The sequence below is a fragment of the Pseudarthrobacter oxydans genome, assembly GCF_013314975.1.
GTDB classification, from domain to species: domain Bacteria; phylum Actinomycetota; class Actinomycetes; order Actinomycetales; family Micrococcaceae; genus Arthrobacter; species Arthrobacter oxydans.
Genome location: NZ_JABTYH010000001.1, coordinates 228,672 through 286,342, shown reverse-complemented (window position 1 = coordinate 286,342; position 57,671 = coordinate 228,672). Strand labels below are relative to the sequence as shown.

The following is a 57,671-nucleotide window of genomic DNA, read 5'->3' as shown; positions in this document are numbered from 1 at the left end:
GAACCTGTCGAGGGTGTCGTAGAAGACCTTCCAGTGCCGGGGCCCGGTGGCGGCGTAAAACGACTCGTTGACCATCGAACGGCGGGTGGGAGTGGTGTTCGGCTTGGGAATGGCCAGCTGCATCGCTTCGCGGCTGGAGCAGAACTTCACCCATTCCCAGGCTGCGTCCTTATCCTTCGCCGTGCGCATGATCGCATAGCCGGCAGCGCCGAACTGGTGCCGCTGCGTCCGCCAGCGGGGGAAGAACTGCACATCGAACTGATCGGCCGTCATTCCGGCGTCATGCAGGCCCTGCGCCCAGTAGCCGCCCGCCGGCGTGGTGCCGATGCGGTTGTTCCCGAACAAGCCAACGAGGGCGTTGCCGCCCCCGGACTCAGGCCGTACGCCCAGTCCTTCGGACACGAGCTCGCGCAGGTAGTCGAAGGTCTCGATGACCCGCCCGTCCTCGGCGTTCGGAGCCAGCCACTGATATCCGCCACCGCGGGTGGCCCGGGCAGGGTCCTTGGGATAGAAGCGGTCCCACAGCCAGTCCCCGCCGGAGGCCTTGCTCTCGGTGAGGAAGCTGGTGTCGTTGGCGTACAGCCATGGCACTACTCCGCCAAAAAGCCGGTTGGTCCAGTAGTACGGGGTGAAGTCGGCCGGGCGCGCTTTCCGAAGGGCGCGGAGGGTGGCGCTGAAGTCATCCTGCGTCCAGTCGTCCTTCGGCCGGTCAAGGCCGGCCTGGGCGAAGGTGGTGGTATTCAGGTACATGTTCGCCGCGTTCCAGTCCAGCGGAAGCTGGTACAGGCTTCCCTGGTACATGAAGGCTTCCAGCAGGCTCGGATGAACGTCATCAAAGTAGTCGCTCATGTCGGCTGCGTCCCGGCGGACATAATCATCCAGCGGCTCGGCGAGCTTGTCGGCGAACAGTTGGGCACCCTCCGTGGCCACGTAGACGACGTCCGGCGGCGTGCCGGCCGCCACCATGGTGAGGATCTTGGAAAAGAAATCCTTCCAGTCCGCGCCCTGGATGGCTTGCACCTGGACCGGGATATCCGGGTGGGCAGCGGTAAAGGCCTGAACCAGCCCCTGGCGGGCCGCGGCGTCCGCAGCGGTTCCAAGGATGGCGATGTTCAGGGCATTGCTGCCACGGCCCGGGATGTCAGTCCCGGTAAGTCGGGGCCAGGCCCCCACGGTAGCTCCCGCGACGGCTAGTCCCGTGAGGCCCAGCATGGAACGTCGCGTGAATTGTGAAATCCCGTTGCCTGACCGCGGCGCAAACGAGGGGTCGGGTTGCCCCGGTGTCTTCTCAGACGTCATTGTCAGCTCCTCCTAACACGTGTTAAGTAGGGTAGATATTCGACCTAACACGTGTCAAGTGATGTCGGTCCCAAGTCTTATGGCGTGATGATTAACCTGCAGCAAGGACAGGCCCTTTGCGGAAAGGGGTGGACAGGCCTGGGCTGCGGGTGGCCGTTCCTGCCGGGTTCAGCAGCCCAGCGGGTGTGGAAGCGCCGGGTTAGCCGGCCGGGACGGCAGCGGTGGAAGCCCGAGGGATGATCCGGCAGGGCACATGGACGGTTCCCTCTTCCGAATCCTCCCTCGCCGTGGTCTTTCCTTCGACCGCATCCAACAGCGTGGACATGGCCAGTGCTCCGATTTCAGCGTGCGGAAGTGCCACGGTGGTCAGGGCGGGAACCAGGTTCGCGGCGAGGTTCTGCTGGTCGTCATAGCCGACCACCGAGAGATCCTGCGGTACGCGCAGTCCTGCGGCAGCGGCGTACAGCAGTACCCCGGTGGCCACCCTGTCGTTCGAGCAAATGATCGCCGTCGGCCGGTCCCTGCCGCCCAGCACGGAAGAGGCTGCCCGGTAGCCCTCGTCGATGTCCCATCCGGTCGCGTGGACGTGCTGCTGTTCACGGCCCATCCCCGCCTCTTCCATGGCCTCGCGGTAACCCTGTTCGCGCTGTGGGGCGGCAGGGGAGCTAAGGGTTCCGGTCAACAGCGTGATGCGGCGGTGGCCGAGGTCAAGCAGCAGTTGTGCCGCAGCCCGGCCACCTTCAACCTCTGCCGGTATAACCGACTGGAGCTGGGAGGCGTCATCCGTGCAATTGGCCAGAATGGCCGGCAAGGTAAGCATCGCCGGCGGAGCGGTGATTTCGCGCAGGCTGCCGGTGGCGTACATGATTCCGTCTACCTGCCGGTGGACGAGCTGTTGTGCCGCGGCGCTCTCGCGGGCCCTGTCATGTTCCGTGTCCACCACCAGGACCATGTATCCGCGGGCCAAGGCCGTGCGTGATGCGCCGCTGATCAGCCGTCCGGCGAAGGGGCTGGTGACGATGTCATCCGTAATGATGCCGATCGTTGATGTTTGCTGGTTGCGCAGGCTGAGGGCAACCGAGTTGGGCGTGTAGTCCAGCTCTGCCGCGGCGCGGAGCACGCGCTCCTGTCGTTCTGCGGTGACGTTGCCGGTTGCCCTGCCGTTGAGCACCAGTGATACCGCACTGCGGGACACGCCCGCCCGCCGTGCCACGTCCAGTGCCGTGGCTTTACGTTTGACCATGCCGGGCCCCCTTGCTGTTGGGCCTAGCATACCTAACTCGTGTGAGGCAGGCAGGTGCCTGGCTTGGATGCTGCGGAACTTCGCCGCAGAACACGACCCTCGCGCCGATGGAACAGTGTCCGCCGGCCAGACCGAGTGTGCCGCGGCGTCAGCGGCTTATCAGGACGCTGATTTGTGTCCTGATGTCCTGCACCAGTTCCTCAACTTCCAGTCCAGCGTTCACACTTGCCGCCATGCTGACGAACATGATCGCCGAGACGATGCGCGCAGTAGTCGCGGCCGCACCGGCGCCGGCCGGTTTTTCCCGGTCCAGTATCGCGGCGATGGCCTCCTCGGTCTGCGCGACGATGGAGAGCGCCTCGCTGTGGCGCGGCTCATTCGGGTCGCCGAAGACCATTTCCTTTAGGTAGAAGCGTCCGTTGTCGATCTGTTCTTCTTCCTGCCCGTCTACTACCTGATCGTTGGCAGCTTCCGGCCATCCTCGGAGGTCCTGAGCGGCCTGAGCGGCTTCGTCCCAACCAACCTGTCCTTCGACAACTACGCCGGCGTCTTCGACCACCTTAATTCAGATGCCACCGGCCACTTCGGCCAGTTCGCCCTGGTATCGATCATCGTCACCACAGCCGTGGTTGCCGGCAGCCTGATCGTGAATTCCATGGCGGCATACTCGTTCGCCAGGATGAAATGGCGCGGCAAGAAGGTGCTGTTCCTGCTGGTGATCATCCTGACGATCATCCCGTTCGAAGCCGTCGCCCTTCCCTTGTACTACATGTTTTCGGGGCAGCGGGACACTGTCGTCATCCAGGCGATCCCGTTCATAGCCAACGCCTTCTCGATCTTCCTCTTCTACACGTTCTTCCTGGACGTCCCAGGCGAGATCGAAGAGGCCGCGAGGCTGGACGGGGCCGGGCCGTTCAGGACGTTCTTCCAAGTCATCGTCCCCATCACCAAGCCGGCATTCGCCACAGTGGCCATCCTGACCTTCCTGGCTCAGTGGGGATCCTACCTGTGGCCCGTCCTGATGGTCTCAGACCCGACCGTCCGCCCGCTGCCGCTGGCGATCAGCATCTTCCAGAACCAGCAGCCTCCCGAATGGGGACAGGTGCTTGCCTTCGGCACGATGTTCATCGTCCCGGTCCTGGCGGTCTTCCTGGTCTTCCAGCGCTGGTTCGTCGCCAGTATCAGCAGCTCCGCCATCAAGGGCTGACGCTCCGCCTCGACCCAACCGGCCCACCTCAACGAAAAGACAGGTGCATTACTTTGGCTTTCAGCCTCAGAGACTCATGGGTGTGGGACTTCTGGATCGCCGACGACGGCGACACGTTCCACATGTACTACCTCCACGCCCCCAAGAGCCTGGGAGACCCGGCCCTGCGGCACCGCAATGCCCGAATCGGGCACGCCACCTCACAGGACCTGATCACGTGGGAACCCCACGGCGTGGTCCTGCAGCCAGATGATCCGGAGGCGTTCGACGCAACCTCCACCTGGACGGGCAGCGTGGTCCAGGGCCCGGACGGGATATGGCGGATGTTCTACACCGCGCGCGCTTTTATGACACCCACAACATCGAGGCCATCGGTGTTGCAACGTCCCCGGACCTTTACACCTGGACCAAGCAACCCGCCGTCGTGCTGAAACCTGACCGCCGCTGGTACGAACGCTACGGTGACAGCAGCTGGCCGGAAGAAGCATGGCGGGACCCCTGGGTCTTCGCCGACCCGGACGGCGATGGCTGGCACATGCTCATCACCGCCCGCGCGAATGAGGGTGAGGACGATGACCGCGGCGTCGTCGGCCACGCAGTATCACCGGACCTCTCGTCCTGGGAAGTCAGGCCACCCCTCAGCCGGCCGGGCTCCGGATTCGGGCACCTTGAGGTCCCCCAGACCGTCGAGATGGACGGCAGGACCCTCCTGATGTTCTCGTGCGGCGTAGATACGCTTTCCGCCGGAAAAGCCGCAAGGTTCGACGGCGGCGGCATCTGGAGCCTCGAAACCCGCCATCTCAGTGGTCCCTTCGACGTCGCATCCGCTGCGGTAGTCACCACGGCACCGCTCTATAGCGGAAGACTCGTCCAGGACAGGTCCGGCCAATGGCTCATGATGGCCTGCCATGACGCCAACAGCGATGGCACCTTCGACGGCGTGGTGTCCGACCCCGTGCCGGTCCACTGGGATCCCGCACGCGGAAGCCTGACCGCCGCCCCATCACCCAAGGACTTGTGAGGACCTCCATGCCCAGCCAGAACCCGGGTGCGATCCTGCACCTGACAGCAGGTGGAGTGTCGGTGGTACTCGACGCCACGAACGGGCAATTACCGGCAATTGTGCACTGGGGAGGGCAACTGCCCGTGCTGACTGCCGAAGAAGCAAGAACAATGGTGGGAGCCTGTACTCCCGTCACGGGTTCCAGCACCATCGGCGTGCCACCCCGGCCTGGCCTCATGCCCGGACAGGACTCAGGCTGGTTGGGGCGTCCAGGACTGCGTGGCTCCTTCGACGGCATTGGGTGGTCGCCGAAATTCCGGGTCCACACTGTGGACCTCAATGGCGTACCAGTGACCGGGTTCGCATCGGCCGGAGCAGGTCGGGTGCTGGTCAGCGCAACCGACGACGCACAGCGGCTGCGCCTTGACCTGACCTTGGACCTGCTTCCCGGCGGGCTGATGCGCAGCCGGGCGAAGCTGACCAACCTGCACGAAAAGACGTACGCGCTCGACGATGTCTCCCTGGCCTTCCCGATTCCTGCTGAAGCAACGGAATTGCTCGATTTCGCGGGAAGCCACAACCTTGAACGGGTTCCGCAGCGCGGAACCCTGCGCACAGGGACGCACCTCCGTGAGAACCGAAAGGGCCGGACCGGCTCGGACAGCGCCTTTATACTGCACGCCGGAACTCCTGGATTCGGCTTCGGCAACGGTGAAGTCTGGGCCGTCCACACGGCATGGAGCGGAAACCACCACCATTTCGCCGAACGCTTCTTCGGCGACCAGCTGCTCGGCGGCGGCGAACTGCTTCTTCCCGGCGAAGTCCGGCTGGGCCCCGGTGACACCTATCGGAGCCCCTGGGTTTACGCCTCGTACGGGACGGGCCTTGACGCCGTTGCCAGCCGTTTCCATGCCCATGTGCGGAGCCGCACTTCTCCGGTATCCGCAGATCGCCCCGTGACCCTGAACGTGTGGGAAGCCGTCTACTTCGACCACGACGAACAAAAACTCATGGACCTGGCAGAACGTGCCGCTGCCGCCGGCGTTGAGCGCTACGTGCTCGACGACGGCTGGTTCGGTTCGCGCCGCGACGACACCTCAGGATTGGGGGACTGGGTTGTCTCTCCGGATGTATGGCCTGCCGGGCTGCACCCGCTGGTGGACCGCGTCCACGACCTCGGGATGCAGTTCGGGCTATGGTTCGAACCCGAGATGGTCAACCCGGACAGCGATGTGGCTCGCGCCCATCCGGAGTGGATCATGGCGGCCCGTTCCGACTGGCCTGTTGAATCGCGCAGCCAGCAGGTCCTGAACCTTGGCATCCCCGAGGCCTACGAGCACGTCAAGAAGCAAATCCTCGCCCTCCTGGCCGAGCACAAGCTGGACTACATCAAATGGGACCACAACCGGGACCTCATTGAGGCGGGAAACCAGCTGGAGGGCGGGCGTCCCGGTGTCCACCGGCAGACGCTGGCGTTCTACGCGCTGCTTGAGGAGATCCGTTCGGAACATCCCGGACTGGAGATTGAGTCATGCTCTTCAGGCGGAGCCCGCGTAGACCTCGGCGTTCTGGAGCACACAGACCGGGTTTGGGTGTCGGACAACATCGACCCCCACGACCGGCAAACAATGCTCCGCTGGACCACGCAGCTGCTTCCACCCGAATACCTGGGATCACACATCGCATCAGGCCGTTCCCACACCACCGGCCGCCAACACGACCTGTCGTTCCGCGCGGGTACCGCCGTCTTCGGATACCTCGGTGTCGAATGGGACCTCGCCACCGCCACCGAGAAGGAACTCGACAGCCTGCGCCGGTGGATCTCCTTCTACAAACAGGAACGCGGGCTGCTGCTCAGCGGGGACGTGATCCGCATGGACGGTCCCGATGCCCAAGTACTCGTACACGGCGTCGTCAGCCCGGATCGCTCCGAAGCGATCTTCGCGCAAGCGGCACTGGACAGCCTTTACCCGGACCCGACCGGGCGCCTCCGCTTGCGAGGACTCGACCCCGAGGTGCGATACCACGTGGCGCCGGACTTCACCGATCCACACCATCCGGACTGGTCCCGCCGGAATGGTGGGGCCAGCCGAAGGCCTCCGAAATACACATTGAACGGACGTCGCTGCGGGCAGCCGTTCGGACGACATAAGCTTCCCGGGGGCCGTGTTCGCTGGCGGTCTGCTGGAAAAGGTTGGTGTCGCGTCGCCCAGACTTCACCCCGACCAGGTGGTTCTGTACCGGCTGATCAAACTCCCCTAAGCCAGCCGTACATTAAAATTTGACGGCGGCACTCACCTGAGTGCCGCCGTCGAAGCGGCTTTCTGGGGGGACCAAAGAACTCGGCGTGTGGCTGGCACCACGGACCCGCCTCCCGGCCGCAGGCGGCAGTCGAAGCTAGCGTGGAACAGCCCGCTGCAACAGAAGGACCGTTCACATCATCCGCTCCGCCGCCCAGACCCTGACCCTGGCAGCCTCCCTCCTGCTGGCCGGCTCCCTCGCCAGTTGTGACGCTGCAGCCAGCGCCCTTGAGGTTCTTGAATCCGCTCAAGGCAGCGCAGCCGAGGCCCCGGCCGCTGCCGACCCGTCCCTTGCCGTTGATGTTGCCCAGGCCCTTGAGCTGCTGCAGGGCATCCCGGTGAAGGGCCGCGCCCCTAAGACGGGCTATAGCCGGGACGAGTTCGGACCAGCCTGGGCTGACGTCGACCGCAACGGCTGCGACACCCGCAATGACATCCTCGCCCGGGACCTGACCGGCGAAACGTTCAAGGCCGGCACCAACAACTGCGTTGTCACCGCCGGTACCCTGGCCGATAAGTACACCGGCGCGACCATCAATTTCACCCGCGGTCAGGACACCAGCTCCGACGTGCAGATCGATCACATCGTGCCACTCAGCGACGCCTGGCAGAAGGGCGCGCAGCAACTCAGCGCCAACCAGCGCAAGGAACTCGCCAACGACCCGCTGAACCTCATGGCTGCAGACGGGCCAACCAACAGCGCCAAGGGCGACAGGGACGCCGCCACGTGGCTGCCTCCGAACAAGGCCTTCCGATGCGAATACGTGGCACGCCAAACGGCCGTCAAGGCCACGTACAAACTCTGGGTCACACAAGCCGAACACGACGCGGTTGCCAGCATTCTTGAAGGCTGCAGGTAGATCCACCCCGGCTTCCCGGCACCAGCGCAACCGGCTACAACTGCACGTCCTCCAACGTACGGAGCTCACGGGCGGGAGTTGGTGTGGCCAGCGCTTCCTGGGCCCGGGGGAGCGGTTCGAATTCGTCGTTCATCGGGTCCCAGCCGAAGAGATGGCCGAAGTCCAGTCCGGTGAGTTCACTGATCCTGCGGATGGGTACCTGGAAAGTGACCGGTGTGAAGGCCTCCCTGAGAATGCCCTCCACCAGTTCATGCTGGCTGATCATGTACGCGCTGGCGGAATGGCTGCCGTCCGGACGCTGGAAGACGAGCATCTTCCAGAACGACAGCGGGATGCGGGCGGCCTGGAACTCCGGATCATTGGCTGTGAAGACAGGGCCGGTAAACACACTGAGCCGCAGCTTTTCAGCCTTCGCCGTGTCCAGCACGTAGTCTTCCAGGCCGGCCCACAAAGACGCACCCTGGTTGAACTTCTTGTGCTGCGGGGAGCAATTGGTGAAGTGGAACGTATCGTCGTTCGCAGCCTTTGCAGCGGCGTCGGGGCCCCAGGCCGGATCCAGGCGGCGGACGAGGTGGCCGCGGTCAAAGTCGTTGCCGGCATAGAGGTCCCCGCCAATCTGCTCCGACCGGTCCAGCCGGGGGTCGAAGTACCACTTGTCGCGGTCCCGCTTGGGGGACTGGCTGAGCCGGCCATCGACGTTCACGGCTGTGTAGAGGGCCAGCCGCCTGCTGCGGTGCATGACGAGGCTGAAGTGATGGTAGTTCAGCACTGTCGGGTCCTGCCCCTGGGCCGGGCGACGGTTCTGCGCCGCCTCCGCACGCTGTTCCGCCGTGAGCACCGGCAGCGGTACAGGCACATCCAGGAAGTCGGGGTCGTAGCCCTTTCTTCCCTCGTAGTCGGGGTCTATCGCCACGGCTTCCTCGGCCAGCGCACTTCCCGTGCCGATGGCATCCCCGCTGCCCGGACCAACGGCGTCCCCGCTGCCAGGGCCCGCGGTCCGGCCTGCGGACGAGGGGGCCGGTTCGTGTGCCGCCTGCACTGCACCGAGCCGGACCGTGATGTGCAGGGGGATGGTGAGGGACACGGCCCCCTCCGCCGTGGCGACTGGCTGCTCCACCGGTTGAGGCAGTTGGACCTCCACCGGGCCCTGCCGTTCCACCACCGGGTCCAGTTCTACCGGGTCCAGAAGTTCTGCCGGGTGGGGCGGGTCGGCCGGCAGGGGAGGCGGGTTCAGTGCTTCCTCCAGCAGGGCCCGTTCTTCGTTGGTCATGCCGTCGGCGTTCGCTCCCAGCCAGGCCAGGATGCTGCTGATCCGGATTCCCTCATTGGCCACCCACTGGATCCGCAGCTCATCCTGCGTGCTGTCCCACACGGTGCCGTCCACCGTCAGGATGTCGCCTGCCGCATTGCGGGCAGGGACGCCGGAATGGTGCAGGCCCAGGACTTCCCACTGGTTGTTGAAGAGCGGTGAACCGGAGGAGCCTGGAGAGGTGTCCGTGTGGTAGTGCAGGAACTGGTCAAAGCGGTCGATGAGTTCGTTCTGCTGCAGCGCGAGCTGCTTCTCCTGGCCTTCCGGGTGCTGGATGATGTTGATGGACTCTCCCAGCAGGATCTTGCCCTGCTCCTTCGATGTGCGGTTGAAGCCGAAGCCGGCCAGCGGAACCGAGACACCCGCCCCGTCCGGACGTGAGGCCGCTGCCACCGCCACCACGGTGACATCCAGTCCGGAGTCCGTCCGGAAGAAGGTGTCCGGCTCGAGGTCAAACTGCGATGCAGCCAGCGGAAGGCCGCTGACGCCGTTTTGGAAGTTGAATTCCAGCCGGGAAAAGCGGGCAGACTGGGCGTCTGCCAGCACGTGGTTGTTCGTCAGGGCCAGGCGCGGCGAGATCATGAACCCCGTGCCGAAGGAGCGGATCTGGAACCGGTCACGGACAATGACCCTCCCCACACTGCGTGCCACCGCCGTGCCCAACTCCAGGAAAGCGATGCCCAGCAGGTTGTTCCCGCCGATAATCCGCTCCAGCACCAGCTCATCCCGCACCTGGCCACGGGCTGCCGGCGAGGTTTCCGCCGTCGCCTTGAGCGCGTCCCTTACAACCGGCTGGCGCATGACGCGACGGCTGCGCAGTTCCACCCGTTCCGGCGCGTCCACGTTGAGGATGCTTCCCTGCGGGGTGTGTGCCTCCGCGATCTTTTCCTCCGTCCCCGCGCGTGGACCTTTGCGTGCCTGGAAGCGCGCCTGGGTGGCGGTGAGCACGTCGTCCGGTATGACCATGGGTCCGCTCCTTGGACTACTACTTCAGGCCGGCGACTGACAGCGTCGGATGGAACGCCTGGCCGCGCTAGTTTGCATTTGTTGGCGCCTGGATCAGGCCCGCCCCAACGTCCACGGGGTCCGTGCCGGCCTTGAGGGGCTTGAACGTTCCGGACGCGATGAGTTTGGCCTGGAGGAGCACGGGGCTGAGGGGGCCCTGCGCCAGGAGCCGTTCAGCCCACAGGGCCGCCACGCCAGCCACGTGCGGGGTGGCCATGCTGGTGCCGCTGATCGTTTTCGTTCCGCCGTTGAGCCAGGCACTGAAGACCCCGACGCCGGGACCGGCCACCGTGGCCATCGTGTTCGAGAAGGGTGCCACGGTAAGTCCGCCGCCGCCGTCGGCCAGGGCGGCCACGGACGTAATACCGAAGGCCGCGGCCGGTGGGGCCACATTGATCTCATATGCGGGGTTGCCGGTGCGTTCGCTCTCATTGCCGGCGGCTGCGACCACGATCGTCGTCTGGGCGACGGAGGCCCGCGCGTTGAGAAGGTTGGCGAGCTGTTCGAACAGCCGCACGTTGGCACGGTAGCCTTCAAGCGCTATGGAGGTGGCGGCGGGAATGGACAGGCCGTGCACCTTCACCAGCTCGTCCACCCAGCCCGGGAAGTCGATGCCCAGCGACATGGAGATGACGTGGGCGCCGTTGTCGGCGGCCCAGAGCATGGCGGAGGCCAGGATGTCGCTGCTGCCGCCGTTGGGGCCTCCGAGAACTTTGCCGATCACCGCTTTCTGGACGCCCGTTGCGACGCCGATCCTCTGCCCTGAGATGTCGCGGCCAAAGATCGTGCCGGCGCAGTGGGTGCCATGGCCGTTGTCGTCTTCGGCGCTGCCGGCGCCGGTGAAGTCTTTTGTGACCAGGTTGACGCCGGCGAAGGCCGGGTGGTTGGCGGCGATGCCGGTGTCCAGGACCGCGACCGTCACCCCGGCACCGGAGAACGGCGAGGTGTGTGCGCCCACGGCCTTGACGCCCCACGTTGCCGCCGCGGACGGTGCAGTATCGGCGTCGAAGGGTTCGATGAGTTTCATGGGCATGGCGGGAGCGAAGCCGAGGACCGTGGGGTCGTTCCGCAGGGCGTTGAGAGTTGAGCCGGAGGGGTTCTCGTCACTTTCCACCGTCATGCTGACAGCGCGTTCGGCGATGTTCTGGGCGGTGCTTTCGAGCCCCGGCGACGCCCCCGGTCCATCGAACGGGTCACGGGTTGCGCCGAGGGAAGGCGCGCGCAGAATCATGATTTTCTGGTTGAACAGGTTGGACATCCTGGGCTCCTTGGCCTCTACACGGAACGGTCTGCGCCAGTGGCGCAGCTGCGGCAGTGAACGTATCAGCGGCGTGGTGGTCCCACACGTCGCCAGTTTTACGCCCGGAAGCGTTACATCAGCGTTACTGCGTGCAGCGCATGGACCGAAAATCGTCCACCCCGCGCTATCGTTTTCCGTAATGCGCGGGCCGGGCGGCGCGCCAGGCATTGGGCACTGCAACGGCTCCACAACCTGCATCGTGAAGGGACTCTGGTGGGCGTACTGACGGAAGGCAAGCTGAAGTGCCTGTCCACGGGCTCGGTGTGGGCGGAGGGGCCCGTGTGGGTTCCGTCCTCGCAGACCGTGCGGTGGAGCGATATTCCCAACAACCGCATCCTTGAGTTCGAGGCGGCCACGGGTACCACCCGTGAATACGCCACCGGAGCCGGGTTCACCAACGGCCGGACCCTCGACGCCGACGGCAGCGTTGTGCAGTGCAGCCACGGAAGCCGCCGCGTCGAGCGGGACGTCGGGGGGACAGTGACAGGACTGGTTGACTCCTTCCAGGGCAGGCGGCTGAACTCACCCAACGACGTCGTGGTTGCCCGCGACTCCAGCGTCTGGTTCACCGACCCGCCCTACGGGATCCTTCCGGGAACCAGGGAAGGGCACGAGGGGGAGCAGGAGTACGGGGGCTGCTACGTGTTCCGGTTCGAGCCTGGCCCCGGGTCCCTCACTGCTGTGGTGACGGACCTCGTGTATCCGAACGGGCTGGCGTTCTCGCCTGATGAGGCGGTCCTTTACGTGACGGACACGGCCGGTCCGGACCACGGAGTGCCGCTGCGGATCGCCTCCTACGACGTGCGGGGCGGCGCGTGCACACGCCGTGCTCCCGCCGTCGAACTTGACGAAGACCATGCTGCCGACGGCTTGCGCGTGGACGTCCAGGGGCGGATCTGGACCTCAGCCGGGCCGGAAGTGCGTGTCTATTCACCGTCATTCGAACTCCTGGACACGGTACGCGTGCCTGAAAAGGTATCGAACGTGTGCTTCGGAGGCCCGGACGGCCAGGACCTCTACATCACCGCAACCACCAGCCTTTACCGGATCCGCACCACTACCCGGGACTCAGCTGCCCGGTCCACCAACTGACACAAAAGAGGCCAACCATGCACTACAGAACCCTGGGAAACAGCGGCACGGTCGTGTCCACCCTCGCGCTGGGAACCATGACGTTCGGGGCGGAGGCCACAGAGGAATCATCACACGCCATCCTGGACAGCTATTTCGACGCCGGCGGCAACTTCATCGACACGGCTGACGTCTACAGCACGGGAGTTTCGGAAGAGATCATCGGACGCTGGCTGGGCAGGCGTCCGGACCTCAAGGACACTGCGGTGATAGCCACCAAAGGCCGTTTCCCGATGGGGACGGGACCGAACGACGTCGGAACGTCCCGCCGGAGGTTGATCCGCGCCCTGGACGACTCGCTGCGGCGCCTCGGCGTGGAACAGATCGACCTGTACCAGCTGCACGCCTGGGACCCGATCAGCCCGCTCGAGGAGACGCTGCGCTTCCTTGACGACTCGGTCAGCCGCGGAAAGATCGCCTATTACGGCTTCTCCAACTTCCTGGGGTGGCAGCTGACCAAGGCCGTCCACCTTGCCCGCGCCCACGGCTGGACTCCGGCGGTGACCCTGCAGCCCCAGTACAGCCTGCTGGTGCGGGACATTGAATCCGAAATCGTCCCCGCCGCGCTCGACGCCGGTATCGGGCTGCTGCCATGGTCACCTTTGGGAGGCGGCTGGTTGTCCGGCAAGTACAAGCGGGACCAGGCCCCCAAGGGTGCAACACGGCTCGGCGAGAACCCCGAACGCGGCATGGAGGCCTGGAAGGCACGCAACAGCAATCCCGGCACCTGGGAGGTCATCGGTGCCGTGGAAGACATTGCGGCCGCCCGCGGAGTGAGTCCTTCCCAAGTGGCGCTGGCGTGGCTCCTGGACAGGCCTGCTGTGACCTCGGTGATCCTGGGTGCCCGCACCACGGAGCAGCTCGCCGACAACCTTGCCGCAGCGGGCCTGCAGCTCAGCACGGAAGAGGCCGGCCATTTAACCCGGGTCAGCCAGCCCCGGACAGGGGTCTATCCGTACGGCCCGATGGCGGACGAGCAGCGCAGCCGCAGGATCGAGGGTGGACGGTAGCACCCGGCGGACCACCTTGTAGCGCACGTGTGTCACCAACCGCGTGCCTTGAAGGTCCTGCCGGCACGGGGCTACGATTGCCGGCACCTGCCACCAAAGGAGACGGCCATGGGTGCGGCGTCTGAACGGGAACCATCCCCGGTTGAGCTGATGGTTGACCTCATCATTTCGCTTGACGGCTGTGCCTCGGCGGAGGGATGGCCCGGCTGGTGGGGCCTTGAAGGGCCGGAGTACCTGGCCTGGCTCGAGCAGGAGGGCCACAAGGAGTGCACGTACCTTCTGGGTGCGAACACCTACCGGCTGATGTCCGGCATGTCGGAGGAAGCCGCGGCAGGAGGCACGGGGTTTTCCGACGAAGAAGGGGCGAGCCTTACCGGCCTTGCAGCCGTGCCCAAGGTCGTCTTTTCCTCCACGCTGCAGGGGCCGCTGCCCTGGCCGAACTCGACGCTGGTCAGCGGGGACGCCGTGGGGGCCGTGAAGGACATGAAACGGAACGGCACCGGTCGCCTGAGCACCCTCGGCAGCCTGAGCCTGTGCCGGTCGCTGCTGAACGCCGGCCTGGTAAACAGGTTCCGGCTGGTGGTGTTCCCTGTCATCACGGGCCGCACCGGCAGGGAACGGATCTTCGACGGCTATCCGGACGTTGCGCTCGAGATGGTGGACAGCCGGACCTTCGACGGGAGGCTGCAGCTGCTTGACTACATCCCCACGGTCCTGGACGGTCCGGGACAGTCTGGCGGGGGCAGCGACTGACCCGCGGAGCGCCCCGGCGGTGGATGCCCCGCCACATGAACCACGATGACGGGCCGGCACCGGGCACACTTGATGGCATGACTGATACCGATGCCGTAACCACCCAGCGCTCAACAGTGGAGGAATGGACGCGTGCCCTGGCGGAGTCCAAAGGTTCACCGGGCGGAGGTGCCGGGACCGGGGTGATGCTTGCCATTGCCGCATCACTGGCATCAATGGTTGCCGGCTACACGGAACCGCAGGAGGACCAGCGGGCAGAACTCGCCTCCCTGCATGCCCGCGCCCATGCTCTTCGGGAGGCCGCCCTTAAATTGGCCGACGACGACGCTGCCGCCTCCGAAGCGTTCGGCGCCGCCTTTCGGCTCGAAAAGGGCCCGGAACGGGATCAGGCGATCCACCGCGCCTCCGTCGATGCAGCCAGGGCATCGGCCTTCCTGGGGGAGCGGGCTGTCGCTGCCATTGACGACCTTGGCTGGCTTGCCGCCAACGGCAACCCGGCGCTCATCGCCGATGTCGTCGTCGGATTCGGCGCCCTGAGGGCGGCGGTAGCGGGGGCGCGTACGAACGTCAGCTTCGACCTTGCCACCCTCCGGTCTGCCGGGGCCACGCTGGAGCAGATCAGGGAACAGCACCCGGGCCTGTGGTCGGCCGTTGAGCAGTTGACCGCAGCCCTCGATCGCATTGACCATCTCACCGCAGCCGTGGATGACCGGGCAGCGCCCACCGACCTGGACTGACCTCCCGCACCACTGCCAGGCCGCTTGTGAAGGGTCCCGCCCGGTACCATTAAGGGATGACCAGGGCGGTCCGGGATCCACGCAGCACCTTTTCGCCGGCACGGAAAGTGCGGGGCTTGTTGCGCCGGGTACCGGTGTGGAGCTGGCGGCTCCTGATGGCGGGCGTGAGCTCCCGCGAACGGGCCAGGTTCAACATGGATCCCCGCACCGACGTCGATTACGTCCATGACATCCCCTACGCAGACGACGGGGCTGCCGGGCACCGGCTCGACGTGCTCACGCCCCGGAACACCGTGCTTCACGGGGCCAGGGCCCTTCCCGTCTACGTGTATTTCCACGGCGGAGGGTGGACCTCCGGGGACAAATCGGCCGTCACCAAGTACTGCGCCAACCAGGCGTCGGGCGGGATGGTGGTAGTCAACGTCAACTACCGCAGGCCGCCCCGCTTCCACATGGGCCATGTGCTCCATGACGCCAACGCCGCGGTAGCGTGGGTCCGCAGCAACATTGGGCGTTACGGGGGTGATCCCGAATGCGTGGTCCTGGGTGGCGACTCCGCCGGGGGACAGATCGCCGCTTTGCTCACGGCTGCCACGGTGCGGCCCGAGCTAGCAGCACACTACTCCCTCCGCCCTGCCGTGGCCGGGCATCACCTGAGGGGCCTTGTGCAGCACTGCAGCGTGGTTGATTTTTCCGTGTTCTTCAAGAGCGGCTTCATCATGAGCCTGAACTTTGTCCGCATGCTGCTGCCCCCGGCAGGCCCGGCACGGAGCCGGATCCGAAACCCCTTCACCACGCCGGAATCCATCGAATGGCTGAAGACCCAGGCCGGCTTCATGTCCCCCATCGAGTGGCTCGACGAGCGGTTCCCGCCGGTATTCGTCACTACCTCGGAACGTGACTTCCTGTACGAGGCCAACATCAATTTCATCAGCAGGCTCACATTCCACGGCGTTCCGGTGGACACCCTGATCTACCAGTGGTCCAACGCCAACACGGAACACACGTGGCAGCAGGACTACCGTTATCCGGAATCCCAGGAGGTGTACCTCCGGCTGCACGACTTCGTCCGCAAGGTCACGCAGCGCCCCGCGGACCACGCCTCTCACGAAACGCGGGCATCGGGGCTATCTTGGGACGATGGGAGCCCAGGACCAGCCGCCGTTGGGGGTCAGCCCTGACGAGTTCGGTTCGGCCCGCGTGGACGAGGCTGCCCTCCTCGATGCAGGGCTGGGCGACGTCGACTGGGCCAGCCCGCCGCCGGGATCGCGGTCCCTCCGGATCCCGGCACCCAGCGGGCAGCTCGCGGCACGGGCCATGGGCAGCCCCCTTGACCCCTGGATCATCCTGGTTCCGGGCGCCACGGGCTCCAAAGAGGACTTTTCGCTGATGATGCCGGACCTGGCCGCAGCCGGCTACTTTGTGCTGAGCTACGACATGGCCGGCCAGTACGAATCGGCCGCGGCGGGACCCGAAAACCTGGTGCCGCCACGGCTGCACTACGACTACGGACTCTTCGTGGGCGACTTCCTTGCCATCCTTGAAAGTGCCGGGAAACCGGCCCACGTGGTGGGCTATTCATTCGCCGCGATCGTTGTCCAGATTGCCTACTCGCAGCGGCCGGACCTGTTCCGGACGCTCACGCTCCTGAGCTGTCCGCCGGAGCCCGGGCAGAGCTTCCGGAGCGTGAGCCGGATTGGCAGGTTCAGCAGCTGGGCCAATGGACGGATCGGTGCGGCCCTGCTCATCTGGGGCATCCGACGGAGCTTCGTCCGCGTGCCCAGGAGCCGGCAGAAGTTCGTCAACTACCGGTTCCGCTTCACCCGGCGCGCAGCGGTCCGTGACATCTACGTGCTGATGAAGAACGTCCCGGACCTGCGCGGCCTCCTGGCCGCCGCGGACCTCCCGAAATTCGTGGCGGTGGGCGAACACGATCTCTGGCCCTTGCAGCTGCACCGGCTGTTCGCCCAGGCCATTGGTGGCAGGATCGCCGTTTACCGGGGCGGGCACAGTCCGTGCGAGACGTCCCCTCACCAGTTCAGCCGCGATCTTCTTGCCCTGTACGCGAAGGACAGCGGGCCTGCGTGAGCGCTATCCGCCGTCGCCTGTTCCTGCCCGCCTGCGCCGGGACTCCCTTCCACGCCGTGCCCGTACCCGCTCCCGGCGGCGCCGGAGCGGAGGTTCCTCCCCGAACTCCACCCGGAAGGTGGTCAGCGACATGCGGATATGGCGGCGGAAGGACGGCCAGCTGGTGAGCGGCCGGGAGGAGACGCCCATCGCCAGGGTGGGGTCATAGATGACCGTCATCTCCGGGCGGAGGTGGTACGAGATGTCAAGGTCGTCGTGGACATCGGCGTTGTCCCTCACCACGCTTCCGCCGATCTCCTGCCACACCGCACGCCGCAGCGCGAAGTTCGACCCGTAAACGGGCGTGTGGCCCAGGAGGAATCCCACCACCGAGAAGTAACCGCCCAGGAAGACATGCCTTCCGGCCCACCGGACCCAGCGGCGCCCGCCGTAGAACTCGCCGGGTCCAGTCACCAGGGACAGCGGGCCCGCGGCGCCAAGGACGGTTTCCACCCGTTCCAGCCAGTCCGCCGGGGGCCTGGAGTCCGTGTCCAGCCGGGCAATGATGTCTCCCGCCGCCGCATCGAAGCCGGCAGCCGTGGTGGCCGGAATGCCCGGCACATGGACGGGAATCCGCCGTACCCCGGCTGCGCTGCAAACGGCGGCGGTATCGTCGCTGCTGGCATTGTCCACCACGATGATCTCGTCCGCGGGCCGGGTTTGCCGGGACAGCAGGTGCAGGCACGCCCTGAGCATTGCGGCGTCATTGCGGGTGGGAATGACCACCGAGACTTTTAGCGCGTTCCCTGCGGGCTCCCTGGACACGCCATCACCTCCATGTTCCACGCGGCAACCTCTGCACCAATGCTGGGGGATGGAAGCGCGCACCGGCAGGGGCTTTTGTCACCCATAGTGCGGGGCTACGGTGGAGGGGTGACTGATCGTCCCGATATCTTCACCGCTGGTGAATTGCGTGCCTCCGGCCACGTCCTCAAGGACCTGCGCCAGGAAATCCGCGGAAACCTGCTCGCCGCGCTCGCGGCCGGCAAGGATCCGTGGCCGGGGATCTACGGCTTCGGCCGGACGGTGCTTCCCCAGCTCGAGCGTGCCCTGCTTGCCGGGCATGACGTGGTCCTGCTCGGCGAGCGGGGGCAGGGCAAGACGCGGCTCCTGCGCACCCTGGCCGGGCTCCTGGATGAATGGTCACCCATCATCGAGGGGTCCGAACTGAATGAACACCCGTTCGATCCGATTACCGAGCATTCCCGCGCCCTTGCCCTGACCGAGGGCGACCGGCTGCGGGTAGCCTGGCGCCACCGTTCGGAACGCTACGTGGAGAAACTCGCGACGCCGGACACCTCCGTTGCGGACCTCATTGGCGACGTCGACCCGATGCGGGTGGCTGAGGGGCGGCGCCTCGGGGACCCGGAAACCATCCACTACGGCCTTGTCCCGCGCTCCAACCGCGGCATCATCGCCATCAACGAACTGCCGGACCTTGCCGAACGGATCCAGGTGTCCATGCTCAACGTGATGGAGGAGCGGGACATCCAGATCCGCGGCTACGTGCTCCGGCTTCCGCTGGACGTGCTGGTGGTCGCGTCCGCCAACCCGGAGGACTACACCAACCGCGGCAGGATCATCACGCCGCTGAAGGACCGCTTCGGCGCGGAGATCAGGACGCATTACCCCATAGAGCTCGACGACGAGGTGTCCGTGATCCGGCAGGAGGGGCACCTGGTGGCCGACGTCCCGCCGGTGATCCTCGAAATCCTGGCCCGCTACACCCGTGCGCTGAGGCAGTCCCCGGCGATCAACCAGACCTCCGGGGTGTCGGCGCGGTTCGCCATTGCCGGCGCCGAAACAGTGGCCGCCGCGGCCCTCCGCCGAGCCAGCATGCGCGGCGAAGCCGAGGCCGTCGCGCGGATCGTGGACCTGGACACCGCCGTTGAAGTCCTCAGCGGCAAGATCGAATTCGAATCCGGTGAGGAAGGGCGTGAACAGGCCGTCCTTGACCACCTGCTGCGCACGGCCACGGCCGAAGCCGTGCGGGCGCATTTCCAGGGCCTTGACCTGGGCCCGCTGGTGGCAGCGCTGGACGGGCACACCACCGTGACCACCGGGGAGCACGTGACAGCACGTGAATTCCTCGGGAACCTGCCGTCCTTGAACGGGTCCGGGCTCTACGACGAGATCGGCAGCCGCCTCGGCGCCGGGAACGAGGGCCAGCGGGCCGCCGCCATCGAACTGGCGCTGGAAGGGCTCTACCTGGCCCGGCGGATCTCCAAGGAGTCCGACGACGAAGAAACGGTGTACGGGTAGGGCGCCACCGTGCGTGGCCGGGCAGATGGCTGAAGCGAGGGACGGGCGGCACCATGAACATCCATAACCATTCCGCCAGGTACGGCCGGTACACGGGCGGTCCGGATCCGCTCGCGCCCCCTGTTGACCTCGCCGAGGCGCTGGACGCCGTCGCCGAGGACGTCATGGCGGGGTACTCGCCGCGCCACGCCCTGCAGGAGTTCCTCCGGCGCGGCGGGCGGAACCGGGAAGGACTGGATGACCTCGCCAGGCGCGTCCAGCAGCACCGCAATGACCTGCTGGCCCGCCACAACCTGGACGGCACCCTCAACGAGGTCAAGAAACTCCTGGACACTGCCGTTCTGGAGGAACGAAAGCAGCTGGCCCGCGATGCCATGATGGACAACACGGAGCGCGCCTTCCGGGAGCTGCAGCTGCAGAACCTGCCCGCATCCACAGCCGCGGCGGTGAACGACCTGGCCTCTTACGACTGGCAGTCCGGCGCTGCACGGGAAGCCTACGAACGGATCAAGGACCTGCTGGGCCGCGAGGCCCTGGACCAGCGGTTCGCCGGCATGAAGCAGGCTCTGGAGGGTGCCACGGAGCAGGACCGGGAAGCTGTCAGCGCCATGCTGCGCGACCTGAACACGCTGCTGGACAAACACCGGCGCGGCGAGGATACCGACGCCGACTTCCAGGAGTTCATGGCCCGCCACGGCAGCTTCTTCCCTGAAAACCCCCAGTCGGTTGAGGAGCTGATTGACGCCCTTGCCGCGCGGGCCGCTGCTGCCCAGCGGCTCCTGCAGTCCATGTCCCGGGAGCAGCGGGAGGAGCTGATGAACCTCTCGGCCCAGGCGTTCGGCTCGCCGGAACTCATGGCCCAGCTCGGCCAACTCGACGATAACCTGCGCGCCCTCCGCCCCGGCGAAGACTGGACAGGCTCGGAACGCTTCGAGGGCCAGGAAGGGCTGGGCCTCGGCGACGGCACCGGTGTGCTCCAGGACATCGCCGAACTGGACGGGCTGGCCGAACAGCTCTCCCAGTCCTACAACGGCTCCACCCTCGGCGACCTGGACCTGGATGCCCTGGCGCGCCAGGTCGGGCAGGACGCCGCCGTCACCGCCCGCACGCTGGCCGACATCGAACGGGCCATGCAGGACGGCGGGTACCTGAGGCGGGGCGCGGACGGGGACCTGCGGCTCTCACCGCAGGCCATGCGGCGGCTGGGGAAGTCCCTGCTGCGGGATACGGCCAAGCAGCTGTCAGGGCGGCAGGGGCGCCGGGATACCCGGGTTGCCGGCGCGGCCGGGGAGCAGACCGGATCCAGCCGTCAGTGGGAGTTCGGGGACGCAGAGCCCTGGGACGTCACCCGCACGCTGACCAACGCGATCAGCCGCACCGCTGCCGGCGGCGGAACCCCTGGCAGCGGCCTCCGCCTCACCCCGGCGGACATCGAAGTGAGCGAAACTGAAGCGCGGACGCAGGCCGCCGTCGTCCTCCTTGTGGATGTGTCCTTTTCGATGGCGGCCGAGGGGAGATGGGTTCCGATGAAACGCACCGCGCTGGCGCTGCACCACCTGGTCTCCACCCGTTTCCGCGGCGACAGGCTGGAACTGATCACGTTCGGCCGCCATGCCCAGGCAATGGACATCGAGGGACTCACCGCCCTCCCGCCGCTGCGGGAGCAGGGAACCAACCTGCATCACGGATTGCTGCTTGCAGGCCGTTTCTTCCGCAGACACCCGTCCATGCAGCCTGTCCTCCTGGTGGTGACCGACGGCGAACCTACAGCCCATCTGCTGCCGGAGGGCGAGGCGTGGTTCTGCTGGCCCTCCGACCCGGAAACCATCCGAGTCACGGTCGCGGAGCTCGACCGGCTGGGCAGGGCCGGCACGCAGGCCACATTCTTCCGGCTGGGGGCCGACCCCAGCCTGGAACGGTTCGTCCAGCGCATGGTGCGCAGGGTGGGCGGCCGGGTTGTCGCTCCCGAGGCAGGGAATCTTGGCGCCGCGGTGGTGGGGGAGTATCTACGGGCACACTTCCGGGGACAGGCCTTCGGGGACTCCGACTGGGCTTCCTAGCCGGGACAGCCGGCAAAGTGCCGGCGCCGTTGCCCCGTTGCCGGGCTGATTCATGTGAGGATCGAAGCATGCCTGACCGCCTCATGCTGCTGGACACCGCATCGCTGTACTTCCGCGCCTTCTACGGACTGCCGGACACGATCCGCCGCGCGGACGGCACACCGGTCAACGCCGTCCGCGGACTGTTGGACATGATCGCCCGGCTCACCACGGACTATGGGGCAACGCACCTCATTGCCTGCTGGGACGACGACTGGAGGCCGCAGTGGCGGGTGGATCTCCTGCCCACCTACAAGGCCCACCGGGTGGCGGAGGCCGTCACGGGTGCCCCGGACGTCGAAGTTGTCCCCGACGCGCTGGAGGCGCAGCTTCCCATGATCCGCCGGGTTCTTGGGCTCGCCGGCATCGCCATTGTGGGCGCCCCCGACCATGAGGCCGACGACGTTGTGGGCACCTATGCGAGCCATGCGGACCTTCCCGTCGACGTGGTCACCGGTGACCGCGACCTCTTCCAGGTCTGCGACGACGAACGGCAGGTCCGCGTGATCTACACCGCCCGCGGCATGAAGAACCTCGAGGTCATTACCGAAGAAGTGGTGGTGGCCAAGTACGGGGTGCTGCCCCAGCAGTACGCCGACTACGCAACACTGCGTGGTGACGCCTCCGATGGCCTGCCCGGGGTTGCAGGAATCGGCGAAAAAACCGCGGCCGCGCTGCTGCTGAAATACGGAACCCTGGAGGGCCTGCTGGAGGCGGCCGGGCACCCCGGCAGCGGCATGGCTGGCCCCGTGAAGGCCAAGCTGGCCGCCGCCGCGGACTACCTCTCGGTGGCCCCCGCCGTGGTGAGGCTGGTGCGGGACCTGGACCTGCCGAGTCCCGAACAGGCGGGTGCGGAACTGAACCCCGTGCCGGATCAACCACGGGCCGAACTCGAACGGCTCGCCACTGAGTGGAACCTGGGCGGCTCGGTCAGGCGGCTCCTGGCGGCGCTTGACCTGCGGCAATAGGCCCGGCGGGTTACGGCGGATGTAGCCGCATGACCCCTGGTTTCGGTTCGCGTCGGCCCGTGTCAGCGTGCTTGAAGAGCCGGGTTAGGCGATGGTTTGGTGGGGTAACGATCCACACGAGAGGCCAACTTCATGACAGCCACATCAGATCTTGCACCCCGCCGACTCCGGGACATCCTGGGGACCTTTGCTACCGGGCTGACCGTCATCACCAGCTCAACGGACCAGGGGCCGGCCGGTTTCACCTGCCAGTCGTTCGCATCGTTGTCCCTGGAACCTGCGCTCGTCACGTTCAGCCCTGCCCGCACCTCCAGCACCTGGCCCCTGCTGCGGAGAGCCGGGTCCTTTACCGTCAACGTCCTTCCGGCCGGCCACCAGCACCTTGCAGGACAGTTCGCGCGGTCCGGTGCGGACAAGTTTGCCGGCGTCAGCCACACTGCCTCCCCTCTGGGGAATCCCATCCTGGACGACGCCCTGGCCTGGATCGACTGCGAACTCCATGCCGAGTACGACGGCGGCGACCACACCATCGTGGTGGCGGCTGTCCGGCACCTGAGCGCCCGCCAGGACGCAGAACCGCTGGTCTTCTTCAAGGGCCGGTACGCCGGGCTGGCCACCGCGGAGCGGCTGCTCGAAGCTGCCGGCTGATCCATCCGGCGGCGGGCACAGGGGGCCGCAGCGGCTGTTTTCCCGCCGCGCCACGCTTGCATCATCCATTTCAGGTAGTAAGCTTGCTGACCATTAGTACTAAGCTTGCTGATTAATTGGAGTGGCGGGAGCGGGTCGAATGAGTGCAGTTGTTGTTGCCATCTGGTCCCTGGTGGCCGCAGCCGGAGCAGGCCTGGCCGCCAGCGCTCCGTACGGCGCCGTGGGCCACGGGGGACAGTACCTCGCCGGCCATGTGCTGCTCGGACTCGGCCTCGGCCAGTTGTTGGCGGCCGTGGTCCGGTATGCCATTCGGCGGATGGTTGCCGGAACGGCAGCCCGGACGTCACCCGCGGCCCTTTCCGGGGTTCCGGCACTGCAAGCCGCTGCCGTACCTGCAGGGGACAGGGCTGCGGGGGACAGCGCAGCCGTGACCGTCCTCTACCCCCGGCCTGCCGCCGTCGTTCCCTTGCGGGGCAGGCATGCCGCCTGACCATCTGCTGCCGGGTGGGGCGCAGGGCTCCCCGCCAAGGCGCCCACACCGAAGGTCATGGACCGGGCTGGCCGCCGCAGTGGCCGCGGCCACCCTTGTTGCAGGCGCCGTCAGTGTTTCTCCGGGTATGGCCGGTGCCGGGTCGGATGGGGCCACCCTCCGCGGTTTCCAGATCCGCGTTCTCAACGTCACCCAGGCCGCTGCGGAGAACAGGCTGGACGGGGTTCTCGATGCCCTTGAGGCGCTGGAGCGGGACCTCGACCTGGCGGCCGGCCAGGGATCAATCTCCGCGGCCCGGTACCGGGGCATCGATGCTGCACTGGAGGCTGTCCGGGCTGATGTCACCCGCACCCTCACCGCGCAGTCAGCCTCTGCCGCAGATGCCGCAGCAGCTGTCGCGGCGGCGGAGACGCCAACGGTGAACGTCGCCGCGCCTGAGCCGGCGCCGGCACCGGAAACCCAGCCTGTCCAGCCCCGGCCGGTCCCGCTCCAGCCGGAAGCGCCCGCCGCTGCTGCGGGGCCGGCACCCGAACCCGCGCCGCAGGAACAGAACCTTCCGGAGGCCGCCAAGGAGGCCAAGGAAAAGGGCAAGGGCGCCGGAAAGCCCTGAAACATCCGCTGTGATGGGCCCGGTGCCAGGGAACCCTGCGCCCGGAACCCCGTGCCTGGCGGGGCTCGTTGTCCGCAACGGACTGACGGGCCGGGCAAAATGGAGGCATGACTTCCCCCAGCGGCCCGCCGGTGCCCCAACCCGGCCGGGCCTTCGACCTCCCGGCCATCGGCGCCGGCCTGCCCTTTGCCGGCTCGCTCGCGGCTTTGGCCGAAGCGCTGGGCGATGGCGCGGCGGGAGGAACGGCGGTAGTCCAGGCGCCGCCGGGAACGGGCAAGACCACACTGGTTCCACCACTTCTCGCCAACCTCGTGGCACGCCCTCCGGCCGGCGCCCCCGCAGCGCCCCGCAGGATTGTTGTCACCCAGCCGCGGCGGGTCGCCGCCCGCGCCGCAGCCCGCCGGCTCGCTGACCTTGACGGCAGCCCGCTAGGCAGCCGTGTGGGTTACACGGTGCGGGGAGAGCGCCGGACTGGACCCGAGACCCTTATCGAATTCGTCACGCCCGGCATCCTGCTGCGACGCCTGCTGGCCGATCCGGACCTGACGGCGGCCGGCGCAGTGGTTCTGGACGAGGTGCACGAACGCGGCCTGGAAACGGATCTCCTGTTTGGCATGCTCACCGAAGTCCGCCAGCTGCGCGGCGACCTCACCGTCGTCGCCATGTCCGCCACCCTGGACGCCCCCAGGTTCGCTGCCCTCCTGGGAGACCACGACGGCGGCGGGCCGGCTCCCGTTGTCGGCTGCCCCTCGGCCCTCCATCCGCTGGAGACGGAGTGGTGTCCTGCGCCCGGCCCGCGGTTGGACGGCAGGGGAGTGACGCGTGCTTTCCTGGATTTCATCGCAGACACCGCCGCCGGGGCCCACCGGCAAGCACTGGCAATGGACCGCGCTGCCGACGCGCTCGTCTTCGTCCCCGGGGCCTGGGAAGTGTCCCGGGTTGCGGCGGGGCTCCGAATCCGGGTGGGCCCGGGGACTGACGTGCTGGAACTCCACGGCAGGGTGGGCCCGGCCGAGCAGGACCGGGCGGTGTCCGGCCGCCGGCCGGGGGAGAACCCGAGGATCATCGTTTCCACGGACCTGGCCGAGTCGTCGCTGACCGTGCCTGGGGTCCGGCTGGTCATCGATTCGGGGCTGGCCCGTGAACCGCGGCGCGACGCCGCCCGGGGAATGAACGGGCTGGTGACGGTTTCCTGCTCCCGCGCTTCTGCCGACCAGCGTGCGGGACGCGCGGCCCGCCAGGGCCCCGGGACCGTGGTCCGCTGCTACAGCCAGCAGGCGTTCGGCGCCGCCCCGGCCCACGTGACCCCGGAAATCACCGTGGCGGACCTTGCCGGAGCCGCCCTGGTGATGGCGTGCTGGGGGTCACCGCGCGGGAAGGGCCTCGCCCTGCCGGACTCCCCGCCCGAGCAGGCCATGGAAGATGCCATGGAAATCCTGCTCGAACTTGGTGCCGTGTCCGGGGATGGCCACGCGACCGCGGCCGGCAGGACCCTGGCGGGCCTTCCGGTTGATCCGCGGCTCGGCCGCGCATTGCTCGACGGCGCCGCTGCCGCCGGTCCCGGGGCGGCAGCCGAGGTGGTGGCCGCCGTGGCCAGTGACGCGCGCGCTCCCGGTGCGGACCTGCCGCGCCTCCTGTCCGACCTCCGAAGCGATAAGGGACCGGCCGGCCGGCGCTGGGCAGACGAGAGCCGCCGCCTCCGGGTCCTGGCGCAGCAAGGAGGGCCGCTGGCTGACATTCCCGGCCTCCCGCCTCTCGCCGGCGGGACCGCACTGGTGGGCGCCGTCGTCGCCCTCGCCTTCCCGGACCGCGTGGCACGCAGGGTTCCCGGCGACGGTCCCGAGCGGTACTTGCTGTCCTCCGGCACCCGGGCCGGACTCCCTGCTGGAAGCAGCCTTGCCGGGCACGAATGGCTGGCAGTGGCTGAGGTGTCCCGAGGCGACGGCAGGGACTCGGCCGGTACCGGTGCCGTGATCCGCGCCGCAGCCCCGCTCTCCGCCGACCTCGCCGAATCAGCCGCATCCCACCTCCTGGTCGAGAACGTGGAGGCGGCCTTGACGCAGGGCCGGGTCACCGCGCGCAAAGTCCGGCGGCTGGGCGCTATTGTCCTCGCGTCCACCCCCGTGCGGCCGTCGCCTGCCGAGGGCCGCGCCGCGGTGGCAGCAGCGCTGCGGAAGGAAGGACTCGCCGCCCTCGCCTGGTCGACGACGGCGGACGCCTTGCGCAGGCGGCTCGCCTTCCTGCATCGCGAGCTGGGGGAGCCGTGGCCGGACGTGTCGGAGGCCGGACTCCTCCGCAGGCTGCAGGACTGGCTGGGACCCGAGCTTGAGTCGCTTGCGGCCGGCGCGGACGTCAACACGATTAACCTTGCCGAGCCCCTGCGGCGGCTGCTTCCGTGGCCGGAGGCAGCCAGGATGGAGGAGCTCGCGCCTGAATCACTGGAAGTTCCCAGCGGCTCCAGGGTGCGGATTGACTACCCCGAGTGGTCTGATGTGACGGCGCCGCCGGTGGTGGCCGTCAAACTCCAGGAGTGTTTTGGCCTGGCCGCGACGCCCCGCCTGGTCAATGGCCGGGTGCCGGTGCTGTTCCACTTGCTCTCACCGGCCCGGCGGCCGCTGGCTGTCACCGGGGACCTGGCGTCCTTCTGGTCCGGACCCTACGCCCAGGTCCGGGCCGAAATGCGGGGCCGCTACCCCAGGCATCCCTGGCCCGAAGATCCCTGGTCCGCGCCCGCCACTGCACGGCCCAAGCAGCGAAAGTAGCGTCCCGCCGGGGACGGCCTCCCCGGCCCGTGAACCGTGCGTGAGATGTCCGATACACGCTTGTTACTTCGCGTCGACGTGCTGAAACATGCGCCGCATAGGCTCGTTTCCACCTGGACAGAGTGGTCCACACGCAGACATGGAAGGACCTACAGATGTTTCTCCTCAACAACCTCAATCTCCTGCTCGACGGCCGCCGGAGCGATGACAGCCGGTTCCCCACGGGCGGAACCGGAAGCACGGAATTCCCCGAAGGACAGCTCACTTCGTCAGCCTGGGAAGGATGGTGGCACGAAGAAGCCGCCTGACAGCCGGTCTTCGGCCGGCCCGGCCCCTGGAACGCCTCCGGCCTCAGCCGGAGGCGCGGACAAAGCGGGCCACCGGCTCCGCCAGGGAGGCGCCCACCTCTGCCGCGGAACGCTTGAGGCCTGCCACCGCAAAGGAATGGTCACCGCCGTCCACCCACTGCAGGACGGCTGAGGGTCCGATCCTGCCCACCACATCCTCCAGGAGCCCGGGGGTAGCGAACGTGTCCCGGCTGCCCTGCAGGAAAAGCATGGGCGCAGTGATGCCGTACAGGTGTTCGTCCCGGAGCTTGTCGGGCTTCCCCGGAGCATGCAGGGGGTAACCCAGGTACACCAGCCCGGCGGCTTCCATCCCCTCCGCGACGGCCATGGAGGCCATCCGTCCGCCGAACGATTTACCGGCCGCCCAGAGCGGGCCGGTGTCGCCGTGGTCCGCCGCCCGCTTCGCCGCAGCCGCCATAGCGGCCCGCCAGGCGGTAATGGCGGCGGGCGGACGGTCCGGAAATTTCCGCCCCGCCTCCCGGTAGGGGAAGTTGAAGCGCAGGGTGGCAATGCCCAGGGAGTTCAACCCATCGGTGAACCCGCGCAGGAAGGGATGCTCCATGCCTGCGCCGGCACCATGGGCCACCACCACGGTGGCGGACGGACTGTCGGGACGGGCGTACGCGGCAGACACCGTGCCCTCGCCCACAGCGATGGAAAAGTCTGATTCTAAAACGGACATGCCTCCATCTTGCCGGACCGGCTGCGCAAATCTGCCGGGCCTCCGATGCAGGGGTGTACGTTGTCCCCATGGCGAGTGAACAGACCACCCTGACAGTCCCGGGCCCGCACGGCGAGCGCGAAATGCGCATCTCGAGCCCCAGCAGGGTGATCTGGCCCGAACCCGGAATCACCAAACTCGACCTGGCCCGGTACATCACTGACGTCGGGGACGCGTTCATCGCTGCCAATGGCGGCAGGCCAGTGGCGCTGCAGAGGTTCTCGGGCACCATCGAGGGGGAAATGTTCTTCTCCAAGAACCCGCCGAAGGGCGCCCCTGAGTTCATCCGGTCCACGCCCGTGGTGTTCCCGAGCGCCCGCTCACATCCCATGCTGATACTTGACGAGCCCGCCGCCGCGGTGTGGGCAGTGCAGATGAACACCATCGTGTTCCACCCCTGGCCGTCACGCGCGGACAACACGGACAACCCCGACCAGCTCCGCATCGATCTTGACCCCCAGCCTGGAACGGATTTCGACGACGCCGTCCCGGCTGCCGTGGCGCTGAAGGAGGTGCTGGCAGAGGCAGGCCTGGAATGCTTCATCAAGACCTCCGGCAACCGGGGCCTGCACGTGTACGCGCCCGTCGAACCCACCAGGGAATTCCTTGACGTCCGGCATGCCGTGATCGCCGCGGCCCGGGAGCTGGAACGCCGCATGCCGGACAAGGTCACCACGGCCTGGTGGAAGGAAGAGCGCGGCCAGCGGGTGTTCGTGGACTTCAACCAGGCGAACCGGGACCGGACCATCGCAGGCGCCTACAGCCCGCGGCCGCTGGCCCATGCGCCAGTGTCCTGCCCCATCACCTGGGACGAGTTGGGACACGTGGACCCGAAGGACTTCACCATCCTGACCGTGCCGGACCGGCTTAAAACGGTCGGTGACCCTTGGGCCAAAATGCACAGCAAGCCGGGGACCATCGATACCCTGCTCGAATGGTGGGACCGCGACCTCAAGTCCGGGCTGGGCGAACTCCCCTTCCCGCCGGACTACCCCAAAATGCCGGGCGAGCCGCCCCGGGTGCAGCCCAGCAGGGCGCGGAAGCAGGACTAGCCCGCCCGGAAGGGGCTGGCCGCCGCCAGTAACTGCGGCCGGGGCGGAGAACCGGGCCGTCTATTCGAAGCGGGACGGGTCGCCGGTTCCGCGCCGGACCACTTCTGCCACCCCGGAGGAGTAGTCGATCACGGTGGTGGGTTCGGAACCGCAATCGCCAGCGTCGATCACGGCGTCCACCTGGTGGTCCAGGCGTTCCTTGATTTCCCACCCCTGGGTCAGCGGATCCTCCTCGTCGGGCAGCAGCAGGGTGCTTGAGAGCAGCGGCTCGCCCAGTTCTGCCAGCAGCGCCTGGACCACGCGGTTGTCCGGGATCCTCACACCCACGGTCTTCTTCTTGGGATGCAGCAGGCGCTTGGGAACTTCCTTCGTTGCCGGAAGGATGAAGGTGTAGCCGCCCGGGGTGACTGCCTTGATGCTGCGGAAGACATCGTTCCCGATGTTCACGAACTGTCCCAGCTGGGCAAAGTCCCGGCAGACCAGCGTGAAGTGGTGCTTGTCGTCCAGCCGGCGGATGCTCCTGATCCGGTCGAGGGCGTCCCGGTTGCCCACCTGGGCGCCCAGCGCATAGCAGGAATCCGTGGGGTAGGCGATCAGGCCGCCGTCGAGCACTATCTTGACCGCCTGGGTGATGGCGCGCGGCTGGGGGTCCTGGGGGTGAACGTCAAAGTATCTGGCCATGCCCCAGAGCCTACGGCCCAGCCGGACTCTTGTGCACCACCCGTCCCTTTCCCCTACCACCGGCACCTGCTTTGAGGCAGGATGGTGACTGGTTCCACCATGTCCCGTCCCCACGCCAAGGAGATCCATCATGCCGACCACCCTCAATCCCTACCTCAGCTTCCGCGACAACGCCCGCGAAGCGATGAACTTCTACCAGTCCGTCTTCGGCGGGGAGTTGACCCTGAGCACTTTCGGGGAGTTCCAGGCCAGCGACGATCCTGCGGAGTCGGAGAAGATCATGCACGGCATGCTCACCACCAGCAAAGGGATGGTGCTGATGGGCGCCGACACGCCGAACAGCATGGGGTATACGCCCGGGGCGTCCATTTCCATCTCCCTCAGCGGAGACGATGAAGCAGAACTCCGCGGCTACTACGAGAAGCTCAGCGGCGACGGCGGAACGGTGACCGTGCCCATGGAGCAGTCGCCGTGGGGTGACATTTTCGGCATGTGCACGGACCGCTTTGGCGTGGCCTGGCTGATCAACGTCAACAGCGCCCAGGGCGCCGCGGGAACTCCCCAGGGCTGATCCGCCGCCCGGCGTGTGCCGTTTCCTGGGGTGGAGGCGGGTTCTTGAGGAGGGTGCCGGGCGGTGCGAGGATTGACGCGTGGAATCCCTCTTTGAGTTCCTGGACGATAAATGGTGGCTGGTCTTCCCCGCGATGGCCTTTGCCGGGCATTGGACCAACTCCCTGCGCAAGGCTGGCGAACGGCGGCACCGGCGAAAAGTGGAGCTGTACACGCTCAGGAACCAGTCCCGCGAACTCGAAAGGGCCTCGGCAGCGGACGTTGAAGCGCTTGTTGCCACCCACGACGCCATCAATAAGCGCTGGCTGGATTATGAGCTGGACGTGGGGAAGCTCATCGATTTTCCGCTCATGACCGATGTCCGCGAACCGCTCACTGTCGCCTTCCTCCGGGCGAAGAGGGAGGCGGACGGCCAGCGCCCGGATTCCCCGGAGGACATGACCTCGCCCTCGCGGCTGGAAGCCTACCGGAAGGCGGTCAACAGCTTCGCGGTGGCGCTGGACGTGGCCGAACGTGAAGCCCTCCGGATCAGGGACAGCAAGTTCACCGGCCCGGAACGCGAACGCCTTGCCACTGCCCGGCAGTTGCTGAGGATCGCCGGGGACCATGCCGCAACGCCAGCCGAGCGGCAGGCAGCCTATAAGCGCGCCCGCCGCGAACTCGATGGCCTCATCGTCCTGCCCGATGCCACCCTTGCCGCCCTGGAACGGCAGGCAGCGCCAGGGCTTGACGCCGGCCGGGAACCGTCCGATTTCCGCCACCGCTAGGTTCCCTGGACCACCGGCCGTGACCCGCACGCTCTATATCGACGTCGACGGCGTTATCTGTCCTTTCGGACCGGAAGGCGCCAGCGGCTGGGGAACCGGCTGGAAAAATTCCACCGCGGGGCTCCTGCCCGTGGCCTACGCGCCGGAACTGGTGGACGCGCTCAACAGGATCGCCGCCACGCCAGGGGTGCGGTGCGTCTGGCTCACCAGCTGGGAAGAACTCGCCCCGCAGTACCTGTGCCCGGCCATCGGCCTGGACGGGGCACGGTGGCCCTACCTGACGGCGGATGGAGCGGGTACGGGCGCCGGCTGGTGGAAGCTTGCGGCCATTCAGGACGATGTGGAGGAGACCGGCCCGGAAGCCGTGGCGTGGATTGACGACCAGCTCGCATTCGAGGCAGAAGCGCAGTCCTGGGCCAGGCTCCTGGACCGCCGGATCCTGGCCCTGTCCCCGGACCCGCGGCGCGGAATCTCGCCCGCCGAACTGCAGCGGGTGCAGTCATTTCTGGTGCGGCCGTTGTTTTGACCTGATGCCGGGGACGCGTACGATCGATAAGGTTTCACGCCGGTTGTGTTAACGCCACAGGTCATTCCAAGCGAACAGCTGGTGAATTATGCTGTGCAAGGCAGCCGGGGGAGATGAAACTGCTGAACGTCGACTCTGCAGATTGGGCAACAGGTGGATATCACCTTCATGGTGGCGCTGGTCATCGCACTGGCACTATTTTTCGACTTCACGAACGGCTTCCATGACACCGCGAATGCCATGGCCACGCCCATTGCAACCGGTGCCATCAAGCCGAAGACCGCGGTGACCCTGGCGGCCATCCTGAACCTCGTGGGCGCGTTCCTGTCCACCGAGGTGGCCAAGACGGTCTCCGGCGGAATCATCCGGGAAGGGTCGGACGGGATCCAGATCACCCCGGACATTATTTTCGCCGGCCTCATGGGCGCCATCCTCTGGAACATGATCACGTGGCTTAAGGGCCTGCCGTCGAGTTCCTCGCACGCGCTGTTCGGCGGTCTGATCGGCGCCGCGATCGCCGGCATCGGCTTCAACTCGATCAACCTCGAGGGCCTGATGCAAAAGGTCATCCTCCCCGCCATCTTCGCTCCGCTGATCGCCGGCATTGTCGCCTACATCTGCACGCGGCTGGCATACGCCCTGACGTCCCGGCATGATCCGGAGACCGGCAGCAAGCTCACCCAGAAGCGCGGCGGTTTCCGTACCGGACAGATCTTCACCTCAAGCCTGGTAGCCCTGGCCCACGGCACCAACGATGCCCAGAAGACCATGGGCATCATCACCCTGGTGCTGATCGCCGCCGGCACCCAGGAACCCGGATCCGGTCCCCAGTTCTGGGTGATTGCCGCGTGCGCCTTCGCCATCGCCGTGGGCACCTACGCCGGCGGATGGCGCATCATCCGTACCATGGGTGCCGGCCTCACCGAAGTGAAGCCCGCCCAGGGTTTCGCGGCCGAGACCAGCACCGCGTCCGCGATTCTTGCGTCCTCGCACCTCGGCTTTGCGCTCTCCACTACCCAGGTGGCCTCCGGTTCCGTGATCGGATCCGGCATGGGCCGGAAGGGAACCAGCGTCCGCTGGAGCATGGTGGGCAAGATCGCCCTTGGCTGGCTGTTCACTCTTCCGGCCGCAGGCATTGTGGGGGCGCTGACCGCCCTGCTGGTCAAGACCGGTGTGATCGGCGTCCTGATCGCCGCCGTTGCCGGCACGGCAGCTGTCCTCTTTATGTTCTTTTACTCTCGCAAGTCCGCCGTCGGCCACCACAACGCCATCGAGGTGGAGGAAGCCGGCCAGGCCGTGCGCTTCGCCAAAAAGAAGGCCATGGCGCGTGCGCGCGCCCACGCCAAAGCCAAGGCCCAGGCAAAGGCTGACGCTGACGCCAACAACCAGAAGGAGACTCAGCGATGAAGTGGTTGGAACTCCTGACCGTTGCCGGCGCCACCCTGGCGGCCGCGGTTACAGTTGTGGTCCTCTACTCGCTCGGCGTTCGGCTCACCGCCATCGCCGCTGACGTCCAGCAGACGTCCCCGGGTATCAAGCGGTCGCTTGCCTACATTTGCTTCGGCCTGTGCAGCCTGGCGGTTCTTTTCGGCCTGTACCTGATCATTCCGTACTTCTCCGGCTGACCAGGCCCCTTTCGCTTCCCCAGCTCGACGCCGGCAGTGCCCTAAACGGTCTGGCGTGAGCCGGTTTCTGCCCACCCGTTTCTGGTCCAGCCAGTCTCTGGCAGGCTCTGGCGTGGTTGGCTAGGCTTGGCCCATGCCTCGCATCCAGTACTACGTCGCCGCCTCCCTGGACGGCTTCATTGCCACCCCCACTGATGACCTGGACTGGCTCCTGCAGTTCGACGGGTTCGAAGGCGGCAAGGAAAGCTACGAGTCGTTCATGGCGGATGTGGGCTGCATCGTCATGGGCGGAGAAACCTACTCCTGGCTTCTGGAGCACGAACCGGACAACTGGCCTTACCCCGGCACGCCGTCCTACGTGTTCACCCATCATGAGTATCCGGTCCCGGCAGGCGCTGACATCACGTTCGTCCGCGGGGATGTCACCGAGTTCGCAGCGGACTTTGAACGGGACGCGGGCGGCAGGAACGTCTGGGTGGTGGGCGGCGGCAACCTTGCCGCGCAGTTCGCCGCCGCCGGCCTGCTCCACGAAATTATCCTGTCCGTGATACCCGTCGTATTGGGAAGCGGCAAGCGGCTGCTCCCTTTGGAAGGGCCGACGCCGCCGCTCGAGCTGGTTGCCTCCCGCACCATGGGCAGGGGCATCGTTGAGCTGCGGTACCTTTTGGATGGCAGCGTGGCCAGCGGCACATAGGTCAACGACGTAAAACGGTCGGCATGCAGATCAATGACCGCGCAGCCGCCCGGTCAGCCGCTGCCATAGAAGAACTCCTCCAGCTCGACTTCTGCCTGGGATAGCCCGCGATGAAGCAGATCCGCGGGGCGGTGTGCCTGCCCTCTGTGACGTTCCCGGCGCTGCTCACCGGGTTTCAGGTGCGCGGGCATGGCGGACAGGGCAGACTCCGGCCAGTGGGGTGGTTCCCAGTCCTGGTGTTCGCTTTTGTACTGGCGGCCGGTGGGTGATGTCCAGCCGGGAGGTTGGTTTTTGGTGGCTGGTGTTGGGGTCCAGCCGCTGGTGTGCCGGAGTTTGTGGTGTTTTGGGCAGGGTTGTCCGAGGTTGCTGATTCCGGTGGTGCCGCCGTGGTGCCAGGCGAGGAGGTGGTCTGCCTCGTTATCCAAAGAGCTGTTGCTGCAGCCGGGGAAGGGGCATTTGCCGTCGCGCAGCCGGAGCCAGTTCCGCATGGCTTTGGTGACCCGGTAGCTGGTGCGCCCGATTTCCAGCGGGGCGCCGTCCCGCGGGTCAATCAGGACGCGGTGGAACGAATCGGCGCCGTTGGCGACCAGGTCCCTCGCCATGGAGGCTGGGATGGGTCCGTATCCGTCGAGCATTTGCTGGTTCGTCGGTCAGGCCCATGAGGGCGAAGACCGGGACGGTGACGAGGACCTGGGCCCGGATCGACGACGACGGGGCGGGATCCGTTCCTGCATCTGCCCCGCTGCTGGTATCTGCCGCGGCGCTGGTGCCTGCCGCGACGCTGGTGTCTGCCGCGACGCTGGTATCTGCAGGAATGCCGGGACTGTCGGCTCTCCCGTGGTTGCTGCCACTGTTGGTGCCGCTGGTGAGGATGGCTTCGGCGAATTTGTCGGTCCGGAGTTGGGTGAGGGTGCGGGGTTCGGTGGGTCCTTGTGCGGCGCGGGAGAGGGCGTTGAGCCGGTTCCAGCCTGCCAGCGCCTGGTGCGCGGGCAAACAAGCGGAGAGCCAGGCCATGCCGTCTTGGTCAGGCCGGTATTCGACCCGCCGGTCCGCCGCGGCCTTGGTATGGCGTTTCCCGATGGATTCGGTGTGGTGGCGTTCGCGCCAGGTGCGGGCTTTGTGTTTGAACCGGTGAGCGGGCATCTCCCCGATCGTGGCTGCGGCGGCTGGTCGTGGTGTGTGCGGGTCCAGGAAGTGGGCTTCCAGGGCGGCGGCGCCGGCGGGGTCGAGGGTGGCTGCCTCGTCCACCATGACCCGGGCGTGTTGCCAGGAGATCGTGCCGGCGTGGAGGGCCGCGAGGGTCAGGGGCAGGGTGGTGGTCAGTGCGTGGGATGCGGACAGGAACGTGCTGGCGGCCCGCGGCCCGAGGGCCAGCACGCACCCGATTTCGGCGGCCACGGCCATTTCCTGTGCCGGCACCGGCATTCCGGGAGGGGCCAGGGCGTGGGCGGTGTCGGCGTATTTCATGGCAGCGCGGGCCTTCAGCCCCGCCACGCCGGCTTCCACCGCCGCCGCACCGGCGAGGATGTCCAGGCTCCCGTCTGCCAGTCCGGCTAAGGGATCGGCAGCGGAGAACGGCTCCGAACCGCGCCCGTCCACCTCCGCATCGAGCACGGCAAGGGCGGCCCTGATCTCCGCAAACGCCCTCGCCACCGCTTCCCTGCCCATAAACCCATCCTGCCAAGGGGGTCCGACAATGAGGCGGACAGCCCACGGCGGAGATTTCCTCAGCGGCTTTGCCACCGGAAATCGCCAATCCTGCCCCGCCTGCTGGCGCCCAGGTGACCCTGGCGGACCCTGATTGAGCCGGGAGCCGGGAGCCAGGGGTCGGGAGCCGGTGGGCTCTATAGCGGCGGCAGCGCCACGGTAGTTTCGCCAAACAGGAGTGTTACCTGACCCGAACTGTCTATCCCGGTTGGAGTCCTGATGATGTAGGTGCGCGGCGCCATGTCGGCTGTGCAGTTGGGTCCGCCGCGGGTGTCGAGGCCCAGTTTAATGGTGTGAGGATCGGCAACGTCGATGGAGGACGGAAACGCAGGGCAGCTCGAACTGCCGGCCAGCACAATGGCGAACCTGGCGCCGTCGTCCAGCCAGCCTGCCGTCGGAAAAGGGTATGCAAGATCCCGGCCGGAGGAGTCTGGCTTGGCAGTGATTGCCTGAGCTGGGAGCCCGCCCGCGTGCTCAGATTCAGCAACTGACGCAGGTGCAGCGGAACACGCGGTCAGCAGCAAAGAGACACCGGCAATCCAGGTTCCGCTGACCCTGCGCATACGTTCAGGTTAAGGGGCCTCCGTGTGCATCGTCACTGTCAGCCGTCCTTAGTCGTCCCCTGCAACGGACTGACCCGCCGCTTTTGGACGGGGCTCGGGGATGTTGTCCCGGATCATATTGGTGATGCGTGCCGTGGACAGCCGCCTGCCCTGCTCGTCTGTCATCACGATCTCATGGGTGGCCAGGGTCCGGCCCAGATGGATGGCTGTGCACGTTCCCGTCACGGTTCCGGTGGAGATGGAGCGGTGATGGGTGGCGTTGACCTCGATGCCCACCGCATGGCGGCCCGGCCCGGCATGCATCCCGGCGGCGAAGGATCCCAGTGTTTCGGCGAGCACCACGTGCGCCCCGCCGTGCAGGATTCCCGCGACCTGCGTGTTGCCCTCCACCGGCATGGTGGCAACGCTGCGCCCGGGGCTCATCTCCTGGAACCGGATCCCCATTTTCACCACCAGGGCGCCGATCCCGAACTGCCCAAGCCAGGCATGCAGGTGCTCAGGGATGCCGGCGGCGGAAAGCTCTTCGGCGAAGGGGCCGGGCGTGAAATTGTCCATCATGGCAACTAGGCTGGCACCTGTGAGTGAAACAACCAAACCGGCCCCTTTCCCGTCCCAAACCCTGCAGGAGGACAACGCCCCGCAGGGCTCAACCGCCCTCCAGGACGCTGCAGTCGGGGAAGGTGCAGGTCAGGACAACGTTGGGGTCCCGGCCGGCGGGTCCGTTTCAGCGACCGCCGCCCCCGTAGTCCCCATGACCGGCCAGCCGCGGCTGCTCGTCCTGGACGGCCACTCCATGGCATTCCGCGCTTTTTTCGCGCTGCCTGCGGACAAGTTCTCAACCACCAACGGGCAGCACACCAACGCCATCCACGGATTCACCTCCATGCTGATCAACCTCATCAAGGAGCAGCAGCCAACCCACATCGCCGTGGCCTTCGACGTCTCCGACGAGTCCACCCACCGCAAGACCGAGTACAGCGAATACAAGGGTGGCCGGAACGAAACCCCCCGGGAGATGAACAACCAGATTGACCTCATTGGGCAGGTCATGGAGGCCTGGGGCATCAAGACCATCAAAATGCCCGGTTATGAGGCTGATGACATCCTGGCCACCCTCGCCGCCATGGGTGAAAAGGCCGGGTACGAGGTACTGCTGGTGTCGGGGGACCGGGACGCATTCCAGCTCATCACGGACAACGTCTTTGTGCTGTACCCCAAAAAGGGCGTCAGCGATATTCCGCGGATGGATGCCGCCGCCATCGAGGCAAAGTACTTCGTCAGCCCCGGCAGGTACTCCGACCTCGCCGCACTGGTGGGCGAAACCGCGGACAACCTCCCGGGCGTGCCCGGCGTCGGACCGAAGACCGCAGCCAAGTGGATCAACCTCTACGGGGGACTCGAGGGCGTCCTGGAACACCTGGATTCCATTGGCGGCAAGGTGGGCGACGCGCTGCGCGAGAACGTCGACGCCGTGAAGCGGAACCGCCGGCTGAACCAGCTCCACACGGACCTTGAACTCCCCGTCACACTCGATGACCTGTACCAGCCGCGCCCTGACCAGGCAGCACTCGAGGACCTCTTCGACAAACTTGAATTCAAGACCATCCGCAACAGGCTCTTCGCGCTGTACGGCGATGAGGACAAGCCGGCCGCCGAGCGGGAGAGCATCGACACTCCCGAGTACGTCACCCCGGGTGACGCCGCGGAACTGTCCGCGTTCCTGGCCGCGGGCGCCGGACAACGCTCCGCCCTCGCGGTAGACCTCATCCCCGGCCGCATCGGCGAGGACGCCGCAGCGCTGGCCATCGTACGGAACGGCGCCGCCGCCTACATTGACCTGTCCGGACAGGATGCCGAGACGGAGAACGTCCTGGCTGCCTGGCTGCGCGACCCCGGCGCTCCGAAAGTCATGCACGGCTTCAAGGCCGCCCTCAAAGCCCTGAGTTCCCGTGGGCTGGAGCTGGACGGCGTCGTGGACGATACCTCCATCTCCGGCTACCTCATCCAGCCCGACCGGCGCACCTATGAACTCGCCGAGCTGGCCCAGCACCACCTGAACGTGGGTATCCCTGGCGCAACAGCCAAGGCAGGGCAGCTGGAGCTCTCCTTCGACGGCGAGGACGATGCCGCCGCCGACGCGCTGGTCCAGGCCGCCGCCGTCGTCCTTGCCCTCAGCAGCTACTTCGAATCGGAACTGAAGGAGCGCCGGGCCGAGGAACTCCTGTCCACGCTGGAGCTGCCCGTCAGCCGGGTCCTTGCGGACATGGAACTCGCCGGCATCGGCATCGACATGGCACGCATGGACGACCAGCTCGCCGACCTTGCCAGGGTCATCGACCAGGCGCAGGAGCAGGCCTTTGCGGCGATCGGCCACGAGGTCAACCTGGGCTCGCCCAAGCAGCTCCAGACTGTCCTGTTCGAGGAACTCCAGCTGCCCAAGACCAAGAAGATCAAGTCGGGCTACACCACGGACGCGGCCTCGCTGAAGAACCTGCTGGAAAAGACCGGGCACGAGTTCCTGGTGCAGCTGATGGCCCACCGCGAGGCCGCCAAGCTGCGCCAGATGCTTGAATCCCTGAAGAAATCGGTGGCAGAGGACGGCCGCATCCACACCACGTACGCGCAGAACGTGGCAGCAACGGGCCGGATCTCCTCCAACAACCCCAACCTGCAGAACATCCCCATCCGCAGCGAGGAAGGCCGGCGCGTCCGGGGCATCTTCGTGGTGGGGGAGGGTTACGAATGCCTGCTGTCCGCGGACTACTCGCAGATTGAGATGCGCATCATGGCGCACCTGTCCGGCGACCAGGGCCTCATCCAGGCCTACAAGGACGGCGAGGACCTGCACCGGTTCGTCGGCTCGAACATCTTCCACGTGCCCACCGAAGAGGTCACCAGCGCCATGCGCTCGAAGGTGAAGGCCATGTCCTATGGCCTGGCCTACGGCCTGACGTCCTTCGGCCTGTCCAAGCAGCTGGAGATCTCCGTCGATGAAGCACGGACCCTCATGAAGGACTACTTCGACCGGTTCGGCGCCGTCCGCGACTACCTTCGCGGCGTCGTCGACCAGGCCCGCGTGGACGGCTACACGGCCACCATCGAGGGACGCCGGCGGTACCTGCCGGACCTGACCAGCACGGACAGGCAGCTGCGCGAAAACGCCGAACGCATCGCACTGAACAGCCCCATCCAGGGCTCGGCCGCGGACATCATCAAGCGTGCCATGCTCGGTGTCCACGCTGAATTGAAGGCCCAGGGGCTGAAGTCACGGATGCTGCTGCAGGTCCATGACGAACTCGTCCTGGAAGTCGCCACCGGCGAACGCGCCGCCGTGGAGAAACTGGTCACCGAGCAGATGGCTGCCGCGGCGGACCTGAGCGTTCCGCTTGAGGTCCAGATCGGCGTCGGACCCAGCTGGTACGACGCCGGGCACTAAGCCCACGCGCAAGGCAAAAAGAGGTGGGACGGACAACCGTCCCACCTCTTTCACGTTGTCAGCAAGGCCCTGCCGCAGGGCAGGGCCTGCCGTCAGCTGTTCCTTGTTGCCTCCCGCCGCTGCCTCAGCCGCTCCAGCAGGTCGTGCTCAGCGTCCTCGCCGGGAGCGATGCCGGACGGGATGCGGAACAGCAGGACCGCCCCGAGCATCCACCAGAGGCCGAACAGGATCCACGGCGGCGGGGTGAGGGCTGCGGGCATGCCCGGCATGTAGAGGCTAAGCAGTCCCAGGCAGAGAACCACCGCGGCAACGCCGATCATGATGCCGCCGTTGCCCTGGCCGCCCACGCGGAGCGGGCGGTCCATCCCGGGCTCGCGCCGGCGCAGGATCACGAACACCACAGAGACCAGGATGTAGGCGATAACGATGCTGGGCGCTCCCGAATCCACAAGCCAGCCGAGCATCGATACGCCGAAGAACGGCGCAACAAAGGACAGCACGCCGATGAACAGGAGCGCGTTGACCGGCGTGCGGTACTTCGGATGCAGTTTGGCGAACCACGCGGGCAGCATCCCGGACCGTGCCATCGAGAACATCAGGCGCGAGGCACCCAGGAGCAGCGAGTTCCAGGAGGTCAGGATTCCCGCGATTCCACCGGCAATCAGGATCTTGGCCATCACGTCACTGCCGAACAGCGCACCCATGGCATCGGCTGTTGCAATGTCCGCCTGTGCTATCTCGCCCGCGGGCATCGCCGAGGACGTGGTCAGGACCGTCATGACGTACCAGATCGTTGCGAGGATGACGGCGACGACGACGAGCCTGCCTATCTGCCGTGCCGGAATGTCCACTTCTTCGGCTGACTGCGGGATGACGTCGAAGCCCACGAACAGGAACGGAACCACCACCAGGACGGCGAAGTAGCCGTTCAGGCCGCCCGTGAAGAAGGGCTCCATGTTCTTCGCCGAACCTCCAACGAAGGAACCGAACACCAGCATCAGGCCAATGACCAGCAGGAAAACCACTACGAACGTCTGGGCAACACCGGCAAGCTTCACCCCGAGGATGTTGATTCCGGTGATCACGACCGCTGCGACAGCCCCCACCAGCGCCCAGGTCAGGTGCACCTGATAGCCGGCCACTTCCCACAGGGGGATCTGGCTGAGGTTCGGGAAGAGGTATTGCGCAGTCCGGGGCAGCGCCACGGCCTCAAAGGCAACGATGGTGATGTACCCGCCGGTGATGGCCCAGGAGCCGATGAAGGACCACCGTGGGCCCATTCCGCGGAGCAGGAAGTTGTGTTCACCACCCGCCTTCGGCATGGCCGCGGTCAGCTCGGCGTAGGTGAGACCCACCACGCCCATGATGGCGCCACCGGTGATCATGGCCAGGACGGCCCCCATGGTCCCGGCTGACGCGATCCAGCCGCCGGTGAGGACCACCCAGCCGAAGCCGATCATGGCTCCGAATCCGAGCGCCAGGGCATCCCAGTTGCCCAGGACTTTCAGCAGGGATGCGTCCGGTGTTTGTTCTGCTTGAGAAACTTGCATGTGTCCTCGCTAGGGTCAGGTACTGCGGGCAGAAATGTCACGTGGGTCCAGACCGCGTGTCCCACGCATGTGAAGCACGTCACGTCCTGCTCCAACTTAGACCCACTGGGCTGGCAGCGCACTGCACATTGGCCCAGGATGCTGCGGCCGAAGTTGAACAGGATCCCGATGGCGGGTGCCTGCGGCGGTGCTGCGGCCGTGGCGCGTGGGTGACTGGTGAAGGCCGCCGGCCATGACTAGGCTCGTATCCGTGGCTGAACTGAGTGGCAACTATGAAATCCGGCGCTTCGGTGCTGTCTCCGAGGGCAAGGACGGGTACGCGGAGGCGGAAGCCTGGTCCCGTGCCGTGTCCTTCGGCTTCCATGAATCCACCAGGACTCCGGAGCACGTGGCAAAATCGCTCGCCACGTACGAAGCCGACCGCCGGGTGCTCACCGGCGTCTACCAGACTGGGGCGGTGGCGCCGTCCTCCCTGCCGGCAACGGTGCCGGTGGCCACCTTCGCCACCTTCCGCAAGACCCTCAATATCGGATTTGGCCGGATGCTCGAATCCCAGATGGTCACATCGGTGACGGTGCGCACGTCGCACCGGCGGCGGGGCCTCCTGCGGGCGATGATGAGCGAGGACCTGCGCCTCGCCAAGGATGACGGCATCGCCATGGCCGCCCTTACCGCCTCGGAAGGCACTATCTACGGCCGCTTCGGGTACGGCGTGGCCAGCTTTGAGCGCTCCGTCAAGGTGGACACCACTGCGCGCTTCAACCTCCGCCACCTGCCTGCCGGAAGCGTCGAGGTTGCCGATCCCAAAGCGCTGCTGCGCCTGGCCCCGGAGGTCTTCGAGCGGGTGCACCGGCTTACCCCCGGGTCCATGGGCAGGCAGGACTGGTACCGGCAGTTGGCCTCAGGGTCCCTGGGCCGTGACGGCAAGGAGGACCCGGCAATCAAAGTCGCGCTCCACTACGGCCCGGGCGGCGACATTGACGGCTACGTCTCCTACAAGTTCCTGGGCTGGGACACGGAGCCCTACACCGTGGAGGTCGTGGACCTGGTGGCGGCGGGCCATGACGCCTACCTGGAACTGTGGCAGTTCCTTGGCGCCATTGACCTCGTGGAACGCGTTTCATGGGACGAGGCGCCGGTTGACGACCCCCTGGCATGGGCACTCGACGATCCTCGCTGCATCGATTCGTCGGACAGTCGGGACATGCTGTGGCTCCGCATCCTCGATGCCCGCAAGGCGCTGGAAGCCCGGCACTACCCGGCGGATGGCCGGCTTGTTTTCGGCATTGCGGACCCGCTCGGCCTGACGGCAGGGAAGTACGCCCTGGACGTCGACGGCGGCCAGGCCGCCGTCGAGCGCCTGCCGGACACCGCCCAGGCGGACCTGGCGCTGGATGTCTCCGCCCTGTCCTCGATCTACCTGGGCGGGGTGTGTCCTGTCACGCTGGCCGCGGCAGGGCGGATCACCGAAAACACCCCCGGCGCCACCCTGAAAGCACGGCAGATGTTCGCGGTGGAACGGGCAACGCACTGCCTCACCCACTTCTGAGCCGCAGGGACGGGCTCACGCGGGGGCGCCGCTTTGACCCCTGTTGCGGGCAGCGACTAGAATAAACGGGCGTGTACTGCGTGTGCCTTTGCAGTCCATGCCACAGTAATCCACAAAAAATCAGGATGACCCGGAGGATCCGTCGGATTCACCGCGAATCGCGCCTGCGTTCCATAACGCGGGCGCGCCGGTTTGCCTGACCGACTAACTATCCACAACGGAGCCCCTACTACATGACCATCACCTCCACCGAGAAGCCCGGTACCCCCGTAGTCGCCATTAACGACATCGGTACCGCTGAGGACTTCCTCGCAGCAGTCGACGCCACCATCAAGTACTTCAACGACGGAGACCTCGTCGAAGGTACCGTCGTCAAGGTCGACCGCGATGAAGTCCTGCTCGACATCGGTTACAAGACCGAAGGTGTCATCCCCTCCCGCGAGCTGTCCATCAAGCACGACGTTGATCCCGGAGACGTCGTCTCCGTTGGCGATCAGGTCGAAGCCCTGGTGCTCACCAAGGAAGACAAAGAAGGCCGCCTGATCCTCTCCAAGAAGCGCGCTCAGTACGAGCGTGCCTGGGGCGACATCGAGAAGGTCAAGGAAGAAGACGGTGTTGTCACCGGTACCGTCATCGAGGTCGTCAAGGGTGGTCTTATCCTCGACATCGGCCTGCGCGGCTTCCTGCCCGCATCCCTCGTCGAGATGCGCCGTGTGCGCGACCTGGCTCCGTACATCGGCCAGCAGATCGAAGCCAAGATCATCGAGCTGGACAAGAACCGCAACAACGTTGTTCTGTCCCGCCGTGCATGGCTCGAGCAGACCCAGTCCGAGGTCCGCTCCACGTTCCTCAACAAGCTGGAAAAGGGCCAGGTCCGTCCCGGCGTCGTTTCCTCCATCGTCAACTTCGGTGCCTTCGTGGACCTGGGCGGCGTAGACGGCCTGGTTCACGTTTCCGAGCTGTCCTGGAAGCACATCGACCACCCGTCCGAGGTCGTCGAAGTTGGCCAGGAAGTCACCGTCGAGGTTCTTGAGGTCGACCTGGACCGCGAGCGCGTTTCCCTGTCGCTCAAGGCTACGCAGGAAGATCCGTGGCAGACCTTCGCCCGCACCCACGCCCTCGGCCAGGTTGTTCCGGGTAAGGTCACCAAGCTGGTTCCGTTCGGTGCGTTCGTCCGCGTCGAAGACGGCATCGAAGGCCTGGTCCACATCTCCGAGCTGGCTGTCCGCCACGTGGAGCTGGCCGAGCAGGTCGTCTCCGTTGGCGACGAGCTGTTCGTCAAGGTCATCGACATCGACCTGGAACGCCGCCGCATCTCGCTGTCCCTCAAGCAGGCCAACGAGGGCGTCGACGCCGACAGCACCGAATTCGATCCGGCTCTGTACGGCATGGCCGCAGAGTACGACGAAGAGGGCAACTACAAGTACCCCGAGGGCTTCGATCCCGAGTCCAACGAGTGGCTTGAAGGCTACGAGAACCAGCGCGCCGCCTGGGAGCAGCAGTACGCTGACGCCCAGACCCGCTGGGAAGCCCACAAGAAGCAGGTTGCCCAGCACGCTGCCGACGACGCTGCTGCTGCAACGTCCGGTGACAGCGATTCCGGCACCACCAGCTACTCCTCGGAGCCGGCTGCTGAGTCCAACGCCGGTGCAGGCACGCTTGCATCCGACGAGGCTCTCGCCGCCCTGCGCGAGAAGCTGACCGGCAACTAATTGCCCCCCCGGCCCGGCTTTTCCGGGCCACAGCAACAGACCCCCTGCCACAAGGCAGGGGGTCTGTTGCTTTAAGCAAAATGCCGGCCACCGCGCGTGGGGCGTCACCCAGCGCGCCTTAAAGTTCGACGACGGCGCGGACCGTCCCGTCGTCGTCGTGCGTCAGGACGGCCCCGGCTGAGGCCAGAATGCGCTGGGCGCCGACGTTTCCCGCAAGGGTGCGGGCAGTGACCCGGGAAAGTCCCGCCCTTCGCGCCTCCTCCAGCACCAGGCGCAACGCGGCGGCGCCAACGCCCCGGGACCGAAAGCTCCGGCCAAGCCAGATACCCGTATCGGCCACCGCTCCGGCGGGTCCGGATTCCGCGGTGCCGGACGGGATGCGCCGCAGCCGGATGGATCCGGCGAGGCTGCCATCGGCGAGAATACCCCACGTCTTCTCCCCGGCGAGGCCGTCCAAACCGTAGGCGGCGGCGCGGTGAAGCCCGAAGAACCAGGCCGTCCGCTCGGGATTCCAGCCGGGTCCGCCCAGCGGGGGAGCCACCTCATCGGGGGAGGCATCGCGTTTAGCCAAAGCAAGGAGCCTGTCCAGCACATCCTCATCCACGTCCACCAAGGACACCTCAGGGGAAGGGGACATCCACCCACTCCGTTCCCTTCGCCTCCAGCAAGGCACTGCCGGCAGTCAGCAACTGCACCCGCTCCGCGGCGTCCGCTATGGCGCCGGCGTTGTCCGGCACCGCCACCTGCAGGACGGTGTGCCGGGCTCCGTAGCTGGTTCCGGCCATCACCAGGTTTGCGGCCCGCAGGTCGTTTTCGAGCTTCCCGGCTGCGGCGTGCGGCACTTCCACCGAGCAGATCCGCAGGCGGCTGCGGCGGACCAGCGGCACGAGGTTAAGGGCCGAGGACACGGACTCGGAGTATGCCCGCACCAGTCCGCCCGCTCCGAGCAGGACACCGCCGAAGTAACGGACGACGACGGCGCTTACGTCGCTGAGGTCGGCCGCCCCCGGCGCCGTCTCCCTCTTGGCCAAAGCTTCCAGCATGGGAATGCCTGCTGTTCCGGACGGTTCGCCGTCGTCATTGGAGCGCTGGATGTCCCGGTCGGGTCCGATGATGAACGCCGAGCAGTGGTGCCGGGCGTCGTGGAACTCGCGGCGGAGGCCTGCCACCAAGTCCCGGGCAGCGTCCTCGCTGTCTGCCCGGCGCAGCACCGTGATGAACCGGGAACGCTTGATCTCCAGCTCATGGCGGAAATCGGAGCCCGCGGCCAGTGTGGTGTAGCTGGTGGCCCTGCTCTCTTCCCCTTGCACCCGCCCAAGTCTAGGCCCAGGGTCCCATGGCCCGGCAAGCCAGGGGTTGCCAACGCGTCCCCGGCGTGGCCAAGGCATTAAGAGTCAATTAAGGCGTCTGCAGGATTCTTGGAAAACCAGGACATGGGACCAGCAGGGAACTCCAGCCCGGAAGCACTTCTTAGAAACGTATTAGCAACCCAACGCTGGTTTATCTGAATGGATTCTTCGCCGCAGCCGGCGCAAGCCTGCACCGAATACGGTCAGGAAAACCCTGCCATTCATCATGGGTGGCACCGCAAGAAAGGGGCAGTACATTGTTCACATTTACGACAACCCACCTGGCCGCGCTTGAGTCCGGGAATGGCAAGCATTCTGGCGGAGCCAAAAAGACAAGGGTGTTCCTTTCCATCGCAACCGTTGCCGCAGCCGGTTTTTCAGGAGCAGTGATTGCCGCGCCCGCACACGCGTCTGTGATGTCGCCGAATGGCGGAAACGAACTGCAGATGGGCCCGGCAGGCGCGCCTTACAGTGAAGAGGAAATCCGCAGCCTGCAGGAGCGTGGCGATTTTCTTGGCGCCAGCTCCCGGATCACGGCCAATCAATACGCCCTGGGCCATATGTATTAGGAGAATGAATTCGCAGATCCCAAGCCGCTCGGCAGTCGACCGTTAGGTCTGGGAAAGGAGGGCTGATGTGAGTGGCTGTTGACGCGCCGGGCCGGTAACAGAAATCCGCGCCCTGTTCAGGGATACCAGGCAATTGGCCAGCTGGTCGCCCCGGGCAGGGCGTTGGTGCTGGTGTTGCACCCCGAAAACCCTTCCCAAGGCAGCCGCCAGGTGGCTGGCAGCTTCAGGACGCGCGCCTGGACCCGGGCCTGGGGGAATAGGGTGGTGTGATGCTCAAGATCGGGTTGACGGGCGGCATCGCCTCCGGAAAGTCAGTGGTTGCCGCACGCCTGGAAGAACGCGGCGCGGTGCTTGTGGATGCTGATGCGTTGGCCCGTGAAGTGGTGGAGCCCGGCACCGAAGGCCTGGACCGCGTTGTGTCGGAGTTTGGCGGAGATGTCCTTGGCCCCGACGGCCGGTTGGACCGCCCCACACTCGGCGCGCTGGTGTTCGGCAGCCCAGAGCGGCTCGCGGCCCTCAACGGGATTGTCCACCCATTGGTCCGTGCACGGGCCGCCGACATTGTGGCGGCTGCGGCAGAAGATGCCGTTGTGGTGCAGGACATCCCCTTGCTGGTGGAAACCGGGCAGGGGAGCGACTTCCATCTGGTGGTGGTAGTGGACGCGCCAGACGACGTGCGGCTCCGGCGGATGCTGGAGCACCGCGGGATGACGCGCGAGGCCGCACTGCAGCGGATGGCCGCGCAGGCAACCCGGAACGAACGGCTGGCTGCGGCCGACGTCGTCCTGGACAATTCCGGCAGCGTGCAGCACCTGCTGGACCAGGTGGACGGGCTCTGGGACGACCGGCTGGTGCCCTTCGCCCGCAACCTCGCCGCAGGCACGCGCGCTGTGAGGAACTGCGGACCTGTCCTGGAACCGTATCGGGAGGAATGGGCCAGGGACGCAGCCCGGATCTCGGCAAGGCTGAAGACCGCTGCCCACGGGCTCATCCTGGCGGTGGACCACATTGGCTCCACGTCCGTCCCCGGCCTGGCCGCCAAGGACGTCATAGACCTGCAGGTCGCCGTTTCGGGAATGGACGCAGCAGACACTGCCGCACCCCGGCTGGCGGCAGCCGGGTTTCCCCGGGTGCCCGGTGCCGGGTCCGACACGCCCAAACCGGGCGCACCGGATCCCGGGCAGTGGCAGAAACGGTTCCACGCCAACGCGGACCCCGCGCGTCCGGTCAACATCCACGTCCGCGTTGCCGGCTCACCCGGATGGCGCTATGCCCTGATGTTCCGGGACTGGCTGCGGGCCAACCCGTCCGCGCGCACCCTTTACGCAGGGCACAAGGCAGACCTTGCGGCACGCTTCGCCGGCCAGGCGGGTACAAGGGCATATGCGGAGGCCAAGGAACCGTGGTTCACGGACGTTGCATGGCCCCTGATGACCGCCTGGGCCGACGCGACCGGGTGGGCGCCGCCGTCGTACGCGTCCTGAAAGCCGTGCCGCGGACCGGAGCTGTTCGCCCGTAACGGACGCGCGCTCTTAGTGTCGGTGCCCGGTTGTAGATTAGATCCATGAGCCTTGCGCAGGATATCAACCGTGTTGTGGCGCCCTTTGAGGTCATCAGCGAATTCAAGCCCGCGGGCGATCAACCCGCCGCCATTGCCGAACTGACGGAGCGCATCAAGAACGGCGAGAAGGACGTGGTGCTTCTCGGCGCCACAGGTACCGGTAAGAGCGCCACCACGGCCTGGCTGATCGAACAGGTCCAGCGCCCCACCCTGGTGATGGTCCAGAACAAGACCCTCGCGGCACAGCTGGCCAACGAATTCCGTGAACTGCTGCCCAACAACGCGGTGGAATACTTCGTGTCCTACTACGACTACTACCAGCCCGAGGCGTATGTGGCGCAGACGGACACCTTCATCGAGAAGGACTCCTCCATCAACGAGGAAGTTGAGAGGCTCCGCCACTCCGCCACCAACGCCCTTCTGACCCGGCGGGACGTGATCGTCGTGGCCACGGTGTCCTGCATTTACGGCCTGGGCACGCCGGAGGAATACATCGCCGGCATGGTCACGCTCCGCAAGGGCGCGGAAATGAACCGGGACGACCTCCTCCGGAAGTTCGTGTCCATGCAGTACGCCCGCAATGACATGGACTTCCACCGGGGCACGTTCCGGGTCCGGGGAGACACCGTGGAGATCATCCCGATGTACGAGGAACTGGCTATCCGGATCGAGTTCTTCGGTGACGAGATCGAGAACATCCACACGCTCCACCCGCTCACCGGCGAGGTGATCCGGGACGAAGAGGAAATGTACGTCTTCCCCGCCTCCCATTACGTGGCCGGGCCCGAGCGCATGTCCAGGGCCATCAAGCGGATTGAGGACGAGCTGGCGGACAGGCTGAAGGTGCTGGAGGGCCAGAACAAGCTGGTGGAGGCGCAGCGGCTCCGCATGCGGACCAACTACGACCTCGAAATGATGCAGCAGATGGGCTTCTGCAACGGCATCGAAAACTATTCCTCGCACATTGACGGCCGCGCCCCCGGCACGGCGCCGCACTGCCTCCTCGACTACTTCCCGGACGACTTCCTGCTGGTGGTGGACGAATCCCACGTGACCATCCCGCAGATCGGAGCGATGTACGAGGGCGACATGTCCCGCAAGCGCAACCTGGTGGACTTTGGCTTCCGGCTGCCGTCAGCCATGGACAACAGGCCGCTGAAATGGGATGAATTCCTCCAGCGCGTCGGCCAGACCGTCTACCTGTCGGCCACCCCCGGCAAGTACGAGCTCGGCAAGGCCGACGGGTTCGTCCAGCAGATCATCAGGCCCACCGGGCTCATCGATCCCGAGGTGGTGGTCAAGCCCACCAAGGGCCAGATCGATGACCTGCTGGGGGAGATCAAAACCCGTACCGCCAAGGACGAGCGGATCCTGGTGACCACCCTGACCAAACGGATGGCCGAGGACCTCACCGACTACCTCCTGGGCCACGGCATCAAGGTGGAGTACCTCCACTCCGATGTGGACACCCTGCGGCGCGTTGAACTGCTGCGCGAACTCCGGATGGGCAAGTTCGACGTCCTGGTGGGCATCAACCTGCTGCGCGAAGGCCTGGACCTCCCGGAAGTGTCCCTGGTCAGCATCCTGGACGCGGACAAGGAAGGCTTCCTGCGCTCCTCAACCTCACTGATCCAGACCATCGGCCGCGCGGCCCGGAACGTCTCGGGCCAGGTGCACATGTACGCCGACCGCATCACGGACTCCATGGCACACGCCATCGACGAGACGAACCGGCGCCGCGCCATCCAGGTGGCCTACAACACCGAGCACGGGGTGGACCCGCAGCCGCTGCGGAAGAAGATTGCCGACATCACCGACCAACTGGCCAAGGAAGACGCCGACACCCAGGAGCTTCTCAACAACAGCCGGCTGGCCAAGGGCGGCAAGCGGAAGTCCGCGGCCAAGGGTGCCGCGCAGGTGCGCTCCGACGGCCTCGCAGCAGCACCGGCGGAGGACCTGGTGGGGCTGATCGAACAGCTGACGGAGCAGATGCACGGCGCTGCCGCCGAACTGCAGTTCGAGGTGGCAGCCAGGATCAGGGACGAAGTGAGCGAGCTGAAGAAGGAGCTGCGGCAGATGCAGGCCGCCGGGCACGCCTGACACAAAGGTAACGGGGACGGGGAGCCCGGGGGACTGCGGTACAGTTAAGGTCACGTAGGGGAGTATCCCGAGCGCTACGATCGTCAACACGCAGGGCATAGTTGCCCGGCCGGGCGTAGCGGGCCGCCAATTCAGCACCAAGTGCACAGGCAGGCCGGAGAGACTTACACCGCATCTCTGTACCCTGCGAAAGGCTACCCTGTGCTCGAATTGCCCGTGTGGTTCGAAGTCGGCTCACTTGTCGTCCTCGGCCTGATTCTCCTGATCGACCTTCTTTTGGTGGTCCGGCGTCCCCATGAACCTTCCATGAAGGAAGCCGGACTGTGGGTAGCGTTTTACGTCAGCCTCGCCCTGGTGTTCGCCGGGGCCATGTTTGCCTTCACCGGCCCGGAATACGGCGGCCAGTTCGTCGCCGGCTGGGTGACTGAATACAGCCTCAGCATCGACAACCTGTTTGTCTTCATCATCATCATGGCCCGCTTCTCCGTGCCCCGGAAGTACCAGCAGGAAGTGCTGATGGTGGGCATCATCATCGCCCTGATCCTGCGCGGAATCTTCATCCTGCTCGGCGCCATCGTGATTGAGCAGTTCAGCTGGGTGTTCTACATCTTCGGCGCGTTCCTGCTGTGGACTGCCTGGAAGCAGGCCCAGGACGAGGGCGAAGACGAAGAAGACCGGGAAAACCCGCTCATCGCCAAGATCCGCAAGGTCATCCCCATGTCGGAGAAGTTCGACGGCGGCAAGCTGCGCACCACCGTGGACGGCAAGAAGGTCTTCACCCCGATGCTGATCGTGTTCATCACCATCGGCCTCACGGACCTGCTCTTCGCTGTCGACTCCATCCCCGCGATCTTCGGCCTCACCCAGAGCCCGTTCATCGTGTTCACGGCCAACCTGTTTGCCCTGATGGGCCTGCGCCAGCTGTACTTCCTGCTCGGCGGCCTGATGAACCGCCTGATCTACCTGAAGCACGCGCTGTCCTTCATCCTGGCCTTCATCGGGGTCAAGCTGGTCCTCCATGCAATGCACGTGAACGAACTGCCGTTCATCAACGGCGGCCAGCACATTGAATGGGCTCCCGAAATCCCCACGTTCGTGTCCCTGGCAGTGATCGTTGGCACCATCGTGATCGCCGTGATCGCCAGCCTGGTCAGCTCCAAGGCCAAGGAAGCGCACCTGGACCCGCGCCTTGAAGAGGACATCCGGAAGAGCCACAGCGACGCCGAGTAGCGCTTTCCTCTCAGTACCAGCAGTCAATCCCGGCCGCCGTGCGGCCGGGATTGACTGCTTTAAACCGTCCCCGCCATGCCGCGCGGCGGGGACTATGCTCGGTGCATGGGTCCAATCCTGATAACCGAGCAAGGCGTGCGCAAGGTGCAGCGGCGCACCGTGGCGCTGCTGGGCACGGCCCAGGTTTTTGGCGGCATTGGTACCGGCGCCACGGTGTCCATCGGGTCGATCCTCGCCGTCGAGCTGTCAGGGTCCAGTGCCTGGGCAGGTGCCGTGGCCACGGTCATGACGCTGGGAGCGGCGCTGGCAGCACTGCCCCTGGCCGCCCTGGCAGACCGCCGGGGACGCCGGATCGGTCAGGTAGCCGGGCTGTCCGCGGCCCTGGCGGGTGCGGTGCTGATGGTGCTCGCGGTGGTGTCCGGCCTCTTCGTCCTGCTGGTGCTGGGGGCCGCCGGCATCGGAGTGGGCAGCGCGGCCAGCCTGCAGGCGCGGTTCGCGGCAGTGGACCTTGCCGACCCCGAACACCGTGGCCTGGCCCTGTCAACGGTGGTCTGGGCCGTCACCATCGGCGCCGTCACCGGACCCAACCTGATCCAGCCCGGCACCGTGGTGGGCCAGGCCCTGGGTCTTCCGCCGGTCGCCGGGCCCTTCGTGATTTCCGGTGCGGGCCTGCTCCTGGCAGCTGCCCTGCTCTTTGTTGGGCTTCGGCCGGACCCGCTGCTGCTCGCCAGAGAACTGGCCGCGCAGCAGGCCCGTACGGGCTTGCAGGACGCGCAGGCTGTGGAGCAGGCGCCGGCGCCGCGGCTGGCAGGCCGTCCAGGCACCGGCCCTGCCGGAGAGGGCGCGCACGACGGCGGGACACTGGCCCGGGGACTGCGCGCCATCCGGGGTTCCCGGACCGCGCTCCTTGCCGTGGCCGCCGTCGTCGGAGCCCACGCCGTGATGGTGGGCGTGATGTCCATGACGCCCCTGCACCTGCAGGAACTGGTGGAGGGGCCGGGCGCCAGCCACGCAGGCCACACGGCGTCCGGTGATGTACTGGTGATCATCGGGTTCACCATCTCGCTGCACATCGCCGGAATGTTCGCCCTGTCACCGGTAATGGGCTGGCTGACGGACAAGGCAGGCAGGGCCCAGACCATCATGATCGGTTTCACCCTGCTGATTGCGGCCGTTGCTGTTGCCGGGTTCGGCCAGGCATCCACGGCGGCCGTGGCCGTGGGCCTGGTCCTGCTGGGCCTGGGCTGGTCCGCGGCCACCGTGTCCGGCTCCACGCTGCTGGCCGAAAGCGTGGCGCAGGAGTCGCGGGTTGCGGTCCAGGGCGTTTCCGACATGCTGATGGGTGCTGCCGGCGCCGTGGGCGGGGCAGTGTCCGGCCTGGTCCTCAGCTGGACGGGCTACCTGGGGCTCAACCTCCTGGGAGGTGCCGTGGGCGCAGCTGTCCTGGCCGCCGCGTTCATGACCGTCATGGCCGGGCGGCGGCAGTCAGCGGCCGCCTGACCGTGCCATGCCCAGGAGCCGGGCGAAGATCCCTTCCCCGTCGTCGGCGATGCCGTCATGGTGGAAGTCCCCCGACTCCCACACCTGCAGCCCGCGGACGGCGGACGCCGTTTCCAGGGACAGTTTCCGGTCCACATAGATATCGTCCGAGTAGACGGCGGCGGCCACCGGAACCGTGTTGGCTGCCAGCTGCCCGCGATCGTAGAGCTGTTTCCAGTCATCTTTGGCGGCCAGCAGTTCCGCCACCCCCCGGAGGGGCTGAAGGGCCGGGTCCTGCTCGAAATACCAGGGATAGACCATTTCGCCGGTCAGGAGCAGCGGCTCCGCGTCAGGCTTGAATTCCGGATACTCGTCCAGGACGCGCCAGGCCGCCCAGCCGGTGGCCTGCCCCTGGCCGTAGATGGACTCGTGCATCAGCGCGTAGAGGGGATTGGAGCGGCGGGACACGATGCCCTGCAACTGGTCCAGGAAGGCGTCGGAAAGCCGTGGGCCTGCGGCGGTTTCCGTGAACGCATCCTCCAGCAGGTGGTGCAGGCTGTCCACCCTGGTGTTGCCGCCGAGGAAAGCCCCCACCATCTGGAAGCGCTCCACGGTGAGCGGACCGCCGTCGGGCAGGTATTCCGTGGTGTGCCGCAGGTGGCGGGCAATCCGTTCAACCGCGGCACGGTCCTCCGGGTACCAGGCGAAGTACTCGGCGTTCCGGGCGGCCACCCGCTGGAATGTGGCGCGGTAGACGTCGTCGGCCGGGCCGGCCAGGGGCGCAAGGCCGCCGGTGACCAGTACTTCCCGAAGGCCCTGCGGGGCAAAGGACAGGTAGGTCAGGGCACAAAAGCCGCCGTAGCTCTGCCCGTACACCGTCCACGGGTCCGCCCCCAGGGCATCCCGGACCAGCTCGGCGTCGGCCACGATGGAATCGGCCCGGAAATGTTCCAGGTAGGCTGCCTGGGCCGCGGCCGGTCCGCGCAGCGGAAGCGTGGTGCGGTCAATGGGCGAGGAGAGGCCGGTGCCCCGCTGGTCCAGCATCAGGATTCGGAAGTCCCTCGCGGCCGCCTTGCTCCAGCCGCCCAGGGATCCGAACCTGTTGCCCCGGCCGCCCGGGCCGCCCTGGAGGAAAAGCAGCCACGGAAGCTCCGCAGCCTGTTCCTCGGAGTGCGCGGCCGAGACGTACTCCCGGGCAAAAACGGTGATGGTTTCGCCGCCGGGGGAGCCGCCGAAGTGGTCCAGCGGCACCCTGAAGAAGTGTTCAGCGGTGCGCATGCCACGGAACTCGTGCCGTGCCCTTACCTCGTGCTGGACCCGGACCGTCGGGCCGGCCGGAGCCGGCATCCGTGCGTCAGCCATTGGCGCGGGCCGGGACGGCACTGCCGAACTGTTCGAGCGCCTGGCCGGTGAGCCGGAACGTGGACCAGCCGTCCATGGGCCTGGCACCCAGGCTGCGGTAGAAGTTGATGGAGGGCTCGTTCCAGTCCAGGACGCTCCATTCCACCCTGGCGTATCCGTTGTCCACGGCGGTGGCTGCAAGGTGCTGGAGCAGGGCCTTTCCGTGCCCTTCGCCGCGGGCCTCCGGGCTGACGTAGAGGTCCTCCAGGTAGATGCCGTGCACGCCTTCCCAGGTGGAATAGTTCAGGAACCAGAGTGCGAAACCCTGGACTTCCCCTGCCTCGTTTTCCGCCATTGCTGCGAACACGCGCGGGTTCTCGCCGAACAGCACTTCCTGGAGCATTTCCGGTGTGTTCCGGACGGCGTCCGGCTCCTTTTCGTAGTGCGCCAGTTCGTGGATCATCCGAAGGATCGCGGGTACGTCTTGCCGGGTTGCGGGGCGGATTACACTCATTGTTCGAGCTTACCGTCAGGTTCCAGCTCCGGCGTGTGACCGCTCAAAGCCGGTTGACCTCCGTCACCCTGATCACAGCCGTTCCGGTTTCGTCCGAGGCAGCCAGGTCCACCTCGGCGGAAATTCCCCAGTCGTGGTTGCCGGCCGGATCGTCGAAGATCTGCCGTACCTTCCACTGGTCCCGTTCCTCGGTGATGATGAGCAGTGCCGGTCCGCGGGCATCCGGCCCGGTTCCGATGTCGTCGTGTTCGTCGAAGTAGTCATCCAGGGCGTCTTCCCAGCGCTCGGCGTTCCAGCCTGCGGCGCCGTCGAGTTCGCCCAGCGCTGCCGCGTCCTCGTCCGCAAAGAGTTCCACGCGGCGGAACATCTCGTTGCGGACCATCACCCGGAAGGCCCGGATGTTGGACGTGAGCGACGGCGGGGGAGGCGGGGGAGCGTCATGCGGTGTGGGTGCCAGGCCGGACGCAAGTTCCTCCCATTCGTCCAGGAGGCTGGAGTCCACCTGCCGGACCAGCTCGCCGAGCCACGCGACGAGATCCTCCAGGTCATCGCGGAGCATGTCCTGCGGCACAGTCTGGCGGAGGGCCTTGAAGGCGTCCGCGAGGTACCGCAGGACGATGCCCTCCGACCGGGCCAGTCCGTAGAACTGGACGAACTCGCCGAAGTTCATGGCGCGCTCGTACATGTCCCGGACCACCGACTTGGGCGCCAGCTCGAAGTCCCCCACCCAGGGCGCGGCCTTCCGGTACACCTCGAAGGCTTCGCCCAGGATTTCCGCCAGGGGCTGGGGGTAGGTGACGCTGTCCAGCATGGCCATCCGCTGGTCGTAGTCGATGCCGTCCGCCTTCATGGCCGCCACCGCTTCGCCGCGGGCCTTCTTCTGCTGGGCGGAGAGGATCTGGCGCGGCTTCTCCAGGGTCGCCTCGATCACGGAGACAACGTCCAGGGCGTACGACGGCGACTCCGGGTCCAGGAGTTCCAGGGCGGCAAGTGCGAAGGGGGACAGCGGCTGGTTGAGTGCGAAGTTCGGCTGGAGATGCACGGTCAGCCGGACCGTGCGGCCATCCGCTCCCTGCTCGTCGGCCGGGATCCGTTCCACGACTTCCGCCGCGAGCAACTCCCTGTATATGCCCAGCGCCTTCTTCATGAGCTGCAGCTGGGAGGACCTGGACTCGTGGTTTTCGGTCAGCAGGCGGCGGGCAGCGGCGAACGGGTCGCCGGGGCGTTCCATCAGGTTCATCAGCATTGCGTGGGTCACGGTGAAACTCGATGTCAACGGGTCCGGCACCGATTCGACGAGCCGTTTGAACGTTGGTTCGCCCCAGCTCACGAACCCCTCCGGCGGCTTCCTCTTGACCACCTGGCGGAGCTTCTTCTGGTCGTCACCGAATTTGGCGACGGCCTTGGCCATGGCCTTCACATTTTCGGTCACGTGCTCGGGTGCCTGGACCACCACGGTCCCGGCAGTGTCGTACCCGGCCCGGCCGGCCCTGCCCGCAATCTGGTGGAACTCACGGGAGTTAAGCAGGCGGGTGCGGACGCCGTCGTATTTGCTCAGGGCGGTCAGGAGGACGGTGCGGATGGGCACGTTGATGCCCACCCCCAGGGTGTCAGTGCCGCAAATGACCTTCAGCAGCCCCGCCTGGGCGAGTTGTTCCACCAGCCGGCGGTACTTGGGGAGCATCCCCGCGTGGTGCACGCCGATGCCGTGGCGGACCAGCCGGTTCAGCGTCTTGCCGAAGCCGGCGGCGAACCGGAAGTTCGCGATCAGCTCGGCGATCGCGTCCTTTTCCTCGCGGGTGCAGACGTTGATGCTCATCAGGGTCTGGGCGCGGTCGATCGCTTCGATCTGGCTGAAGTGCACCACGTACACCGGCACCTGTTTGGTGGAGAGCAGTTCCTCCAGGGTCTCGTGGACCGGCGTCTCGTGGTAGTAGTAATGCAGCGGAATGGGCCGCTCGGCTGAACTCACCGTGGTGGTGGGCCGCCCGGTCAGATGCGTCAGGCCTTCCTCGAACCGGCTGACGTCGCCCAGCGTGGCAGACATCAGGAGGAACTGTGCTTGCGGGAGCTCCAGCAGGGGCACCTGCCAGGCCCAGCCGCGCTGCGGGTCGGAGTAGAAATGGAACTCGTCCATGATGACGGTCCCCAGCTCCGCGGCCGCCCCTTCGCGGAGTGCGGTGTTGGCCAGGATCTCCGCCGTGCAGCAGATGATGGGGGCATCCTGGTTCACGCCGGAATCGCCCGTGATCATCCCGACGTTCTCCGCACCGAAGATGTCGCACAGGGCAAAGAACTTCTCGGAGACCAGCGCCTTGATGGGCGCAGTGTAGTAACTGCGGCGGCCCTGGGCCATGGCCTGGAAGTGGGCGGCGATGGCCACCAGGGACTTCCCGGACCCGGTGGGCGTCGCCAAAATGACGTTGGCCCCGGTTGCCAGCTCCATGATGGCCTCGTCCTGTGCCGGATACAGGGCAAGTCCCCGGCTTTCTGTCCACTCCACAAACCGGGTATAGAGGTCATCGGGGTCGACGCCGGCAGGCAGGCTGGGGGCGGAAAGTTGGGTCAGCTGATCAACGAGTTTCATTGATTTCCAGCTTAGTGCCCGGCCGGGCCCGGGTTTCCGCCGGGCCCGGGTTAGGCTTCGCCCGTAGACGTGACGGCTTCAAGACGTGGAGATGGACATGGAATGGGATCCGGCGAAATACGTCCAGTTCGGCGATTACCGGGATCGGCCCTTTTTCGATCTGACGGGGAGGATCCACGCGGACCGTCCGGTACAGGTGGTGGACCTTGGCTGCGGGCCGGGAAACCTGACAGCGACGCTGGCGGAGCGCTGGCCCTCCGCGGACGTGGTGGGGGTCGACTCCTCTGCCGAGATGCTGGCCAAAGCGGCGGCGCTGAC

Annotated in this window: 50 protein-coding genes and 1 pseudogene (2 of these 51 cut by a window edge); 35 read left to right on the top strand and 16 right to left on the bottom strand. The window is 66.5% G+C overall.

Annotation, left to right across the window (positions count from 1 at the left end):
• The 3 genes from HTS88_RS01290 to HTS88_RS01280 form a co-directional block, all read right to left on the bottom strand.
• On the bottom strand, positions 1–1,299 hold the 5' portion of the coding sequence (locus HTS88_RS01290; RefSeq protein WP_174174673.1) for an extracellular solute-binding protein. It extends 162 nt beyond the left edge of the window; only the first 1,299 of its 1,461 coding nucleotides appear in the window; the start codon lies at positions 1,297–1,299; the stop codon falls past the left edge of the window.
• Positions 1,300–1,498: 199 nt separating this feature from the next.
• Positions 1,499–2,542: a LacI family DNA-binding transcriptional regulator gene (locus HTS88_RS01285; RefSeq protein ID WP_174174671.1), complete on the bottom strand. Its 1,044-nt coding sequence runs from the start codon at positions 2,540–2,542 to the stop codon at positions 1,499–1,501.
• Positions 2,543–2,690: 148 nt separating this feature from the next.
• Positions 2,691–3,101, bottom strand: a complete 411-nt coding sequence (locus HTS88_RS01280; protein WP_246255876.1) for a hypothetical protein — start codon at positions 3,099–3,101, stop codon at positions 2,691–2,693.
• A gap of 66 nt (positions 3,102–3,167) precedes the next feature.
• Here HTS88_RS01280 and HTS88_RS01275 point away from each other — a divergent pair, with 66 nt between their 5' ends.
• From HTS88_RS01275 to HTS88_RS01260, 5 genes are all read left to right on the top strand, one after another.
• Positions 3,168–3,749, top strand: a complete 582-nt coding sequence (locus tag HTS88_RS01275; protein ID WP_343044859.1) for a carbohydrate ABC transporter permease — start codon at positions 3,168–3,170, stop codon at positions 3,747–3,749.
• A 53-nt stretch (positions 3,750–3,802) separates the two neighbouring features.
• Complete coding sequence (locus HTS88_RS22100; protein WP_246255875.1) at positions 3,803–4,180, top strand: glycoside hydrolase family protein; 378 nt, start codon at positions 3,803–3,805, stop codon at positions 4,178–4,180.
• Complete coding sequence (locus HTS88_RS22095; protein WP_246255874.1) at positions 4,174–4,770, top strand: glycoside hydrolase family protein; 597 nt, start codon at positions 4,174–4,176, stop codon at positions 4,768–4,770. Before HTS88_RS22100 ends, HTS88_RS22095 begins: the two co-directional genes overlap by 7 nt.
• 8 nt (positions 4,771–4,778) lie before the next feature.
• The gene (locus tag HTS88_RS01265) at positions 4,779–7,037 is read left to right on the top strand and encodes an alpha-galactosidase (RefSeq protein ID WP_174174669.1); all 2,259 of its coding nucleotides are present in this window, start codon (positions 4,779–4,781) and stop codon (positions 7,035–7,037) included.
• Between the two features lie 197 nt (positions 7,038–7,234).
• Positions 7,235–7,912 carry an HNH endonuclease family protein gene (locus HTS88_RS01260; RefSeq protein WP_374724844.1) on the top strand — a complete coding sequence of 226 codons (678 nt, stop codon included), beginning with the start codon at positions 7,235–7,237 and terminating at the stop codon, positions 7,910–7,912.
• A 34-nt stretch (positions 7,913–7,946) separates the two neighbouring features.
• Here the strand turns inward: HTS88_RS01260 and HTS88_RS01255 are convergent, their stop codons facing one another.
• Both HTS88_RS01255 and HTS88_RS01250 read right to left on the bottom strand, forming a co-directional pair.
• Positions 7,947–10,187: a DNA/RNA non-specific endonuclease gene (locus HTS88_RS01255; protein ID WP_174174667.1), complete on the bottom strand. Its 2,241-nt coding sequence runs from the start codon at positions 10,185–10,187 to the stop codon at positions 7,947–7,949.
• A gap of 67 nt (positions 10,188–10,254) precedes the next feature.
• Complete coding sequence (locus HTS88_RS01250) at positions 10,255–11,484, bottom strand: S8 family peptidase (RefSeq protein WP_174174664.1); 1,230 nt, start codon at positions 11,482–11,484, stop codon at positions 10,255–10,257.
• A 255-nt stretch (positions 11,485–11,739) separates the two neighbouring features.
• Here HTS88_RS01250 and HTS88_RS01245 point away from each other — a divergent pair, with 255 nt between their 5' ends.
• The 6 genes from HTS88_RS01245 to HTS88_RS01220 all read left to right on the top strand — a co-directional run bounded on the left by HTS88_RS01245 (position 11,740) and on the right by HTS88_RS01220 (position 17,245).
• Positions 11,740–12,618, top strand: a complete 879-nt coding sequence (locus tag HTS88_RS01245; protein WP_374724840.1) for an SMP-30/gluconolactonase/LRE family protein — start codon at positions 11,740–11,742, stop codon at positions 12,616–12,618.
• A gap of 17 nt (positions 12,619–12,635) precedes the next feature.
• Complete coding sequence (locus tag HTS88_RS01240; RefSeq protein ID WP_174174662.1) at positions 12,636–13,667, top strand: aldo/keto reductase; 1,032 nt, start codon at positions 12,636–12,638, stop codon at positions 13,665–13,667.
• 108 nt (positions 13,668–13,775) lie between these two features.
• Entirely contained in the window at positions 13,776–14,420 is a 645-nt protein-coding gene (locus HTS88_RS01235) for a dihydrofolate reductase family protein (protein ID WP_174174660.1), read from the top strand.
• Between the two features lie 77 nt (positions 14,421–14,497).
• Positions 14,498–15,157 (top strand): cyclodeaminase/cyclohydrolase family protein, encoded by a 660-nt coding sequence (locus HTS88_RS01230; protein ID WP_174174658.1) that lies wholly within the window; start codon positions 14,498–14,500, stop codon positions 15,155–15,157.
• Between the two features lie 56 nt (positions 15,158–15,213).
• Positions 15,214–16,338, top strand: a complete 1,125-nt coding sequence (locus HTS88_RS01225) for an alpha/beta hydrolase (RefSeq protein WP_246255873.1) — start codon at positions 15,214–15,216, stop codon at positions 16,336–16,338.
• Positions 16,298–17,245, top strand: a complete 948-nt coding sequence (locus HTS88_RS01220; RefSeq protein WP_174174656.1) for an alpha/beta fold hydrolase — start codon at positions 16,298–16,300, stop codon at positions 17,243–17,245. Before HTS88_RS01225 ends, HTS88_RS01220 begins: the two co-directional genes overlap by 41 nt.
• A gap of 3 nt (positions 17,246–17,248) precedes the next feature.
• Here the strand turns inward: HTS88_RS01220 and HTS88_RS01215 are convergent, their stop codons facing one another.
• Positions 17,249–18,049 carry a glycosyltransferase family 2 protein gene (locus HTS88_RS01215; protein WP_343044858.1) on the bottom strand — a complete coding sequence of 267 codons (801 nt, stop codon included), beginning with the start codon at positions 18,047–18,049 and terminating at the stop codon, positions 17,249–17,251.
• Positions 18,050–18,157: 108 nt separating this feature from the next.
• On the opposite strand from HTS88_RS01215, the gene HTS88_RS01210 reads away from it, so the two are divergent.
• The 8 genes from HTS88_RS01210 (at position 18,158) to HTS88_RS01175 (ending at position 27,431) form a co-directional block, all read left to right on the top strand.
• Complete coding sequence (locus tag HTS88_RS01210; protein WP_174174653.1) at positions 18,158–19,546, top strand: sigma 54-interacting transcriptional regulator; 1,389 nt, start codon at positions 18,158–18,160, stop codon at positions 19,544–19,546.
• Between the two features lie 53 nt (positions 19,547–19,599).
• Positions 19,600–21,606: a vWA domain-containing protein gene (locus tag HTS88_RS01205; protein WP_174174651.1), complete on the top strand. Its 2,007-nt coding sequence runs from the start codon at positions 19,600–19,602 to the stop codon at positions 21,604–21,606.
• A 68-nt stretch (positions 21,607–21,674) separates the two neighbouring features.
• Complete coding sequence (locus HTS88_RS01200; protein ID WP_174174648.1) at positions 21,675–22,613, top strand: 5'-3' exonuclease; 939 nt, start codon at positions 21,675–21,677, stop codon at positions 22,611–22,613.
• A 132-nt stretch (positions 22,614–22,745) separates the two neighbouring features.
• A complete protein-coding gene (locus HTS88_RS01195) occupies positions 22,746–23,261 on the top strand; it encodes a flavin reductase family protein (RefSeq protein WP_174174645.1) in 516 nt (171 codons plus the stop codon).
• Between the two features lie 139 nt (positions 23,262–23,400).
• Complete coding sequence (locus HTS88_RS01190; protein WP_174174643.1) at positions 23,401–23,751, top strand: hypothetical protein; 351 nt, start codon at positions 23,401–23,403, stop codon at positions 23,749–23,751.
• A complete protein-coding gene (locus HTS88_RS01185) occupies positions 23,741–24,361 on the top strand; it encodes a hypothetical protein (protein WP_174174641.1) in 621 nt (206 codons plus the stop codon). The genes HTS88_RS01190 and HTS88_RS01185 overlap by 11 nt, the downstream gene beginning before the upstream one ends.
• A gap of 107 nt (positions 24,362–24,468) precedes the next feature.
• Positions 24,469–27,123 carry an ATP-dependent helicase HrpB gene (hrpB, locus tag HTS88_RS01180; RefSeq protein ID WP_174174639.1) on the top strand — a complete coding sequence of 885 codons (2,655 nt, stop codon included), beginning with the start codon at positions 24,469–24,471 and terminating at the stop codon, positions 27,121–27,123.
• Positions 27,124–27,278: 155 nt separating this feature from the next.
• Entirely contained in the window at positions 27,279–27,431 is a 153-nt protein-coding gene (locus HTS88_RS01175; RefSeq protein WP_174174637.1) for a hypothetical protein, read from the top strand.
• A gap of 43 nt (positions 27,432–27,474) precedes the next feature.
• Here HTS88_RS01175 and HTS88_RS01170 read toward each other — a convergent pair whose 3' ends face one another.
• Positions 27,475–28,152: an alpha/beta hydrolase family protein gene (locus HTS88_RS01170; protein WP_174174635.1), complete on the bottom strand. Its 678-nt coding sequence runs from the start codon at positions 28,150–28,152 to the stop codon at positions 27,475–27,477.
• A gap of 68 nt (positions 28,153–28,220) precedes the next feature.
• Here HTS88_RS01170 and ligD point away from each other — a divergent pair, with 68 nt between their 5' ends.
• Positions 28,221–29,243, top strand: a complete 1,023-nt coding sequence (gene ligD, locus HTS88_RS01165; RefSeq protein ID WP_174174633.1) for a non-homologous end-joining DNA ligase — start codon at positions 28,221–28,223, stop codon at positions 29,241–29,243.
• A gap of 60 nt (positions 29,244–29,303) precedes the next feature.
• Here ligD and HTS88_RS01160 read toward each other — a convergent pair whose 3' ends face one another.
• Positions 29,304–29,924, bottom strand: a complete 621-nt coding sequence (locus HTS88_RS01160) for an L-threonylcarbamoyladenylate synthase (RefSeq protein ID WP_174174631.1) — start codon at positions 29,922–29,924, stop codon at positions 29,304–29,306.
• Positions 29,925–30,054: 130 nt separating this feature from the next.
• Between HTS88_RS01160 and HTS88_RS01155 the strand changes: the two genes are divergently transcribed.
• From HTS88_RS01155 to HTS88_RS01130, 6 genes are all read left to right on the top strand, one after another.
• The gene (locus tag HTS88_RS01155) at positions 30,055–30,495 is read left to right on the top strand and encodes a VOC family protein (RefSeq protein ID WP_174174629.1); all 441 of its coding nucleotides are present in this window, start codon (positions 30,055–30,057) and stop codon (positions 30,493–30,495) included.
• Between the two features lie 79 nt (positions 30,496–30,574).
• Positions 30,575–31,261, top strand: a complete 687-nt coding sequence (locus HTS88_RS01150) for a hypothetical protein (RefSeq protein ID WP_174174627.1) — start codon at positions 30,575–30,577, stop codon at positions 31,259–31,261.
• Positions 31,262–31,280: 19 nt separating this feature from the next.
• On the top strand, positions 31,281–31,787 hold the full coding sequence (locus tag HTS88_RS01145) for an HAD domain-containing protein (protein ID WP_174174625.1): 507 nt from the start codon (positions 31,281–31,283) through the stop codon (positions 31,785–31,787).
• A gap of 153 nt (positions 31,788–31,940) precedes the next feature.
• On the top strand, positions 31,941–33,194 hold the full coding sequence (locus HTS88_RS01140) for an inorganic phosphate transporter (RefSeq protein ID WP_174174623.1): 1,254 nt from the start codon (positions 31,941–31,943) through the stop codon (positions 33,192–33,194).
• The gene (locus HTS88_RS01135; RefSeq protein ID WP_066275545.1) at positions 33,191–33,412 is read left to right on the top strand and encodes a hypothetical protein; all 222 of its coding nucleotides are present in this window, start codon (positions 33,191–33,193) and stop codon (positions 33,410–33,412) included. The genes HTS88_RS01140 and HTS88_RS01135 overlap by 4 nt, the downstream gene beginning before the upstream one ends.
• 133 nt (positions 33,413–33,545) lie before the next feature.
• Positions 33,546–34,106 carry a dihydrofolate reductase family protein gene (locus tag HTS88_RS01130; RefSeq protein ID WP_174174622.1) on the top strand — a complete coding sequence of 187 codons (561 nt, stop codon included), beginning with the start codon at positions 33,546–33,548 and terminating at the stop codon, positions 34,104–34,106.
• Positions 34,107–34,159: 53 nt separating this feature from the next.
• On the opposite strand, the pseudogene HTS88_RS01125 reads toward HTS88_RS01130, so the two are convergent.
• A pseudogene (locus HTS88_RS01125) lies at positions 34,160–35,774 on the bottom strand (HNH endonuclease signature motif containing protein).
• Between the two features lie 650 nt (positions 35,775–36,424).
• Positions 36,425–36,934, bottom strand: a complete 510-nt coding sequence (locus HTS88_RS01120; protein WP_174174620.1) for a hotdog fold thioesterase — start codon at positions 36,932–36,934, stop codon at positions 36,425–36,427.
• A 193-nt stretch (positions 36,935–37,127) separates the two neighbouring features.
• On the opposite strand from HTS88_RS01120, the gene polA reads away from it, so the two are divergent.
• Positions 37,128–39,812 (top strand): DNA polymerase I, encoded by a 2,685-nt coding sequence (gene polA / locus HTS88_RS01115; protein WP_174174799.1) that lies wholly within the window; start codon positions 37,128–37,130, stop codon positions 39,810–39,812.
• Between the two features lie 92 nt (positions 39,813–39,904).
• Here the strand turns inward: polA and HTS88_RS01110 are convergent, their stop codons facing one another.
• Positions 39,905–41,362, bottom strand: a complete 1,458-nt coding sequence (locus HTS88_RS01110) for an APC family permease (protein ID WP_174174618.1) — start codon at positions 41,360–41,362, stop codon at positions 39,905–39,907.
• A gap of 232 nt (positions 41,363–41,594) precedes the next feature.
• Between HTS88_RS01110 and HTS88_RS01105 the strand changes: the two genes are divergently transcribed.
• Both HTS88_RS01105 and rpsA read left to right on the top strand, forming a co-directional pair.
• Positions 41,595–42,911 (top strand): GNAT family N-acetyltransferase, encoded by a 1,317-nt coding sequence (locus HTS88_RS01105; RefSeq protein ID WP_174174616.1) that lies wholly within the window; start codon positions 41,595–41,597, stop codon positions 42,909–42,911.
• 233 nt (positions 42,912–43,144) lie between these two features.
• Positions 43,145–44,623, top strand: coding sequence for a 30S ribosomal protein S1 (gene rpsA / locus HTS88_RS01100; protein ID WP_013600871.1), 1,479 nt, complete (start codon positions 43,145–43,147; stop codon positions 44,621–44,623).
• 118 nt (positions 44,624–44,741) lie between these two features.
• Here rpsA and HTS88_RS01095 read toward each other — a convergent pair whose 3' ends face one another.
• On the bottom strand, positions 44,742–45,260 hold the full coding sequence (locus HTS88_RS01095) for a GNAT family N-acetyltransferase (protein WP_174174614.1): 519 nt from the start codon (positions 45,258–45,260) through the stop codon (positions 44,742–44,744).
• A complete protein-coding gene (locus HTS88_RS01090) occupies positions 45,244–45,933 on the bottom strand; it encodes an IMPACT family protein (protein WP_343044856.1) in 690 nt (229 codons plus the stop codon). Before HTS88_RS01090 ends, HTS88_RS01095 begins: the two co-directional genes overlap by 17 nt.
• 296 nt (positions 45,934–46,229) lie before the next feature.
• Here HTS88_RS01090 and HTS88_RS01085 point away from each other — a divergent pair, with 296 nt between their 5' ends.
• The 5 genes from HTS88_RS01085 (at position 46,230) to HTS88_RS01065 (ending at position 52,932) form a co-directional block, all read left to right on the top strand.
• Positions 46,230–46,541, top strand: coding sequence for a hypothetical protein (locus HTS88_RS01085; protein ID WP_174174610.1), 312 nt, complete (start codon positions 46,230–46,232; stop codon positions 46,539–46,541).
• A gap of 269 nt (positions 46,542–46,810) precedes the next feature.
• The gene (gene coaE / locus HTS88_RS01080; protein WP_174174608.1) at positions 46,811–48,025 is read left to right on the top strand and encodes a dephospho-CoA kinase; all 1,215 of its coding nucleotides are present in this window, start codon (positions 46,811–46,813) and stop codon (positions 48,023–48,025) included.
• An 80-nt stretch (positions 48,026–48,105) separates the two neighbouring features.
• Positions 48,106–50,202, top strand: a complete 2,097-nt coding sequence (uvrB, locus tag HTS88_RS01075) for an excinuclease ABC subunit UvrB (RefSeq protein WP_104187347.1) — start codon at positions 48,106–48,108, stop codon at positions 50,200–50,202.
• Between the two features lie 201 nt (positions 50,203–50,403).
• Entirely contained in the window at positions 50,404–51,432 is a 1,029-nt protein-coding gene (locus HTS88_RS01070) for a TerC family protein (protein WP_174174606.1), read from the top strand.
• Positions 51,433–51,537: 105 nt separating this feature from the next.
• Positions 51,538–52,932: an MFS transporter gene (locus tag HTS88_RS01065; RefSeq protein ID WP_174174604.1), complete on the top strand. Its 1,395-nt coding sequence runs from the start codon at positions 51,538–51,540 to the stop codon at positions 52,930–52,932.
• Here HTS88_RS01065 and HTS88_RS01060 read toward each other — a convergent pair.
• The 3 genes from HTS88_RS01060 to HTS88_RS01050 are packed head-to-tail and all read right to left on the bottom strand — an operon-like array spanning position 52,918 to position 57,353.
• Complete coding sequence (locus HTS88_RS01060) at positions 52,918–54,273, bottom strand: alpha/beta fold hydrolase (protein ID WP_174174602.1); 1,356 nt, start codon at positions 54,271–54,273, stop codon at positions 52,918–52,920. The two genes, HTS88_RS01065 and HTS88_RS01060, sit on opposite strands and share 15 nt — an antisense overlap.
• Positions 54,266–54,766, bottom strand: a complete 501-nt coding sequence (locus HTS88_RS01055) for a GNAT family N-acetyltransferase (RefSeq protein ID WP_174174600.1) — start codon at positions 54,764–54,766, stop codon at positions 54,266–54,268. Before HTS88_RS01055 ends, HTS88_RS01060 begins: the two co-directional genes overlap by 8 nt.
• 43 nt (positions 54,767–54,809) lie before the next feature.
• Positions 54,810–57,353 carry a DEAD/DEAH box helicase gene (locus HTS88_RS01050; protein WP_174174598.1) on the bottom strand — a complete coding sequence of 848 codons (2,544 nt, stop codon included), beginning with the start codon at positions 57,351–57,353 and terminating at the stop codon, positions 54,810–54,812.
• Between the two features lie 97 nt (positions 57,354–57,450).
• Between HTS88_RS01050 and HTS88_RS01045 the strand changes: the two genes are divergently transcribed.
• A protein-coding gene (locus tag HTS88_RS01045) for a trans-aconitate 2-methyltransferase (RefSeq protein WP_174174596.1) crosses the window boundary here: on the top strand, positions 57,451–57,671 show its 5' portion. Its footprint extends 559 nt past the window's final position; 221 of the gene's 780 nt are visible here — the first part of the coding sequence; it begins with the start codon at positions 57,451–57,453; its stop codon lies off the right edge, out of view.

Coding starts and splice junctions, on each gene's coding strand:
- HTS88_RS01060 (WP_174174602.1), bottom strand. CDS start 54,273: ATGGCTGACGCACGGATGCCGGCTCCGGCCGGCCCGACGGTCCGGGTC.
- HTS88_RS01285 (WP_174174671.1), bottom strand. CDS start 2,542: ATGGTCAAACGTAAAGCCACGGCACTGGACGTGGCACGGCGGGCGGGC.
- HTS88_RS01265 (WP_174174669.1), top strand. CDS start 4,779: ATGCCCAGCCAGAACCCGGGTGCGATCCTGCACCTGACAGCAGGTGGA.
- HTS88_RS01050 (WP_174174598.1), bottom strand. CDS start 57,353: ATGAAACTCGTTGATCAGCTGACCCAACTTTCCGCCCCCAGCCTGCCT.
- HTS88_RS01160 (WP_174174631.1), bottom strand. CDS start 29,924: ATGGCCAGATACTTTGACGTTCACCCCCAGGACCCCCAGCCGCGCGCC.
- HTS88_RS01195 (WP_174174645.1), top strand. CDS start 22,746: ATGACAGCCACATCAGATCTTGCACCCCGCCGACTCCGGGACATCCTG.
- HTS88_RS01135 (WP_066275545.1), top strand. CDS start 33,191: ATGAAGTGGTTGGAACTCCTGACCGTTGCCGGCGCCACCCTGGCGGCC.
- HTS88_RS01175 (WP_174174637.1), top strand. CDS start 27,279: ATGTTTCTCCTCAACAACCTCAATCTCCTGCTCGACGGCCGCCGGAGC.
- HTS88_RS01255 (WP_174174667.1), bottom strand. CDS start 10,187: ATGGTCATACCGGACGACGTGCTCACCGCCACCCAGGCGCGCTTCCAG.
- HTS88_RS01220 (WP_174174656.1), top strand. CDS start 16,298: ATGGGAGCCCAGGACCAGCCGCCGTTGGGGGTCAGCCCTGACGAGTTC.
- HTS88_RS01200 (WP_174174648.1), top strand. CDS start 21,675: ATGCCTGACCGCCTCATGCTGCTGGACACCGCATCGCTGTACTTCCGC.
- HTS88_RS01130 (WP_174174622.1), top strand. CDS start 33,546: ATGCCTCGCATCCAGTACTACGTCGCCGCCTCCCTGGACGGCTTCATT.
- polA (WP_174174799.1), top strand. CDS start 37,128: ATGACCGGCCAGCCGCGGCTGCTCGTCCTGGACGGCCACTCCATGGCA.
- HTS88_RS01205 (WP_174174651.1), top strand. CDS start 19,600: ATGAACATCCATAACCATTCCGCCAGGTACGGCCGGTACACGGGCGGT.
- HTS88_RS01235 (WP_174174660.1), top strand. CDS start 13,776: ATGGGTGCGGCGTCTGAACGGGAACCATCCCCGGTTGAGCTGATGGTT.
- HTS88_RS01155 (WP_174174629.1), top strand. CDS start 30,055: ATGCCGACCACCCTCAATCCCTACCTCAGCTTCCGCGACAACGCCCGC.
- HTS88_RS01190 (WP_174174643.1), top strand. CDS start 23,401: ATGAGTGCAGTTGTTGTTGCCATCTGGTCCCTGGTGGCCGCAGCCGGA.
- HTS88_RS01250 (WP_174174664.1), bottom strand. CDS start 11,484: ATGTCCAACCTGTTCAACCAGAAAATCATGATTCTGCGCGCGCCTTCC.
- rpsA (WP_013600871.1), top strand. CDS start 43,145: ATGACCATCACCTCCACCGAGAAGCCCGGTACCCCCGTAGTCGCCATT.
- HTS88_RS01240 (WP_174174662.1), top strand. CDS start 12,636: ATGCACTACAGAACCCTGGGAAACAGCGGCACGGTCGTGTCCACCCTC.
- HTS88_RS01095 (WP_174174614.1), bottom strand. CDS start 45,260: ATGTCCCCTTCCCCTGAGGTGTCCTTGGTGGACGTGGATGAGGATGTG.
- HTS88_RS01105 (WP_174174616.1), top strand. CDS start 41,595: ATGACTAGGCTCGTATCCGTGGCTGAACTGAGTGGCAACTATGAAATC.
- HTS88_RS01065 (WP_174174604.1), top strand. CDS start 51,538: ATGGGTCCAATCCTGATAACCGAGCAAGGCGTGCGCAAGGTGCAGCGG.
- HTS88_RS01110 (WP_174174618.1), bottom strand. CDS start 41,362: ATGCAAGTTTCTCAAGCAGAACAAACACCGGACGCATCCCTGCTGAAA.
- HTS88_RS01170 (WP_174174635.1), bottom strand. CDS start 28,152: ATGTCCGTTTTAGAATCAGACTTTTCCATCGCTGTGGGCGAGGGCACG.
- HTS88_RS01055 (WP_174174600.1), bottom strand. CDS start 54,766: ATGAGTGTAATCCGCCCCGCAACCCGGCAAGACGTACCCGCGATCCTT.
- coaE (WP_174174608.1), top strand. CDS start 46,811: ATGCTCAAGATCGGGTTGACGGGCGGCATCGCCTCCGGAAAGTCAGTG.
- ligD (WP_174174633.1), top strand. CDS start 28,221: ATGGCGAGTGAACAGACCACCCTGACAGTCCCGGGCCCGCACGGCGAG.
- HTS88_RS01185 (WP_174174641.1), top strand. CDS start 23,741: ATGCCGCCTGACCATCTGCTGCCGGGTGGGGCGCAGGGCTCCCCGCCA.
- uvrB (WP_104187347.1), top strand. CDS start 48,106: ATGAGCCTTGCGCAGGATATCAACCGTGTTGTGGCGCCCTTTGAGGTC.
- HTS88_RS01120 (WP_174174620.1), bottom strand. CDS start 36,934: ATGATGGACAATTTCACGCCCGGCCCCTTCGCCGAAGAGCTTTCCGCC.
- hrpB (WP_174174639.1), top strand. CDS start 24,469: ATGACTTCCCCCAGCGGCCCGCCGGTGCCCCAACCCGGCCGGGCCTTC.
- HTS88_RS01230 (WP_174174658.1), top strand. CDS start 14,498: ATGACTGATACCGATGCCGTAACCACCCAGCGCTCAACAGTGGAGGAA.
- HTS88_RS01225 (WP_246255873.1), top strand. CDS start 15,214: ATGACCAGGGCGGTCCGGGATCCACGCAGCACCTTTTCGCCGGCACGG.